Here is a 57,284-nt window from a genome sequence, read left to right as displayed (position 1 = left end):
AAAACCCTTGGAGTCAGCAGGGGCATCCTTTGCTACAGTGCCGCCTTCTCTCCCGGAATCTCTCCATGTCCATCCGTGCCCAGCAGAAGCTGCAAACGCGCCAGGCGCTGCTGGAATCGGCGCGCCTGCTGATGAACAGCGGCCGCGGCTTCGGCAGTCTCAGCCTGCGCGAGGTGAGTCGCCAGGCCGGCATCGTCCCGGCGGGCTTCTATCGCCACTTCAGCGACATGGAAACCTTCGGCCTGGCCCTGGTGGCCGAGGTGGGCGACACCTTTCGCGACGCCCTGCGCCAGGTGCGTCATCACGAATTGCAGCAGCGCGGCATGATCGAGGCCTCGGTGGAGATCTTTCTCGGCGCCGTGAGCGACAACCGCGATCAGTTCCTCTTTCTCGCCCGTGAGCAATACGGCGGCTCCCAGGCCGTGCGCCAGGCCATCGCCGAGTTGCGTCAGCGCATTACCCAGGACCTGGCCCGTGACCTGCTAGCCCTGGGTCGGCTGCCCCATCTGAGTCCGTCGCAGATCGATGTCCTGGCCGACCTGGTGGTGAAGACGGTGTTCGCCACCCTGCCGGAGCTGATCGATCCGCCGCCGCTGACCACACCACCACCGCTCTGGCCGGCGGCGAAGATGGTGCAGCAACTCAAGCTGATCCTGATTGGTAGCAAGCACTGGCGGCGCGGCGAGCGCACTAACGCCCCAAAGGAGGGCGTCACCCTGCTAGCCGATGCAATGGCGCACCAAATAAGAGCAATCTGAACGTCAGGTCAACCTACAGTGCCCCAGAACCAGGCGACTTGCGCGCCTTGGCAGGCCCCTTGCTGTAGAGCTGGGCAAAACTGCCAAGAGTCTTGCCATGCTGGTCGTCCAAAGCCGCTGCGCGCCCCGGGATACCTGGGACGCCGAACTCCACCTCACCTACGACGCCCGTAGCAAGAGTCGCCTGAGAGCCACCACCAGCGCTGGCGAGGACGTCGGCCTGTTCCTCGAACGCGGGCAACCGCCGCTGGCCGATGGCGACTGTCTGGAAGCCCGCGATGGCCGCATCGTGCGCATCGTCGCGCGCCCGGAAAAGCTGCTGCACGTCACCTGCACCAGCGCCTTCGAGTTGACCCGCGCCGCCTACCATCTGGGCAATCGCCACGTCGCCCTGCAGATCGGCGACGGCTGGCTGCGGCTGCTGGACGACTATGTGCTCAAGGCCATGCTGGAGCAGCTCGGCGCCCGGGTCAGCGAGATCGAGGCCGGCTTCCAGCCCGAGCACGGCGCCTACGGCGGCGGTCACCATCACTCGCGCCATGGCGAGGAAGGCTTCAACTACGCACCCAAGCTGCACCACTTCGGCGTGCGCACGTGAATTCGCCCTTCGCCCTGCTGCGCCTGGCCAGTCCCCAGCTGCCGATTGGCGGCTACAGCTATTCCCAGGGACTGGAACTGGCCATCGACAGCGGCCTGATCCGCAGCGCGGTGGAGGCCGAGACCTGGCTGCGTGACAGCCTCGAACTCAATCTCGCCCGCTTCGAGGCGCCGCTGCTGCTGGCTCATTGCGAGGCTGCGGCGGCCGGCGACTGGACGCGCCTGGGCGTACTGGCCGACCACCATCGCGCCAGTCGCGAGACCGCGGAATTCCAGCTGGAAAGTCGCCAGACCGGTTATTCCCTGGCGCAACTGCTGCTCGGTCTGCCGGAGCTGGATGACGCCAGTCGCCGCCTGCTCGGCGAGCTGGCCCCGACCTTCGCCCTGGGTTGGGCGCTGGCCGCCCGGACCTGGGCCATCGCCCCCCGGGCCGCCCTGGATGCCTGGCTATGGACCTGGCTGGAAAATCAGCTGGCGGTGCTGATGAAAACCCTGCCGCTGGGCCAGCAAGCGGCCCAGCGCCTCACCTCCCTTCTGCTGCCGACCCTGACCGCCGTGGCCGAGCAGGCCGCGGCCCTGCCGGAGGCGAACTGGGGCGGCGCCCCCTTCGGCCTGGCCCTCAGCAGCATGGCCCACGAGCGGCAGTACAGCCGCCTGTTCCGTTCCTAGGAGATCTCCTGATGACTACTCAACCCCTGCGCGTCGGTATCGGCGGACCGGTCGGCTCCGGCAAGACCGCCCTCACCCTAGCCCTCTGCCGCGCCCTGCGCGAGCGCTACAACCTGGCGGTGGTGACCAACGACATCTACACCCGCGAAGACGCCGATTTCCTGGTGCGCAACGAAGCCCTGGCGCCCGAGCGCATCCTTGGCGTGGAGACCGGTGGCTGTCCGCACACCGCCATCCGCGAAGACGCCTCCATCAACCTGGAAGCGGTGGATCAGCTCAACCGCCGCTTTCCCGGCCTGGACCTGATCCTGGTGGAATCCGGCGGCGACAACCTGTCCGCCACCTTCAGCCCGGAGCTGTCCGACCTGACCCTCTACGTCATCGACGTCTCGGCCGGCGACAAGCTGCCGCGCAAGGGCGGCCCCGGCATCTGCAAGTCGGATCTGCTGGTGATCAACAAGATCGACCTGGCGGAGCAGGTCGGCGCCTCCCTGGAGGTGATGGATCGCGATACCCGCAAGATGCGCGGCGACAAGCCCTTCGTCTTCAGCAACCAGAAGACCGGTCTGGGCCTGGAAGAGATCATCGCCTTCATCGAGAAGCAGGGTCTGCTGACCGCCGCCTGAGTCCAGGAAACCATCCCCAAGGAGCCCCCATGAAACACGCCAAGATCCTCGCCACCGCCGCCCTGCTGCTCGCCCCGGCCCTGGCCTTTGCCCATCCGGGTCATGCCGAGAACGGCCTGGCTGCCGGGGTGCTGCACCCCCTGACCGGTCTCGACCACCTGCTGGCCATGCTCGCCGTGGGTCTCTGGGCCGCCCAGCAGCAGGGCAAGGCGCGCCTGGCGCTGCCCTGCACCTTTGTCGGCACCATGCTGATCGGCGGCCTGCTGGGCTTTGCCGGGCTGGAGCTGCCCTTGCTGGAGACCGGCATCGCCGCCTCGGTGCTGGCGCTGGGCCTGCTGGTGGCCCTGGCCGCCCGTCCGCCAGTGGCCGCCGCCGTCGGCCTGACCGCCGCCTTCGCGCTGTTCCATGGCGTGGCCCATGGTCTGGAGCTACCGGAGATGGGCAATCCCTGGGCCTATGCCCTGGGCTTCGTCGCCGCCACCGCCACCCTGCATGGCCTGGGCTATGCCGTGGTGCGCTACCTGCCCCAGGCGGCCACGCCGCTGGTGCGACTCGCCGGCGTCGCCACCGCTGTGGCCGGGGGCTGGCTGCTCGCCGCCTGATCCGTCAGGCGATCTCCAGCTGCTGGCGCATTCTCGCCAGCACGCCCTCTTCCGCCACCGCCGGCAACTGCGCGGTATAGCCGCCAAAGCCGGCGAAGCGTGTGGCGAAATCCACCTCGAGCACGAATCTGTTGTCGAACTGCGGCGAGGCCAGGGGTGCCAGCACCTCGGCTGAATAGGTGTCGCGCGGATCGCTGCCCAGCCGCACCGGCAGGTCGCCGCTTCGCTGCCGATAAGCGACCCAGGGCGAATAGGTGAAGGCCTCCAGCCGGCCCCGCGCCAGGTCCAGTTCCAGCAGGCGCAGCAGGCCGTTGCCGCCGGCGTATTCGGTCTGGTAGTTGATCAGCAGCAGATCCACCGGATGGCCCAGGTCATTGGTCAGCCGCAGATGACCGCTGCCGTGGTTGTGGCCGTTGAGGGTCAGGAAGATCTGGTCGTTGCGGCGGATCAGCCGATTCCATAGCCGCACCCCAGTGTCGTTGCGCCGGGTGGAGAGCACGGCCTGGCCGTTCACCAGGTCGACGATGTTGTGCGAGGCGAGGATGGTCGGCAGGTGCGGATAGCGATCCAGCATCCCCTGGGCCCAGTCCAGACTCTGGTCCGAGGGGCACCAGTCCAGGGTCAGCAGCAGAAAGCCCTGCCCCAGGGCCGAGAAGCGATGGGCCTCGTTGAGACCGGTGACGTCGCGTTCGATGAAGGTGGCCTGGCGCGCCGCCCGCTCGCGGCCGAAATACTGGGTGAAGAGTTCGCGACCGTCACGCAGACGATCCTCGGTGTAGAGCTCGACGACATCATGGTCGCCGGTCATGACGCTGTAGGGCACCCCGGCCTGCTCCAGCCGTGCCATGGCGTGACTGGCCAGGGCCCATTCGCCACGCTGCTCGGCGTTTTCCACCAGATCGCCCAGGTGCACCACGAACGGCAGGTTCAGCGCCGCGGCGTTGTGCGCCAGCCAATGGGTCTGGGCATGAAAGGCCAGTGCCGGCGGATAGCCCAGGTGGCCATAGCGCTCCACCCGCCGGCCGTTGGGCAGCATCTCGTGGTTGTTCTCGCTGTAGTACTGAGTATCGGGCAGGACACCGAGCAGGAAGCTGCTGCGCGACGGCAGCGGCGCCAGGGGTGCGAAGGCGTGCCGTTCGAACCAGAGTGCGCGGTGTTCCGGCAGGCCGTAGCGCTGGGTCGGCTTGCAAGCGGCCAGCAGCGGCAGACCGGCCAGCGCCAGGCACAGCCGGCGACGTTTGAAATCGGGCGAATCGATCATCACAGCGGCCTCAGGGCAGAAAGTAGGCCTGCCAGCGATTGTCGTTGAAGCGGCCTTCCAATACCGGTCGGCGGCTGGCCAGCGGAGTGCCGGCCAGGGCCGCCTGGCTGTCGGCGTCGAGCAGCACATAGGCCGGTCGGGTGACCTGGGCGAGCTGCGCCGCCTGGCCGACATCGAGAAAGGTCGGCAGGGGCACGTCGTAGTCAAGATTCATCAGGTAGCGGAAGGCCTTGGTGTCCTGACCCAGGCCAAGGAACACCAGTTGCCCGGGCTCCCCCTGGCGCAGGCTTTCCAGGCGGGTGACGAAGGCGCGGGTGTCATAGCGCAGCGCCTGCATCGGATCCAGTGCCAGCACCACCAGCAGCCATTGCGCCAGGGCCGCCGCGGCCAGGGGCATGCCCAGGCGGAAGGCGCCGCGCTCGCGCCAGGCGGCCACCAGGGCGAACAGCGTCAGGATGGCGAAGGCGCCCAGCAGGAAGCGCAGATCCAGTTCAGGCCACCAGCCCGCGGCCTGCAGCCGGGGTTGCTGCAGCTTGACCAGCACCCCGAGCACCAGCGGAAAGATCACCAGCAACGGCAGGAACAGCCGCCGTACCCAGGCCAGGGCACCCTGCCCCTGCAACAGTACCCAGGCGCCGAGGGCGGCGCAGGCCGGAATGGCCGGCAGGATGTAATAGGGCTTCTTGAAGGTGGGAAAGGACAGGGCCACCAGGATCAGCGTGGCGAAGCCGGCCAGCTGGAGCAGCAGCCGACTGTCCGCCTGGGTCTGGCGCAGCCGCCAGTGCCGTCTGAGGGTCGGCAGGGCCAGCAGCGCCAGGGGAAAGGCCGGCGCATAGCGGTAGAGCCCCAGTTGCAGGAAGTACCACCAGGGATAGCCGGCACCGTCGGTATCGTCCAGTCGCCCGGAGACCTGCATGCGCAGCACGTCCTCGACGAAGACCGGGCCGCCGGTACGCCAGGCCAGGCCGAACAGCAGGGCGCAGCACAGTGCCAGCACCAGGGCGCCCACCAGGCCGTAGCCGAAGCTGCGCCGCCAGTCGCCTTGCAGCAGCCAGTAGACGCAGACCACGCCACAGGGCTCGATCAACCCCAGCGGTCCGCGCACGGCGAAGCCGGCGGCCAGGCACAGGAACACCAGGGTGCGCCGCCGCGACAGGCCGCGCTGGTCGGCGCTCCACAGCAGATAGAAGCAGCCCAGCGCCGCCAGGGTGACGAACTGATCGAGGCAGATCGAACGGGCCTTGGCCAGGAAACCGTTGGTGAGCAGCAGCACCAGCACCGCCAGCAGGCCCCAGGCGCGGGACCGTTCGGCCAGCAGGCGATAGAGCAGCCCGACGATGGCCGCCGAGGCCAGCGCAGTGGGAATTACCGTGGCCAGGCGATTGACCTCGCCGAACAGCTGGGCGAAGACGTCTATCAGCAGCGTCGAAGTGGCGGGATAGTCGGGGTAAGGCTGCCCATAGCTGGTCGGGAAGGCACTGGCCCCGTGGCGAAACATCTCCTGGGCGAAAAGTGCGAAGCGGCCGTCGAAGCCGATGAAGGGCTGCTCCCACAACCCCAGGGTGAACAGGGGCACCGCCAGCAGACACAGCGCCAGACTTTCCAGGCGCAGGCGCGCCAGACTCGGGATGGACGACACGCGGCAGGACTCCGGCAGGCAGGGAAGGACGGGCTCGCGACCCGGCGCCACTATCGCCGAACAACCTTAGGGATCGCTGAAACCAGGCTGACGGCAGGCTGACAGGAGCCCCAGGACAGAGCGGTTCGGCCGGGAGGAGGTCGCGACTATGCCGCTGAATTGAAGATTTTTCATGACAGCTGCATCCAAAGCGCCGGCTGCCGGGTATAGCCCCTACAGTCCAACCGACTGTGCCCCCTCTCAATCCGGAGCAAGCGCATGAACAACACCTCTAGCCGTTGCAGCATCCTGGTCCTGACCGCCCTGCTGAGCACCCCGCTGCTGGCCCAGAGCGAGTTGCCCGAGGCCGTCCGCGTGCCCGCCGGCAACAGCCTGATGCTGGAAACCGTGGGCAAGGGCACCATCGTCTACGAATGCCGCGACAAGAAGGACATGCCCGGCCAGACCGAGTGGTTCTTTGTCGGCCCCAAGGCCGACCTGCATGATCGCCAGGGCAAGCAGGTGGGGCGCTACTACGGTCCGCCGGCCACCTGGGAAGCCGTCGACGGCTCCAAGGTGGTCGGCAAGCAACTGGCCATCGCTCCCGCCGGCGCCGGCAACCTGCCCTATCAGCTGGTGGAGGCCGCGCCCGCCGAGGGCAAGGGCGCCTTCCAGGGCACCACCTACATCCAGCGCACCGCGCTCAAGGGTGGCGTCGCGCCGGCCAAGGCCTGCACCTCGGCCAACAAGGGCGAACAGCAGACCGTGAACTACCAGGCCGACTATCTGTTCTGGAAGAAGGGCTGAGGTCCAGGGGACAGCCAGGAGCGGATCGGCTAGGCTCGGCTGATCCGGTCGCCACCCTGGCGTCCCCAGCCTGGCGCGCGCCCTCGTGACCGAACGTTCCCCCGATCCAGCCGTCCTGCTCGCCGCCTGTGCCCGGGGCGAGCGTGCCGCCCTGCAGCGGCTCTACCAGAACGAGGCGCCGCTGTTGCTGGGTATCGTCCTGCGCCTGGTGCGCGATCGCGGGCTGGCCGAAGACATCCTCCACGACGCCTTTCTGCGCATCTGGCGCGGCGCCGCCAGTTTCGCCCCGGAGCGCGGTTCGGCCCGTGGCTGGATGTGCAGCGTGGCCCGCAACCTGGCGCTCAACGCCTTGCGCGATCGGCAGCGCCTGGTGCCCCTGGGGGATGACTGGGAACCCCTGGCCGAGTCTGCCGATCCGGCGCGAGAAGCCGACGGCGGCCGCCTGGAGGGCTGCCTGCGGAACCTGGAAGCGCCGCGGCGGGAGGCCATCTTGGCCGCCTACCTGGACGGCTGCTCCCATGGCGAGATCGCCCAGCGCCTGCAGGCACCCCTGGGTACGGTGAAGAGCTGGATCACGCGGGGTCTCAAGGCGCTCAGGGAGTGCATGACATGAACAGCGACACCACCCTGCCCCCGGACGAAGAACGCGAACGCCTGGCCGGCGAATACGTGCTCGGCACCCTGGACGCCGAAGAGCGTCGTCGCGTGGAGCTTGCGCTGGCAACGGACGCCCTGCTGGCCGCTGCCGTGGCGCGCTGGGAGGCGCGCCTGCAGCCGCTGGCCGAGCGGGTGCCACCCGTCGAGCCCGGCGCGAATCTGTGGCCGCGCATCGAGCGCAGTCTGGGTGAGGCCGACACCCGGGTCATCATCCGGCGCGAGTCGCTGTGGCAACGGCTGGCGCTCTGGCAGGGTCTGAGTGCGGCAGGGCTGGCCGCCAGTCTGGTGCTCGCGGTGCTGCTACTGCTGCGCCCGGTACCCACGCCAAGCTACCTGGTGGTGCTGGCGGCGCCCAGCGATCGCACGCCCGGCTGGGTGATCCAGACTGCCAGCGCCCATGACCTGCAGTTGATTCCGCTGGGGCGCGACGCCGTGCCGAGCGGCAAGACCCTGCAATTCTGGACCAAGGCCGATGCCTGGCAGGACCCGGTATCTCTGGGTCTGGTCCAGCCTGGGCGTACTCTGCAGGTACCGCTGGACCGGCTGCCGCCGCTGGAAGCCAACCAGTTGTTCGAACTCACCCTGGAAGACCAGGGCGGCTCGCCCACCGGCCGACCCACCGGGCCGATCCAGTTCATCGGCCGGGCAGTGAAGGTGCTCTAGCGAGCGCCCTTAACTCTGGCGGTGGATGTTGAAGTTGTTGAACGCCTGGCAGGTCGCCATCAGCTGGATGCGATTGATGTTGACGTGCTTGGGCTGGTTCAGCGTCCAGTGGATGGATTCGGCGATGTCGTCCGGCGTCAGGGGCTCGGTGCCGGCATAGACGGCATCGGCCTTGGTCTTGTCGCCGCCGAAGCGCACCACCGAGAATTCGCTTTCCGAAAGCCCGGGCTCGATGTTGGTCACCCGCACCCCGGTACCGAGCAGGTCGGATCTCAGGCTCAGGCTGAACTGCTTGAGGAAGGCCTTGGTGGCGCCATAGACGTGGCTGCCCGGATAGGGATAGTCGCCCGCGACCGAGCCCAGGTTGACGATGCCGGCACCGGCGCCATGGGCGATCAGCCGCGGCAACAGCAGGCGGGTGCAATAGAGCATGCCCTTGATGTTGGTATCGACCATGGTGTCCCAGTCGTCCAGGTCGCAGCTCTGCGCCGGCGTGTTGCCCAGCGCCAGACCGGCATTGTTGACCAGGGCGCGCAACTGGTTGAATTCCTCCGGCAGACCGGCGACCGCGGCTTCCACGGCGGCGCGATCCTGGACGTCCAGCACCAGCGGCAGCACCTTGGCCTGCCCGGACAGTTCCTCGGCCAGGGCGTGCAGGCGATCCTCGCGGCGGCCGGTGATGACGATCGACCAGCCGTCCTTGGCGAAGCGGCGAGCGGTGGCGGCGCCGAAGCCGGAGGTGGCGCCGGTGATGAAGATCGAAGACATGAAAGATTCCTTCTGCGAGGGAGTTTGGCCGAGACCCACGATAGCTCAGGGGCATTGGTCAGGCGAATACTCAGATCGCCGGGAATCCAGCGGATCAGTTATAACACCTTGGTATTGCACGGTTTTCCGCGCGCTGGCGATTTTTTGAGCAGTTCCCGCTAGGCCAGGCGGCCCGGGCCTCACGCCCGGCTATGCCAAGCTTATCCACAGGACGATCCACGGAATTCCTGTACAGAACTCGGACCCGGCTTCAGCTGGATAAGTCCGCGCGGACCAGCCAGGCCGGCGGTTCGGCCGGCGCCAGTCCGGTGCAGGCCGCCTCGACACAGGCGGCGAGGCCGGCGAAGCGCAGCTCGCGACCGGTAAGACCCGGGCCGTAGTGGGCGAACTTGCCGGAATTGGTCAGCAGGGTGCGGGCCGCGGGCGGCACCAGGGGCTCGCCGAGCATGCACCAGCAGGTGTCCCCTACCAACTGGGCGCCGAAGGCTTCCAGCTCGGCCAGGCTCCCGGCCCGCTCGGCCGCGGCGCGCACGTCTCGCCCCAGGGTGATCACCAGGGCCACCGCGGGATGCCGCTGCCGGCCGCGGCAGAGTTCGGCCAGGCGCTGGCATTCCTCGACGGAAAAATGTGGATTGCCCAGGGCCACCAGCTGCACCTCGCGCGCAGCGGCGCTGTCCAGCTCGGCCCAGGCCTGGCGCAGGTCCGCCAGGTCAATGTCCTCGACCTCCAGCTCGGGCGCCGCGACCGCAGCCAGGATCGGCGCCTCGGGCGTCACCCCGACCAGATGGAACAGCGGCGCCGCCGAGGTGGTGGCGAAGGCGGCGCCAAAGGCCTTGAGATCGTCGCGGCTGGGCTGGGCCTGTGCCAGCCCCAGCACCGCGGGGATCCGGGTGGGCGAACGCAGGCCGATCCAGTAGCCGAGCAGCGGATAGAAGGCGTCGTCATGGCCCTCGGGTACGCTGACCCGGAAGACCTTGGCCGCGCGGCGGCCACTGTCCAGATGGCAGCCGGCCAGGGGTGCCCGACCGGTCAGGGCGGTGCAGATGTCGAGGAAGTCGGCGTACTTCTGGGTGCGTGCCCCCAGCACGCTGTTGGCGAAGACCACGGCATTGGATTCGGCCCAGACCACCTGCTCGCCCAGGGTCGGGGCGCTGTCCAGCAGATAGGGCGCGCAGGTGAAGGTAGGGCGACAGCCCAGGGCCACATAAGCCTCGGCCAGGGCACTGGCCGGTTCGCCCAGCGCCGGATCGACGCCCTGCGCGCGCCAGCGGCGCTGATCCACCGACACCGCATTGAGGCTGGTGGGCACCCGCACCCGACCGCCCCACTCCACCAGTCGCTGGGCGAAGGCCAGGCTGGCCGGGCCGGTGTAGATGCAGCCATCGATATGGGCCTGGGTGATGTCGAGCAATTCGCGAGCGCCCTGCAGATGCGCCATCCGCACCAGGATCTTCATCGCCGCCTGGACGGCCTGGCCCTCGGCGCCCGCCAGCTTGGCCCGGTCGGTCACGCTGAGCTGCAAAGCGGCAGGGGCCTCGGTAGCGGTGCCGGGAAAGAGGTCTCCAAGCGCGCCGACCCAGCCATCGTTTACCGCGATCTCCTCCTGCCCGGCGAGGGCCGCAAAGGCCTCGGCACCCAGGCTGACGACCGGCAGGGAGCGACCGAAGAGCTCTTCCGCGACGATGGCGCCCAGGCTGAGAATCTCGTCCGGCTCGGCCAGCAGCAAGGCCGCCGGCCCGCGGCCCGCCAGCAACAGCTCCAGCAGCACGGCGCTGCCGGTGCAGGAGCCGCGGCCACTGGGAATGGCCAGGATGCGTCCGGCCAGTTCCAGGCCGTGCAGGGGATGATGGCGATCGATCACCCGGCCGCTGGCCGGATCGACGCCACCCCAGAAGCTCAGCCCCAGGGGCGCCCAGGCCAGGCGTCCCCGGGCCTGGCCCGCGACCAGACAGCGACCGCGGACCGCCGCCACCGCTAGTGGCCGCCCAGGTAGGCTTCGCGCACCTGGGGATTGGCCAGCAACTCCTGACCGCTGCCGGTCATGCGGATTTCGCCGGTGACCATCACATAGGCACGGTCGGACAGGCGCAGGGCATGGTTGGCGTTCTGCTCCACCAGGAAGATGGTCATGCCGCTCTGCGCCAGCTCGCGCAGGATCTGGAAGATCTGCTTCACCACGATGGGCGCCAGGCCCAGGCTGGGTTCGTCGAGCAGCAGCAGCTTGGGTCGCGCCATCAGCGCCCGGGCGATGGCCAGCATCTGCTGCTCGCCGCCGGACATGGTCATGGCGCGCTGGTTGCGACGCTCCTTGAGGCGCGGGAAGAGCTCGAACATGCGCTGCATGTCCTCGTCCACCCAGCGGGTGCCGATGGGGATGGTACCCATCAGCAGATTCTCCTCGACCGTCATGTCGGGGAACACATGGCGTCCCTCCGGCGACTGGGCGATGCCGTTGGAGGCCACGTAGTGGGCGTTCTTGCGAGTGATGTCCTCGCCCCGATAGAGGATCTGCCCGTTGCGCGCCTGGGGTTGGCTGAAGATGGACATCAGCAGGGTGGACTTGCCGGCGCCATTGGAGCCGATCAGGCTCACCGTCTCGCCTTCGTTGATGGACAGCGAGACGCTCTTCAGGGCCTGGATCGGCCCGTAGAAGACGTCGACGTTGCGGAATTCCAGGATCGGCGTGGTCATGCCACCTCCTCTTCTTCGGCGCCGAGGTAGGCGGCGATGACCTTGGGATCATTGCGGATATCGGCCGGCAAGCCACGGGCGATGACCTGGCCATGATCCAGCACCACGATGTGGTCGGAGATGTTCATCACCATGCCCATGTCGTGCTCGATCAGCACCACGGTGATGCGGTGCTGGTCGCGCAACAGGCGGATCATCCCGGCCAGGGCCTCGGTCTCGGCCGGGTTGAGGCCGGCGGCGGGTTCGTCCAGGCAGACGATCTCCGGACGGGTGCACATGGCGCGGGCGATTTCCAGACGGCGCTGCTGGCCGTAGGAGAGTTCGCCGGCCAGGCGGTTGGCGTGATCCACCAGGTCCACCACCTCCAGCCAGTAGAAGGCCGTGTCCAGCGCCTTTTCCTCGACGCGGCGATAGCCAGGGGTGTTGAGGATGCCGGTGATGAGGTTGCGGTTGCACTGCATGTGCTGCGCCACCAGCAGGTTCTCCACCACCGACATCTCCTTGAACAGGCGGATGTTCTGGAAGGTGCGGGCGAGACCGGCGCGATTCACCAGGTGGGTGCCGCCGAACATCTTGTACCAGAGCCGGCTGCCGAACTGCACCGGATTGACGAAGTCGGTGGCCTGGAAGCGCTCGCCCATGATCTTGCCGACGCGGGTCGAGCGACCGTCGGCGGTGTCCAGGCGGATCTCGCCATCGGTGGCCTTGTAGAAGCCGGTCAGGCAGTTGAACACCGTGGTCTTGCCGGCCCCGTTGGGGCCGATCAGCGCGGTGATGGACTGGCGCTGGATCTCGAAGCTCACGTCCGAGAGGGCCTTGATGCCGCCGAATCTCATGCCCAGACCCTTTACGGTCAGAATGTTGTCGCTCACGGCGCCACTCCCTTGCGAATCGCGAAGCCACTGCGGGCGATACGGATCAGGCCACGCGGCCGCCACATCATCATCACCACCATGAGCACACCGAACACCAGCATGCGGATGTCGCCGAATTCACGCAGCAGTTCGAACAGCAGGGTCATGACGAAGGCCGAAACCACCACCCCGACGGTGGAGCCCAGGCCGCCCAGCACCACGATGGCCAGCACCAGCACCGACTCGAAGAAGTTGAACGAGGCCGGGTTGATGAAGCCCTGGTAGGTGGCGAAGAACACCCCGGCCAGGCCGGCGGTGGAGGCACCGATCATGAAGGCCGAGAGCTTGACCAGCACATGGTTCAGGCCCATGGCGCGGCAGGCGATCTCGTCTTCGCGCAGGGCTTCCCAGGCGCGACCGACCGGCATGCGGGTCAGGCGGTGCTTGATGTAGAGCACCAGCAGCACCACCAGGAACAGCACGGTGTAGATGAAGATCATCGTCGCGTTGGGGTTGTAGCTGATGCCCAGCAGCTCATGGATGGGCACCCCGCCCTCCTTCGCCCGGCGGCCGAATTCGATGCCGAAGAAGGTCGGCGAAGGCGCGGCGATGCCGTTGGGGCCCTTGGTCACTTCCAGCCAGTTGTTGAGCACCAGGCGGATGATCTCGCCGAAGCCGAGGGTGACGATGGCCAGGTAGTCCCCGTGCATGCGCAACACCGGGAATCCCAGTATCGCCCCCGCTACCGCGGCCAGCACCGCCGCGAGCGGCAGCATGGTCCAGAAGCCCAGGCCGAGGTACTGGTAACCCAGCGCCAGACCGTAGGCGCCGATGGCATAGAAGCCGACGTAGCCGAGGTCGAGCAGACCGGCCAGGCCCACCACGATGTTCAGACCCAGGCCCAGCAGCACGTAGATCAGGCAGAGGATGATCACCGTCAGCCAGTACTTGGTGGCCAGGAAGGGAAAGGCGATGGCCACCAGGATGATGATGGGCAGGATGAATCTGAGGTTGGACTTGTGTCCCGGCGGCAGCACATGGACGCCACCGTCGTTGCGCTTGAAGGACTCGATCCAGTCGCGGCCCTTGGCGGTCTGGCCGAACAGGCTGAGCAGGAAGCGACCGGCCATGACCACCGCGACCATGATGCCGACGCGGCCGGGCTGGACGTTGTAGCCATAGCCGTCGAGCACGATGCCGACGATGGGGCCGAACAGGATCAGCGAGACCAGGCCGACCATGAAGGTGTCGCGCAACACGACCTTGAGATCGAAGGAGGAAGACGTCTGACTCATGGATTCACACCTTCGTGACCTGGGGTTTGCCGAGCAGCCCCTGGGGCCTAAAGATCAGGATCGCCACCAGCAGCGAAAAGCTGAAGACGTCCTTGTAGTCCGAGTTCACCAGGCTGGCGAACTGGGCTTCGGAGATGCCGAGGATGATCCCGCCGAGCATGGCGCCAGGCAGCGAACCGATGCCGCCGAGCACGGCCGCGGTAAAGGCCTTGATGCCGATGATGAAGCCGGCATAGAAGTCGAAGGTGCCGTAGTTGAGGGTGATCAGCACCCCGGCCAGCGCCGCCATGGCCGCGCCGATGATGAAGACGTAGGAGATCACCCGGTCGGTGTTGATGCCGAGGATCTGCGCCATCTTGCGATCCTGCTGGGTGGCCCGGCACATGCGGCCGAGGGTGGTCTTCTGGATCACGTAGGTGAGCAGGCCCATGCCGATGATGGAGGCCAGGATGATGAAGACCTTGGTGTAGGTGATGATCACGAAGCCTTCGCCGATGTGCAGGCGCAGGGCGCCGTCGAGCAGCGTCGGTACGCCCTGCTGGCGCGCGCCCTGGGCGAGCTGCACGTAGTTCTGCAGGATCAGCGACATGCCGATGGCCGAGATCAGCGGGGCCAGGCGCGTGGAGTTGCGCAGCGGCTTGTAGGCGATGCGCTCGATGGCCCAGCCGTACACGGAGGTGACCACCACGGTAAAGATCAGGGTGCCGAGGATCAGCACCGGGAAGGAATGCAGGCCGAACACGCTCAGCAGCGCGATGCCGATGGCGGCGAGATAGGCCGACACCATGTACACGTCGCCGTGGGCGAAGTTGATCATGCCGATGATGCCATAGACCATGGTGTAGCCGATGGCGATGAGTCCGTAGACCGAGCCCAGGGTCAGGCCGTTGACCAGTTGTTGCAGGAAGATACCGTCCACGTTTGCAGTCTCGCGCTGGATGGATGACGAGGGCCGCCGGCCGCCGCCTCGTCCTGGGGCGGAGACGAGGTGGCGGCTGGCGGATTCACGCGAGGATCAGGGCAGCTGGTGGTACTTGCCCTTGTCGTCCCATTCGTACATCACGTAGTCGGAGACCTTGAGGTCGCCCTTGCTGTCCCAGCTCTTCTCACCCAGTACGGTGTTGACGCTGTGGGACTTCAGCCACTCGGCGGCCTTGGCGCCGTCGGTGCCCTTGATGCCGTTGAAGGCGGCGGCCACGGCCTGCAGCGAGGCATAGGAGTAGAGGGTGTAGCCCTCGGGCTCGTAGCCGGACTTGCGCAGGGTTTCCACCACGGTCTTGCCGGCGGGGTTCTGCAGCGGGTCGGCGCCGAAGGTCATCAGCACGCCCTTGGTGTACTGGGCGCCACCGGCGGTGGTGACCAGGTCGGCGGAGACGATGCCATCGCCGGAGACGAACTTGGCGGTTACGCCCTGCTCGCGCATCTGACGTACCAGCGGACCGGCTTCGGGGTGCAGGCCGCCGAAGTAGACCACGTCGGCGCCGGAGGCACGGATCTTGGTAACCAGGGAGTTGAAGTCCTTCTCGCCGCGGGTCAGACCCTCGTAGAGCACCTCTTTCACGCCGCGCTTGTTGAGCTGCGCCTTGGTGGCGTCGGCCAGGCCCTGACCGTAGGTGTCCTTGTCGTGGATGATGGCGACCTTCTTGGCCTTGAGGGTATCGACGATGTAGTCGCCGGCCACGATGCCCTGCTGGTCGTCACGTCCGCACATGCGGAACACGCCGGTCAGGCCACGCTCGGTGATCTTGGGGTTGGTGGACGCCGGGGTGATGGAGATGATGCCGGCTTCGTCGTAGATCTCCGAGGCGGGCATGGTGTTGGAGGAGCAGAAATGGCCGATCACGGCCTTGACCTTCTCCGAATCCACCAGGCGGTTGGCCACGGCCACGGCCTGCTTGGGCTCGCAGGCGTCGTCACCCTGCACCAGCTTGATCTTCTCGCCATTGATGCCACCGGCGGCGTTGATGTCCGTCGCGGCCTGGGTAGCCCCCTTCCAGAACTGCTCGCCGTAGGCGGCACTGGCCCCGGTGAAGGGACCGGCGACACCGATCACGATGTCGGCATGCGCCAGGGTGGAGAGAGTGAACGCAGAACCGATAGCGAGAGCCAGAATGCCTTTTCTGTAAATCTTCGACATGGGAGGTGTGCTCCAGAGGGTGGTTGGCCTGTTCGCCGGAGCAAAGCCTGTGCCATCACCCAGCTGTGTACCGGGCGCAAAGGCCATTTGCCGCCACCGCGAGGAGCCGAAACCTCTGCGTGCGGGCGGCGAGGGCCGCTGCCAGTGGACTCGACCGTCCTTTAGACTTTTGTCTTAACTGGCTCATTAGTCTGGATAATTCTGCAAAACGGTAGCAGCGGAGGAGACAAAACCCAGAGGTTTGTTACCAGATAGCAACCCGGTTGCACCTGTTTCGCACCAAAACGTAACACCGTCCCCACACTGTGCCACCAAAGTAACCATGAGCCTGCGACCGCCGGACCCTGCGGGATCGACCGTGCACCCAGCCTGCTGGCGGTTATGGACAGCCATGAAAAGCGGCCGACTTGCACAGGTCGAGATGCGCAAATCGGCCGCTTCAGGGTGTTGTCGCCCGGCCTGGGGGCCGGTGACAGCGGGTATGGCAGGGTCGCTAGAGCACCACGCGCAGGCACTGCCCCGCGTGATAGAGGGTGAAGCCGGCTTCGTACATCAGGCTGCGCCACTGGCCGACCGGATTGGTCTCCAGCGACGCCAGGGGCAGCGGCAGGTCATGGCGATCGCCACTGCACAGATAGCGGGCAAAGGCCTGCCCCACCACCGTGCCCGTGGTCACCCCGCGACCGTTGTAGCCGGACACCGCCAGCAAGCCTGGCGCCGGCTCGAACAGTCGCATCAGATGATCGGGCGTGAAGCCGATACGGCCGGTCCAGCTGCACTCCCACTCGACCTGTCCGAGCGCCGGGAAATAGTGCCGCTGGATGCGATCGGCCCAGGCGCGGATGAAGCCGGCCGGCCGCCCCGCCATGTTGCCAAGACTGCCCAGCAGCAGACGGCCATCGGCATCGCGGCGGATGCTGCTGAGCACCGTACGGGTATCCCAGGAGCCACGGCCCTGGGGCAGGATGAAATCCGCTTCCGGACCGAGCGGCCGCGAGGCCACCTGGTAGTAGTAGCCCGGGAAGAATTGCCTGCGCAGCGTGGTCCACTCGCCTTCGGTATAGGCATTGGAAGCGATCACCACCTGGTCGGCGGTGACTCGCCCCTGTGGGGTTTCCACCTGCCAGCGCTCACCGACCCGCTGCAGCCGTTGCACCGCACTCCGCTCGAACAGCTCGCCGCCTTCCTGGCGCAGCGCCCTGGCCAGGCCCAGGGCATAACCCATGGGCACCAGGGTGCCGGCGCGATGATCGAGCAGCGCGCCACTGATGTCGCGCGTGCCGCAGGCGCTGTAACAGACCTCGCCCTCCAGAAGCTCGACCCGGGCGCCACGCCGCTGCCATTGCTCGGCACGCTGCCCCAGATCGGCCAGGCCCTTGGCGCTGTGCGCCATGTGCAGGGTGCCGGCGCGACGCGGCTGGCAATCGATGCCATAGCGCTCGATGAGACCGAATACCTGACTCGGCGCATCGCCCATCACCCCCAGCAGGCGCTCTCCGACCTCCGGCCCCAGGGTCGCCACGGCTTCGTCCGGCGGGATCCACATGCCGGCATTGACCAGCCCGACATTGCGGCCGGAGCCGCCATGGCCGACGCCATGGGCTTCCAGCACCACCACCCGCCGCCCGGTCTGCGCCAGGTGCAGGCCGGTGGACAGGCCGGTATAGCCACCGCCGATAACGCAGACCTCGGCGTCACGCTCGCCCTGCAACGGCGCCCCCGGCACCGCCGGATACAGCCGCTCCCACAGGCACTCTTCACGCAACTGCATTCTCTGCGCTCCTGGCGGACCCACTCAGTCGAAGACGATGCCCTGGGCCAGCGGCAACTCGCGCGAATAGTTGACGGTGTTGGTCTGGCGACGCATGTAGGCCTTCCAGGCATCGGAGCCGGATTCGCGACCGCCACCGGTTTCCTTCTCGCCACCGAAGGCGCCACCGATCTCGGCACCGCTCGGTCCGATGTTGACGTTGGCGATGCCGCAGTCGCTGCCGGTCGCCGACATGAAGGCCTCGGCCTCGCGCACATCGGTGGTGAAGATGCAGGACGACAGGCCCTGGGGCACGGCGTTGTTCAGCGCCACCGCCTCGTCGAAATCGTCATAGGTCAGCACATAGAGGATGGGCGCGAAGGTCTCGTGGCGCACCGCCTCGCTCTGCTCGGGCATCTCGACGATGGCCGGCGCCACGTAGTAGGCCTCGGGATACTGCTCAGCCAGCTGACGCTCGCCGCCGTAGACCACGCCGCCCTCGCCACGCGCCTGTTCCAGTGCGCCCTGCATGGCCTGGAAACTGGCCGCGTCGATCAGCGGACCGATCAGGTTGCCTTCCAGCGGATGGCCGATGCGGACTTTGGCATAGGCGGTCTTTAGCCGGGCGACGATTTCGTCCTTCACCGAACGGTGGGCGATTAGCCGGCGCAGGGTGGTGCAGCGCTGGCCGGCGGTGCCCACGGCGCTGAACAGGATGGCGCGTACCGCCATGTCCAGATCGGCGCTCGGCGCGAGGATCATGGCATTGTTGCCACCCAGTTCGAGGATGCTGCGGCCGAAGCGCGCCGCAACCCGCGGTCCTACCTCGCGACCCATGCGGGTGCTACCCGTGGCGCTCACCAGTGCCACCCGCGGATCGTCCACCAGGGCTTCACCGGCGGCGCGATCGCCGACGATGACCTGACTCAGATCGGCCGGGGCATCGCCAAAGCGCGCCAGGGCCTTCTCGAACAGCGCCTGACAGGCCAGTGCGGTCAGCGGGGTCTTTTCCGAGGGCTTCCAGATCACCGGATTGCCGCAGACCAGGGCCAGGGCGGCGTTCCATGACCAGACCGCCACCGGGAAGTTGAAGGCACTGATGATGCCCACCACGCCCAGCGGCTGCCAAGATTCACGCATGTGGTGACCGGGACGCTCGGAGGCGATGGTCAGACCATAGAGCTGGCGCGACAGGCCAACGGCGAAGTCGCAGATGTCGATCATCTCCTGGACTTCGCCCAGGCCCTCCTGGGTGATCTTGCCGGCTTCCCAGGACACCAGTTCGCCGAGATCGGCCTTGTGCGCGCGCAATTCTTCACCCAGCAGCCGCACCAGTTCGCCCCGGCGCGGCGCCGGTATTGCGCGCCAGGCCTGGAAGGCGCGCTCGGCACGGGAGATCTTCTGCTCCACTTCGGCGGCGCTTTCCAGGGCGACGCTGCCCAGTTGGCTGCCATCGATGGGGGAATGCACCCGGTGCTCGCCTTGGGTGTAGTGCTGGGCAGAAACGCCGAGGCGTTCCAACAGGGCCTTGCTCATGCTGAGGTCTCCGCGGAAAGGGAATCGTCCCTGAGTATGGTCAGCCCAGCGGCGCCGGACAACCGACCTTTGCTCGGCATATCATTCCCTTTTTTCATGCCGCGAGTCCGCTCATGCAACGCCGCCACCTGCCGTCCATCACCGCCATGCAGTGCTTCGAGGCGGTCGCGCGTCATCTGAGCTTCACCCGCGCGGCCGACGAACTGGCGCTGACCCAGAGCGCCGTCAGCAAACAGGTCGCCCAGCTGGAGGACCTGCTGCAGCACAGTCTGTTTCGCCGGGTCCGCCGCCGCCTGCAGCTCACGCCGGCGGGCGCCCTCTACCTGGCCGAGGTGGACAAGATCCTCAACCAGCTGGAGATGTCGGCGCGCTATCTGAGGTCCTATGGCGGCGAGACCGAGGTGCTGCGCGTGGCCACCCCGCCGACCTTTGGCGAGCGCTGGCTGGTGCCGCGGCTCAAGGGCTGGCGCCTGCGCTTTCCCAACATCCACCTGGATGTCTCCAGCGCGCTGGAACCGGTGGACTTCCGCGACCCCCGCCATGACGTGGCGCTGTTCTATGGCCACGGCAGCTGGCCGGGTGCCGAGTGCGAACTGCTGCTGCACGAGCACATGGTCGCGGTCTGCGCGCCCGACCTGCTTCCCCCCGAGGGCATCGCCGGACCGGAGCAGCTGGTGGACTTCGTGCTGCTGCAGAACACCACCCGCCCGGAATCCTGGCACGACTGGTACGCCAGCCTCGGGCGCGACGAGGTGCATAGCCATCACGGCCCGCGCTTCGACACCTTCACCCTCTGCGCCCGCGCCGCCCAGGAAGGCTGCGGGGTGGCCCTGCTCCCGGAATTCCTGGTCGCCGAAGAACTGGCTTCCGGTCGCCTGGTGCTCGCCTGGCCCCATCGCCTGGCCAGCCCCCATGCCTACTGGCTGGCCTATCCGGAACAGATGGCCGAGGTGCCCAAGGTGCGCAGCTTCATCGAATGGATTCGTGAGAAGGCATGATGCCCTGGCCAATCGTGACCATGGCGGTTCGCAGGTGCGACCGTTTGCCGTTTGCTGATCGCGGCCATGGGCCGCTCCTACAAAACATCACTCTCTGTAGGAGCGGCCGCATCGGCGGACCGCCACGGCCGCGATGAGGATATCCACAGCGAACCTCATCCCGCACCAGAAACGAAAAACCCGGCCGAGGCCGGGTTTTTCCTAGCAGGGGTCGTCTTAGACGCCGGAGGCTTCCGCCGCCGCGACATCCTTGATCGACAGCTTGATGCGACCGCGGTTGTCCACGTCCAGCACCAGCACCTTCACTTCCTGACCTTCTTTCAGCACGTCGGTGACCTTCTCGATGCGCTGATCGCTCAGCTGCGAGATGTGCACCAGGCCGTCCTTGCCGGGCAGGATGCTGACGAAGGCGCCGAAGTCGACGATGCGCTCCACCTTGCCGACGTAGATCTTGCCGATCTCGGCCTCGGCGGTGATGCCCAGGACGCGCTGCTTGGCCGCTTCAGCGGCTTCGCGAGTCTCGCCGTAGATCTTGATGGTGCCGTCGTCTTCGATGTCGATCGAGGCCTTGGTCTCTTCGCAGATACCACGAATGGTGGCGCCACCCTTGCCGATCACGTCGCGGATCTTGTCCTGGTCGATCTTCATCGCCAGCATGGTCGGGGCGTTTTCGGACAGCTCGGCACGCGACTCGGAGATCACCTGGTTCATCTGGCCGAGGATGTTCAGACGCGCTTCCAGCGCCTGCTCCAGGGCGATCTCCATGATCTCTTCGGTGATGCCGTTGATCTTGATGTCCATCTGCAGGGCGGTGACGCCCTTGGCAGTACCGGCCACCTTGAAGTCCATGTCGCCCAGGTGATCTTCATCACCCAGGATGTCGGTCAGGACGGCGAACTTCTCGCCTTCCTTGACCAGACCCATGGCGATACCGGCAACCGGAGCCTTGACCGGCACACCGGCGTCCATCAGTGCCAGAGAGGCACCGCAGACCGAGGCCATGGAACTGGAGCCGTTGGACTCGGTGATCTCGGAGACCACGCGGATGCTGTAGGGGAAGGCATCCTGGGTCGGCAGCATGGCCTGGATGCCACGACGGGCCAGACGGCCGTGACCGATCTCGCGACGGCCCGGGCTGCCCATGCGGCCGCACTCGCCGACCGAGAAGGGCGGGAAGTTGTAGTGCAGCATGAAGCTGTCACGACGCTCGCCTTCCAGGGTGTCCAGCAGCTGCGAGTCACGGGCGGTACCCAGGGTCGCGGTGACCAGGGCCTGGGTTTCGCCACGGGTGAACAGTGCCGAACCGTGGGTCTTCTTCAGCGGACCGACTTCGATCTGCAGCGGGCGAACGGTGCGGGTGTCGCGACCGTCGATACGCGGCTTGCCGTCGACGATGTTCTGGCGCACGGTGCGGTATTCCAGCAGACCGAAGGTCTCCTTGACCTCGGCTTCGCTGTACTGACCGTTCTCACCGGCCAGCTTGGCGATGGCCTGGTCACGCAGGGCACCCAGGGCCGCATAGCGATCCTGCTTGATGGTGATGGTGTAGGCACGGGACACGGCTTCACCGACTTCGGCCTTGACGGCTTCGATCAGGGCGGTGTTCTCGGCAGGCGCCTGCCAGTTCCAGGTCGGCTTGCCGGCTTCGGCAGCGAACTGGCTGATGGCCTCGATGGCCACCTGGAATTCTTCGTGGGCGAACAGCACACCGCCCAGCATCTGGTCTTCGGTCAGCTCGTCGGCTTCGGATTCCACCATCAGCACGGCGTCACGGGTACCGGCCACGACCATGTCCAGGCTGGAGCTCTGCAGCTGCTCGTAGCTGGGGTTCAGCAGGTAGCCCAGTTCGCTGTGGTAGCCCACGCGGGCGGCGGCGATCGGACCGGCGAAGGGGATACCGGAAATGGCCAGGGCGGCGGAGGTGCCGATCATGGCGGCGATGTCCGGATCGGACTTCTTGTTGGTGCTGACCACGGTGCAGACCACCTGGACTTCGTTGAGGAAGCCTTCGGGGAACAGCGGACGGATCGGACGATCGATCAGGCGCGAGGTCAGGGTTTCCTTCTCGGAAGGACGGCCTTCACGCTTGAAGTAACCACCGGGGATGCGGCCAGCGGCGTAGGTCTTCTCCTGGTAGTGCACGGACAGCGGGAAGAAGTCCTTACCGACGGCGGGCTGCTTGGCACCGACCACGGTGACCAGCACGCTGACGTCATCGGTGGAGACCAGCACGGCACCGGTCGCCTGGCGCGCGATGCGGCCGGTTTCCAGGGTGAAGTTCTGCTCACCGAACTTGAATTGCTTGATTACTGGATTCACAGTCTTTCCTTCTCTTTATTGCCTTGGGGGAAACAGGGGCGACCAGAGGGATTCGGACCCTCGCTGATCTCCGGGGTGACGCAGGCCGATTCTGCCGGCCTTTCAAGCAAAAAAGCCGGAGGCCGGCGCGAGCCGACCTCCAGCTTCAGACTGCTTGCAGCAGGTCTGCATCGTATTAACGACGCAGGCCCAGGCGAGCGATCAGTGCGCTGTAACGAGAGGTGTCTTTGGACTTCAGGTAGTCCAGCAGCTTACGACGCTGGTTGACCATGCGGATCAGACCACGACGGCTGTGGTGATCCTTGCCGTTGATCTTGAAGTGACCTTGCAGCTTGTCGATGTTGGCGGACAGCAGGGCAACCTGCACTTCCGGCGAACCGGTGTCGCCTTCGGCGCGCTTGAACTCGTTTACGATCTGGGCTTTGTCTTCAACGCTCAGTGCCATGATAGGGCTCCTCTGAGGAACAGGCCGGGATAGGTCCCGTGCTTAGGAAAGAGGTGTGACCGTGCCTGCTGACAGCCACCCTCGGTATCGGTCTAGGACCGAATCAGTCTACGGGGGGCAACCTGCCCCTCGTCATCAATCTCGCCGATGCCGATGAAACGACCCTGGTCGTCCTGCACCCGCATCAAGCCGAATTTCGGTGCATTGGCCGCCCGGACGGGCTGACCGTGCAACCAGTAGTAGGCGCTGTGCTGAGTCAACTGCACCAGCGGCCAGTGCTCCAGGCCACTGTCGACCGGCAGCAGGAAGCGATCCAGCGCTGCGGAACCGCCTTCGGCGTGCACCGCCTCCAGCTCTTCCAGGCTGATGGCCTGCGCCAGACCGAAGGGGCCGGCCTGGGTACGGCGCAACTCGGCCACATGGGCACCGCAGCCGAGCAGGGCGCCGAGGTCTTCGACCAGGGTGCGCACATAGGTGCCCTTGCTGCAGGCCACTTCCAGCGTCGCGCGATCTTCCTGCAACGCCAGCAGTTCCAGCCGGGCAATAGTAACAGAACGCGGCTCGCGCTCCACTACTTCGCCCGCACGCGCCAGCTTGTAGAGCGGCTGACCGTCGCGCTTCAGCGCCGAATACATCGGCGGAATCTGCTCTATCTGGCCCCGGAAGGCCGGTAGCGCCGCCTGGATGGCCGCTTCGTCGACCGCGACCGCCCGTCGCTCCAGCACCTCACCCTCGGCATCGCCGGTGGTGGTGGTGACGCCGAGTTGCGCCACGGTGCTGTAGCCCTTGTCGGCATCCAGCAGGTACTGGGAAAACTTGGTCGCCTCGCCAAAGCACAGCGGCAGTACGCCGGTGGCCAGGGGATCCAGGCTACCGGTGTGCCCGGCCTTCTCGGCGTTGAGCAGCCAGCGGACCTTTTGCAGGGCGGCATTGGAGGAAAAGCCGCGCGGCTTGTCCAGCACCAGCACGCCATGCACCTGCCGGCGAATACGCTTGACCTGGGCCACCCTACTCCTCCCCGTCCTGCCGACGGTCTTCGGCGACCGCCCGCTCGATCAGCGCCGACAGCTGGGCGCCGCGACGGATGCTCTCGTCATACTGGAAACCCAGCTGCGGAACGGTCCGCAGCTTCATCGCCCGACCCAACTGCTGCCGCAGGAAGCCGGAGGCATCCTTGAGGATGGCGATATTCTGCTTGATCGCCTCGGGGTCATCGTCCTTGCCCAGCACGGTGATGTGCACCTTGGCATGGGACAGATCCCGGGCCACGTCCACGCCGGTGATGGTCACCATACCCAGCCGTGGATCTTTGATTTCGCGATGGATCAACAGCGCCAGTTCGCGCTGTATCTGATCACCGATACGCTGGGTACGGCTGAATTCTTTGGCCATGTCGAAACTCTCGTACAAAAGGCCGCAGACGTCAGGCCTGCCAGCCATGAACCTTGGAAACGCGAACGGCAAGTCCGGACCTGGCAGGGTTCTGCCAGGTCCGCGACCTGCCGTCCTGGTGCAGAGTCGTCGTTACAGCGAACGGGCGACCTGAACCTTCTCGAACACTTCGATCTTGTCGCCGACGCGGACGTCGTTGTAGCTCTTCACGCCGATACCGCATTCCATGCCGGCACGCACTTCGGCCACGTCATCCTTGAAGCGACGCAGGGATTCCAGCTCGCCTTCGAAGATGACCACGTCTTCGCGCAGGACGCGGATCGGACGGTTGCGGTGCACCATGCCCTCGGTGACCATGCAGCCGGCGACGGCGCCGAACTTGGGCGAACGGAAGACGTCACGTACTTCGGCGATACCCAGGATGTTCTCCCGGACGTCACTGCCCAGCATGCCGGTCAGCGCCTTCTTCACATCTTCGATGATGTCGTAGATGACGTTGTAGTAGCGCATGTCGAGGCCTTCCTGCTCGACGATCTTCCGCGCCCCGGCATCGGCCCGGACGTTGAAGCCGAACAGCACGGCATTGGACGCCAGCGCCAGGTTGGCATCGCTCTCGGTGATACCACCGACGCCACCGCCGACCACACGTACCTGGACTTCGTCGTTGCCCAGACCGGACAGCGAACCCTGCAGCGCCTCGAGGGAGCCGCGCACATCGGACTTGAGCACGATGTTGAGGGTCTTCTTCTCGTCCTGGCCCATGTTCTCGAAGATGTTCTCGAGCTTGCCGGCGTGAGCGCGGGCCAGCTTGATCTCGCGGAACTTGCCCTGGCGGAACAGCGCCACTTCGCGCGCCTTCTTCTCGTCGGTCAGCACGGTGAGTTCGTCACCGGCATCCGGGGTGCCGTCCAGGCCGAGAATCTCGACCGGGATGGACGGGCCGGCTTCCTTGATCGGCTTGCCGTTCTCGTCGAGCATGGCACGGATGCGGCCGAAGTTGACGCCGACCAGTGCCATGTCGCCCTGCCGCAGGGTACCGTTCTGGACCAGCACGGTAGCGACCGGACCACGACCCTTGTCCAGGCGCGATTCGATGACCACACCGCGACCGGGTGCTTCCGGCGTAGCGGTCAGCTCCAGGACTTCGGCCTGCAGCAGGATGGCTTCGAGCAGCTCGTCCACGCCGGTACCGGCCTTGGCCGAGACGTGCACGAACTGGGTATCGCCGCCCCACTCTTCCGGGATGACCTGACGACCGGCCAGATCGTGCTTGACACGATCCGGATCGGCATCGGGCTTGTCGATCTTGTTGACCGCCACGACGATGGGGACACCCGCCGCCTTGGCGTGCTGGATGGCTTCCTCGGTCTGCGGCATGACCCCATCATCGGCCGCGACGACCAGGATGACGATATCGGTGGCCTTGGCACCCCGGGCACGCATCGCGGTGAACGCGGCGTGGCCAGGGGTATCCAGGAAGGTCACCATGCCACGCTCGGTTTCCACGTGGTAGGCACCGATGTGCTGGGTGATGCCACCGGCTTCGCCCGACGCGACCTTGGCGCGGCGGATGTAGTCCAGCAGCGAGGTCTTGCCGTGGTCGACGTGACCCATGACGGTCACTACCGGCGCGCGGTGCAGGGCCTTGCCACCCTCGAACTTGAGGGATTCGGCCAGCTGGTCTTCCAGGGCGTTCTCGTTGACCAGCTTGACCTTGTGGCCCAGCTCTTCGGCCACCAGCTGCGCCGTCTCACGGTCGAGCACCTGGTTGATGGTAGCGGGAGACCCCATCTTGAACATGAATTTGATGACTTCGGCGGCCTTCACCGACATCTGCTGAGCAAGCTCAGAGACGGTGATGGTCTCACCTAGATTGACTTCGCGCACTACAGGTCCTGTCGGGCTCTGGAACCCGTGTTGGTTTCGCTTCTTGAGTCGCGATTTACCACCGCGACCGCCACGCCGGCCAAAGCCCTCTTCCTCGTCGTCGCCACTGCGGACGGTACGGGGAGCTGCGACCTTGTCCTTGATCGACGGGCGATGCTGGGCATTCTTGCGCTCACGACGCTCGTCTTCTTCGCGCTTGCTGCTCGGGGCAGGATGCACGGGACGACGCGGTTCTTCGCGCTTGCGCTCACCAGCCGGGTCGGCTTTCTTGACCTCGGCGGCAGGCGCGGCAGCGGGTTGCTGCTCGGCCACCACGGCCGGGGCTTCCGGCGCGGCAGGGGCTGCAGCCTCGGCGGGGACCGCCTGCTGCGCAACCTGAGTCGTGGCTTCGGCCTGCTGCTGGGCAGCAGCCTCGGCAGCGCGCTGGGCCTCTTCCTCGGCACGTGCCTGGACCGCAGCTTCTTCGGCGGCACGCTGGGCTTCCTGCTCGCGGCGCTGTTCAGCCTCGAGTTCAGCGGTGCTGCGCTTGACGAAGGTCTTCTTCTTGCGCACTTCGACGCTGACTGTCTTGCTGCCGGCCACCTTCAGCGTGGTCTGGGTCTTGCGCTGCAGGGTGATCTTGCTTGGCTCGTCGAGCTGCGCGGTCCCCTTCAGGTGCGTCAGCAGGGCCTGCTTTTCCGCATCGCTCACCAACTGCTCGGCAGTGCTGTGCGTCAGACCTGCCTCGCGCATCTGCTGTAGCAGACGTTCCACCGGCGTATTGACCGTTTGGGCCAGTTCTTTCACCGTGACTTGCGTCATGCACTTCTCTCCTCAGGCTGCGCCGCTTACTCGAACCAATGGGCACGGGCAGCCATGATCAGCTTGCCGGCACGCTCTTCGGTCATGCCGTTGATGTCGAGCAGGTCGTCGATCGACTGCTCGGCGAGCTCTTCGCGATTGACCACGCCACGCTGGGCCAGCGCGCTGGCGAGCTGGGGATCCATGCCGTCGAGGGTCAGCAGATCTTCGCTGGGGCTCTTCTGTTCTTCAGTCGCGATGGCCCGGGTAAGCAGGCGATCCTTGGCCCGGGTACGCAGCTCGTTGACGATGTCTTCGTCGAAGCCATCGATGTTGAGCATCTCTTCCATGGGTACGTAGGCCACTTCCTCGAGGGAGGTGAAACCTTCTTCCACCAGCACCTGCGCCAGTTCCTCGTCGACATCCAGCTCGTCGATGAAGCGCTGGATGATGTCGCCGGTCTCCGCCTGCTGCTTGGCGTTGATGTCCGCCTCGGTCATCACGTTGAGCGTCCAGCCGGTCAGCTGACTGGCCAGGCGCACGTTCTGACCGCCACGACCGATGGCCTGGGCCAGGTTGTCCTCGGCGACGGCGATATCCATGGTACGGCTGTCTTCGTCGACGATGATCGAAGCGACTTCGGCCGGGGCCATGGCGTTGATGACGAACTGCGCAGGGTTGTCGTCCCAGAGGACGATGTCGACCCGCTCGCCACCCAGTTCACCGGATACCGCCTGGACACGCGAACCGCGCATGCCGATGCAGGCACCCTGGGGATCGATGCGCTTGTCCTTGGACCGGACGGCGATCTTGGCCCGCGAACCCGGATCCCGGGCAGCCGCCATGACATCGATCAGCTGCTCGGAAATTTCCGGTACTTCGATGCGGAACAGCTCGATCAGCATCTGCGGATCGGTACGCGACAGCATCAGCTGCGGACCGCGGTTTTCCGTGCGGATTTCCTTGAGCAGGGCACGCAGACGCACGCCCATGCGGAAAGTCTCGCGGGGAATGATGTGCTCGCGCGGCAGCAGCGCCTCGGCATTGTTGCCCAGGTCGACGATGACGCTGTCACGGGTAACCTTCTTGACGGTACCCGAGATGATCTCGCCGACCTTCTCGCGATAGGCGTCTACCACCTGAGCCCGCTCGGCCTCGCGCACCTTCTGCACGATCACCTGCTTGGCGGTCTGGGCGGCAATCCGACCGAACTCGATGGACTCGATCTTCTCTTCGATCACTTCACCGGCCTTGACGCCGGGATGCTCTTCCTGGGCGTCTTCCACCGTCAGATGCGAATCGGGCAACTGATAGTCTTGGTCTTCCACCACGGTCCAGCGGCGGAAGGTTTCGTAGCTGCCGCTGTGTCTGTTGATCGACACCCGCAGATCCACATCTTCTTCGTAGCGTTTCTTGGTAGCCGTGGCGAGAGCCAACTCCAGTGCCTCGAAGATGACGCCGGGTGGAACACCCTTCTCGTTCGAAACAGATTCCACTACCAGCAGAACTTCTTTGCTCATCTTACGCCTCGTATTCGCAATCCTTGGGATCCGCGGTCTCGCGCTCAAATCACTCGAAACGGGGAACGACGTTGGCCTTGTCGATCATCTCGATGGGCAGCAGATATTCATGCTCGTCCACCTGCACCACGACGTCCTGGTCTTCCACACCGCGCAGCAAACCCTGGAAATTACGCCGCCCCTCGAAGGGCGACCGAAGTTTGACCTTGACCTGTTCACCGACGTGGGCAGCGAATTGCTCCAGGGTGAACAGCGGTCTATCCATACCGGGGGAAGACACCTCAAGGGTGTATTCATTGGTGATCGGATCTTCCACATCGAGTACGCCACTTACCTGGCGACTGACAGCCTCGCAATCTTCGACGAGAATGCCGTTGGGATGATCGATGTAGACACGCAGTAGCGAATGCCGCCCTTGGGAGATGTACTCGACACCCCAGCAGACATAGCCAAGCGCCTCGACGACGGGGGCCAGCAAGGCCTGCAACTGTTCTAGCTTGCTCGACACCTGGTTGCCTCGCGTTTTTTGAGAATAAAAAATGGGCATTACGCCCATCCCTAAGAGGTCTGCGCAAGAAAGCGCGACCCGAACTGTCCAGCCAACAAAAAGCCCCTAAAAAGGGGCTTTAAATAACTGGTTGCGGGGGCTGGATTTGAACCAACGACCTTCGGGTTATGAGCCCGACGAGCTACCAGACTGCTCCACCCCGCGTCAAAGCTGGAGCGAGATTATATTCAACTGAACTCTAGGAGTCAACCTACTCTATTCTCGCCGCGTCCTGCAGGACGTCTTTGCTATTTGGTGCCGAAGATGGGACTCGAACCCATACAGCCTATGGCCACTACCCCCTCAAGATAGCGTGTCTACCAATTCCACCACTTCGGCATGAAACCTTTTAAACCTACTTGGAATCCTGGGGTACGCCCCCGGAAGTACCACCCTGGGCAGCGCGTGGCTGGCTCAGAGGAACATCGTTACCATCCTGCTTCGGCTGAGGAGCCTGCTGGACTGGCTGAGTGGGCAAACCCACCTCACGCAGACCCAGCGCACGGTCTTTGGCGTAATACCCCAGACCCAGACTAGTCGCGAAAAAAACCGCGGCTAGTATAGCAGTAAAACGACTCAGAAAGGTAGCAGAACCTTGACTACCAAACACGGTACCCGAGGCGCCCGCACCAAAGGATGCACCGGCTTCGGCACCCTTGCCCTGCTGCATCAATACCAGCACGATCAGGCCAAGCGCCATCAGCAAGTGGATCACAACTACTGCAGTTTCCAACATTATCCACGTCCTGCAGCGCGGCAAATCGCACTGAACTCTTCAGCATTCAGGGAGGCTCCACCCACCAGCCCCCCATCAATATCCGGCATGCCGAACAACTCGGCAGCACTGGCAGCCTTGACACTGCCGCCATACAACAGCTGAAGGCCTTCAGCGACCTCAGCATCGGCGTCGCGCACCAGGGCACGAATCGCCGCATGAACCTCTTGCGCCTGCTCCGGCGTTGCCGTGAGCCCCGTACCTATCGCCCAGACCGGCTCGTAGGCCACCACGGCATTGGCAAAAGCTGCCACTCCAACCGCCTCGATGACCGCTTTCAGCTGGCCACCTACCACGTCCAAAGTGCGCTCAGCCTCCCGCTCTTCACGGGTTTCGCCGACGCAGAGCACGGGAATCATCCCACCCTCCTGAATGGCCGCGAATTTCTTCGCCACCACCGCATCATCCTCGCCCAGCAGCGCACGCCGCTCGGAGTGCCCCACCAGTACGTAACGGCAACCGAATTCTGCCAACTGGGTCGAGGACACCTCGCCAGTCAGAGCCTTCTCGCCCGCGACGGAGGCACAAGTCTGAGCCCCCACCATCAGCGACGTTGCCGCCAGCGCTTCAGCCACCCCCGGCAAATGCACAAATGTCGGAATCACCACGACATCGACATCCGCTGCGCCATCCAACCCTTTCAAGCCTGCGACCAGCGCCGACACGCCTTGCAGCGAGCCATGCATTTTCCAGTTACCGGCAACCAGGGAACGACGCATGCGTTTTACCTCAGGGAGCGAAGTGGGCGCAGATGTTACTCAATCGAAAACCGGCATGCAAGCAAATCAAGCACATACCTCGCTTATCAGCTCGGCGAGGGTCTCGGCATGGGCGCGCACCTCGCGCTCGTTCTCGCCCTCGACCATGACGCGCAGCAGCGGCTCGGTACCGGATTTGCGCAGCAGTACCCGTCCCTTGCCGGCCATCTTCTCGGTCACCTCGGCGCTGGCCTGCTTGACCCGCGGATTCTCCAGCGGATCCTGGCCACCGCCGAAGCGCACATTGATCAGCACCTGAGGGCATTTGCGCAGCGCCATGCGCGCCTGGGCCAGGGTCTGGCCGGCATTGCGCAGGGCGATGAGCACCTGCAGCGCGGCGATGGTCGCATCGCCGGTGGTGGTGTACTGGCAGCAGACCACGTGCCCGGAATTCTCGCCGCCCAGCACCCAGTTGCGCTCCAGCAGTTCGGCCATCACATAGCGATCGCCTACCTTGGCGCGCACGAAGGGAATATCCAGTTCGGCCAGCCCCAGCTCGAGACCGAGGTTGCTCATCAGGGTACCGACCACCCCACCCTCGAGGCGGCCACGGCGCTTGAGATCGCGGGCGATCAGATAGAGCAGCTCATCGCCATCCACTGCCGCCCCGGTGTGATCCACCATCAGCACCCGATCACCGTCGCCATCGAAGGCGATGCCGATGTCGGCGTGCTGGTCGAGCACCGCCTGCTGCAGCCCCTCCAGATGGGTGGAACCGCAATCCTTGTTGATATTGAGACCGTCCGGCTGCACCCCGAGCACACTGACGTCCGCCCCGAGCTCACGGAAAACGCTGGGTGCGATCTTGTAGGTGGCGCCATTGGCGCAGTCCAGCACGATCTTCATGCCGGCGAAACTGGTCCCGGTCGGCACGCTGCTCTTGCAGAATTCGATGTAACGACCCGCGGCATCGTTGATGCGCGAGACCTTGCCGATACGCGCCGAATCGACCACGGTCATGGGCGTGTCGAGCAGCTCCTCGATCATGGTTTCCAGTTCATCGGGCAGCTTGGTGCCGGCGCCGGAAAAGAACTTGATGCCATTGTCGTAGTAGGGATTGTGCGAAGCACTGATGACGATGCCGGCACTGGCCTGGAAGGTCCGCGTCAGATAGGCGATACCGGGCGTCGGCATGGGACCCAGCAGCATGACGTCGGCACCCGCGGCGGAAAGACCCGCTTCCAGTGCCGATTCGAACATGTAGCCGGAGTTGCGGGTGTCCTTGCCCACCAGCACTCGACAACCGCCGCGACTGCGAAAGGCGATACCCGCCGCCCAGCCCAGCTTGAGCATGAACTCGGGGGTGATGGGATACGTCCCGACCTTGCCGCGAATACCATCGGTTCCAAAATACTTTCTTGCCATCAGTTCTGTTCCTGCCTGAAGCCTTCGACCGCGGTGATCATCTTCACCACGTCCACCGTTTCCGCCACATCATGGACCCTGAGGATCTGCGCACCCTTGGCCAGCGCCAGCGCCGCCAGGGCCAGACCGCCCGCGAGGCGCCCCTCTACAGGTCGCCCGGTAACCGCGCCGATCATGCTCTTGCGGGAAACGCCCACCAGCAAGGGTAGCCCAAAGGCGAGCAACTCGGTTTGTCGCCTGAACAGCTCGAGGTTGTGCTCCAGGGTCTTGGCAAAGCCATAGCCCGGATCCAGCACCAACCGCCCACGGGAGATCCCGGCCGCTTCACAACGGGCAATTTGCTCGGCGAGAAAGGCACCCACCTCGTCTGCGACGTCGGCATAGACCGGCGCCTGCTGCATGGTGCCGGGCTCGCCCCGCATGTGCATCAGGCAGACCGCCAGATCGGTTGCGGCGGCAGCTTCGAGGGCGCCAGGCCGACGCAGCGAGCGGACGTCATTGATCAGACCGGCTCCCGCCCTGGCACCCTCACGCATGACGGCCGGGGTGGAGGTATCCAGGGAAAGGACGACATCCAGCTCGCGGGCGAGCACCTCGATCACCGGCACGACGCGATCGAGTTCTTCCGCCTCGGACACCGCTGGCGCCCCCGGCCGCGTTGACTCTCCGCCCACATCGATGATGGTCGCACCGGCCGCTACCATTCCCGCGGCATGGCGCAGCGCGCTATCGACCGCCGTGTAGCGACCGCCGTCGGAGAAGGAATCGGGCGTGACGTTGAGGATGCCCATGACTTTGGGCGTGTCAAAAACAAGAACCCGATTGCCGCAAGGCAATCGGGTCAAAGGAAACGGATTGAACATGGGTGTTTCAGTGTTCTCCGGCCGGACCACCGATGGGTGTTTCAGGGCGATCGCTGCCGCTTTGCGGTGCCGGTGAATCACCGGTGGGACCGCCCCGGTCATGCCAGTCGCGCGGCTCACGCGGAACCTTGCCCGCCATGATGTCGTCGATCTGGTCCGAATCGATGGTCTCGTACTTCATCAGGGCATCGGACATGAGTTCGAGCTTGTCGCGATTCTCGTCCAGCAGCCGCTTGGCGGTGTTATAGCAGTCGTCGATGATCCGGCGAATCTCCAGATCGATCAGCTTGGCGGTCTCGCCCGACATGTTGCCGGCGCCACCACCACCGGAACGACCGAGGTAGCCTTCGTTCTCTTCCTCGCCATACAGCAGCGGACCAAGCTTCTCGGACAGGCCCCACTTGGTCACCATGTTTCGCGCCAGAGAGGTCGCACGCATGATGTCGTTGGAGGCGCCCGTGGTCACGCCTTCGAAGCCCAGAGTCATCTCTTCGGCGATACGGCCGCCGAACAGCGAACAGATCTGGCTTTCCAGCGCCCGCTTGGACAGGCTGTAGCGATCTTCCTCGGGCAGGAACATGGTCACGCCCAGGGCCCGCCCACGGGGAATGATGGAGACCTTGTAGACCGGATCGTGCTCGGGCACCAGGCGGCCGACGATGGCATGGCCCGCTTCGTGATAGGCAGTGTTGCGCTTCTCCTTCTCGGACATGACCATGGTTTTGCGCTCGGCGCCCATCATGATCTTGTCCTTGGCCAGCTCGAACTCGCGCATGTCAACGGTGCGCTTGTTGGAACGAGCGGCGAACAGGGAAGCTTCATTGACCAGGTTGGCGAGGTCGGCACCGGAGAAACCCGGGGTACCCCGCGCGATGACGCCAGCGTCGACGCGCTCGCCAATCGGCACCTTGCGCATGTGCACCTTGAGGATCTGCTCACGACCCCGGATGTCCGGCAGACCGACCACAACCTGACGATCGAAACGACCGGGACGCAGCAGTGCCGGGTCCAGTACGTCAGGACGGTTGGTAGCGGCGATGACGATGATGCCATCATTCATTTCGAAGCCGTCCATCTCGACCAGCAGCTGGTTCAGGGTCTGCTCGCGCTCGTCATGACCACCGCCCATGCCATTGCCACGATGGCGACCGACCGCATCGATCTCGTCGATGAAGATGATGCAGGGGGCATGCTTCTTGGCCTGGTCGAACATGTCGCGGACACGGCTGGCGCCGACACCGACGAACATCTCGACGAAGTCCGAGCCGGAAATGGTGAAGAACGGCACCTTGGCCTCGCCCGCCACGGCCTTGGCCAGCAGCGTCTTGCCGGTACCCGGCGAACCGACCATCAGCACACCGCGGGGAATACGCCCGCCGAGGCGCTGAAACTTGCCCGGATCACGCAGGAATTCGACCAGCTCGGTGACTTCTTCCTTGGCTTCGTCGCACCCGGCGACGTCGGCAAAGGTGGTCTTGACCTGGTCTTCCGACAATAGCCGCGCCTTGCTCTTGCCAAAGCTCATGGGGCCGCCGCGACCACCAGCGCCTCCCTGCATCTGGCGCATGAAGAACATGAAGACCGCGATGATCACCAGGATCGGGAAGCTGGCCACCAGCAGCTGAGTCCAGATGCTCTGCTGCTCGGGCTGCTTGCCGGTGACGGTGACGCTGTTGTTGACCAGATCGCCGATCAGGCCATTGTCCTGGATCGCCGGACGGATGGTCTTGAAGGGGTCGCCGTCACGATGCTTGCCGGTGATGACATAGCCATCCACGGTCACGCTCTCGATCTGCCCGTCCTTCACCTGCTGGATGAAGTCGGAGTAGTTGAGCGTCTGGGGTTCGTTGGGGCTGGAGAAGTTGTTCATCACGGTGACGAGCACCGCGGCGATGATCAGCCACAGGATCAGATTCTTTGCCATGTCGTTCAATTGACTACCCTCTGCGCCGGTTTCGTGGGTAAACCGTTCGAAGCGAAACCGGCAGTGACCGGTAAGTTACTACACAAAGCCTGGCCCACGGCAGACATCGTCTGTAACGCTATATGAGTCTTCTGCCTTTGACTCTAGGGCAAGGCAGACGTTGCGGCCATCAATTCTCTCAATTGCCCCTAAAACCGCGACCCAATAGCTATTGCTGGCGCGATCTGGTCCCGCGACACGGAGAGCCGGGATCGGCTCGCCGTACTCCGCTCGCTCATATGGGGGCCGAGACGGAAATAACAAGGCCTCCCAGCGGGGGCCTGGCATCCGGTCCAGCGAACTGCCAAGGCAGATCACCCTACTGGCTCGCTCCCGCCGCCAGCCCTCCACTACAACCCTCCTTTCCAGTGCCTTGACGCTGCGCTCGGCGCAGTGTTCCTTGAACCGGTGAGGCTGGTTCCGTCGGAGCTACCGTCAAGTTGTCGCGTGTCGCTGGGCGGCACCGGGCAGCTGGGATAAACTGTTCGGCTTTTATCCGGGGTGAATTATGGCGCTCAACAACGAGCTTAAAAAGCGGTTCAAGGCGATCGGTCATCAACTCAAGCCGGTGGTCACCATCAGCGAGAACGGCCTGAGCGAAGGCGTGCTGGGTGAACTCGACCGTGCGCTGAACGATCACGAACTGATCAAGATCAAGCTGGCCGTCACCGAGCGTGATGACCGCCGGGCTCTGATCGACGAGCTGTGCGCGTCGAGCAAGGCGGAGCTGGTGCAGGTGATCGGCAAGATGGCGCTTATCTATCGCAAGGCCCGCGAGCAGAATCGCAATCTGTCCAACGTGGTGCGCTATACCGCCTGATTGCCCGGCGCGCGCCCGGGAACGGGCTGCAGCACCAGGATCAATCCGCAGAGCAGTAGGACCAGGTAGCCGGCCAGGGCGGTCGGCCCGGTCCAGAAGCGCGCCAGTTCGTTCTGCAGCAGCACCGCCACCGCACTGGCCAGCAGCAACTGACCGCGCAGGTCACGCCACAAGGCCCCCACACCTGCCCACCACACCAGCACCACGATCTGGGTAAAGACCCCACCGCCTGCGGCGCTGAGCATCATGCGCAGCAATTCCTCGCGCCCGGACTGGATCAGCAGCGGCGCCCAGCCCGCCTGGGCCAGCGCCACGGGTATGCACAGGTGCAGCGCGACCAGCGGACCGACCCAGAACACCTGGGCCAGCTGCCAGGCGGCGGCGAGCAGCCTGGCGAGCCAGCCGCCGGTGCGGTGGTCAGACGTGACGGACGGCGACAATTTCGTATTCGACATTGCCACCCGGGGTCTTCACCACCACCACGTCCCCTTCTTCCTTGCCGATCAGCGCGCGCGCGATGGGCGAACCCACCGACAGCTTGCTCTGCTTGATATCCGCCTCGTCGTCACCAACGATCTGGTAGGTCACCGTCTCGTCGGTCTCGGTGTTGGCGATCTCCACGGTGGTGCCGAAGATCACCTTGCCAGTGTGCGGCAAGGCGGCCACGTCGATCACCTGAGCGTTCTGCAGGCGACCTTCGATATCGCGGATACGCGCCTCGACCATACCCTGCTGCTCGCGGGCGGCATGGTATTCGGCGTTTTCCTTGAGGTCACCCAGCTCGCGCGCCTCGGCGATGGCCTGGGTGATCTGCGGGCGCAGCTCGGTCTTGAGATGCTTGAGTTCGTCTTCCAGGGCGCGAGCGCCCTGGACGGTCATCGGGTACTTGGTCATGCCTTCACTCCTGCATGCAGATCTTGCAGACGGCGCACGGTCTTCTCGGCGCCGAATTTCAAAGCTTCGCAAATGGCCTGGCCGCCGGCAATGGTGGTGGTGCAGCAGAGCTTGTGCTGCAGCGCGTTGCGGCGGATCGAATAGGAATCGGCGATGGACTGCCGGCCTTCGGTGGTGTTGATGATCAGAGTGACCTCGTCGTTCTTGATCATGTCGACCACATGGGGACGGCCTTCGGTCACCTTGTTCACGCGACGCACCGGCAGACCGGCGGCCTCGATCACCCGCGCGGTACCGGCGGTGGCCACGACCTCGAAGCCGAGGCCGACCAGATCGCGGGCGACCTGCACGGCTTCGGGCTTGTCGTCGTCACGCACGCTGATGAAGGCGCAACCGGAGTTCGGCAGGATCTCGTTGGCGCCCAGCTGGGCCTTAGCGAAGGCTTCGCCGAAGCTGTCGCCGACCCCCATCACCTCGCCGGTGGACTTCATCTCCGGGCCGAGGATGGGATCGACGCCGGGGAACTTGTTGAAGGGGAACACCGCTTCCTTGACGCTGAAGAACGGCGGGATGATTTCCTGGGTGAAGCCCACCTCGGCCAGGGTCTTGCCAGCCATGACGCGGGCAGCCACCTTGGCCAGGGACTCGCCGATGCACTTGGAAACGAAGGGCACGGTACGGGAGGCGCGCGGGTTGACCTCGATGACGTAGATGTCCTCGCCCTGCACAGCCATCTGCACGTTCATCAGACCGATCACGCCGAGTTCCAGGGCCATCTTCTTGACCTGCTCGCGGATCTCGTCCTGGATGTGCTTGGGCAGCGAATAGGGCGGCAGCGAGCAGGCGGAGTCGCCGGAGTGCACGCCGGCCTGTTCGATGTGCTGCATGATGGCACCGATCACCACGGTCTTGCCGTCGCACACCGCATCCACGTCCACCTCGATGGCGCAGTTGAGGAAGTGGTCGAGCAGCACGGGGCTGTCGTTGGACACCTTCACAGCTTCGCGCATGTAGCGCTTGAGCTCTTCTTCCTGGTAGACGATTTCCATCGCCCGGCCGCCCAGCACATAGGAGGGGCGGACCACCATCGGATAACCGATGTTCTTGGACAGGGCCAGGGCCTCGTCTTCGCTGCGCGCGGTGGCGTTGGCCGGCTGACGCAGATTCAGACGCTGCACCATCTGCTGGAAGCGCTCGCGGTCTTCGGCGCGGTCGATGGCGTCGGGGCTGGTGCCGATGATGGGCACACCGGCTTCTTCCAGGGCACGGCAGAGCTTGAGCGGAGTCTGGCCGCCGTACTGGACGATCACGCCCTTGGGCTGCTCGACGCGAACGATCTCCAGCACGTCTTCCAGGGTCACCGGTTCGAAGAACAGGCGATCGGAGGTGTCGTAGTCGGTGGAGACGGTTTCCGGGTTGCAGTTGACCATGATGGTCTCGTAGCCGTCTTCACGCATGGCCAGGGCCGCGTGCACGCAGCAGTAGTCGAACTCGATGCCCTGACCGATGCGGTTGGGACCACCACCGAGGATCATGATCTTGTCGCGACCGCTGGGCTTGGCCTCGCACTCTTCCTCGTAGGTGGAGTAGAGGTAGGCGGTGTCGGTGGCGAATTCGGCGGCGCAGGTGTCCACCCGCTTGTACACCGGCAGCACCTTGAGCTTGTGGCGATGGGCCCGCAGATTCTTCTCGGTGACGCCGAGCAGCTTGGCCAGGCGCGCATCGGAGAAGCCCTTGCGCTTGAGCTTGCGCATCAGGTCGTAGTCGAGGTCGGCCAGGCCCAGGGTCTTGATGCGCTCCTCGTCCTTGATCAGGTCTTCGATCTGCACCAGGAACCAGGGATCGATGCGCGTCAGTTCGAAGACCTTGTCCAGGCTGTAGCCCTGACGGAAGGCATCGCCGATGTACCAGATGCGATCGGCACCGGGCACGGTCAGCTCACGCTTGAGGGTACTGTCGGCCTCGGGATCGGTCGGGTCCAGCTTGGGATCGAAGCCGACCACGCCCACTTCCAGACCGCGCAGGGCTTTCTGCAGGGATTCCTGGAAGGTACGGCCGATGGACATGACCTCGCCCACGGATTTCATCTGGGTGGTCAGACGGGCATCGGCCTTGGGGAATTTCTCGAAGGCGAAGCGCGGGATCTTGGTGACCACGTAGTCGATGGCCGGCTCGAAGGACGCGGGGGTACGACCGCCAGTGATGTCGTTCTGCAGCTCGTCCAGGGTGTAGCCGACCGCCAGCTTGGCGGCGATCTTGGCGATGGGGAAGCCGGTGGCCTTGGAGGCCAGCGCCGAGGAACGCGATACCCGCGGATTCATCTCGATCACCACCATGCGCCCGGTGTCCGGGCAGATGCCGAACTGGACGTTGGAGCCGCCGGTTTCGACGCCGATCTCGCGCAGCACCGCCAGGGAGGCGTTACGGAGGATCTGGTATTCCTTGTCGGTCAGCGTCTGGGCCGGCGCCACGGTGATGGAGTCACCGGTGTGCACGCCCATGGGATCGAAGTTCTCGATGGAGCAGACGATGATGCAGTTGTCCTTCTTGTCACGGACCACCTCCATCTCGTATTCCTTCCAGCCGATCAGGGATTCGTCGATCAGCAGTTCGTTGGTCGGCGACAGGTCCAGACCGCGGTTGCAGATCTCTTCGAATTCTTCCCGGTTGTAGGCGATGCCGCCACCGGTGCCGCCCATGGTAAAGGACGGCCGAATGATGCAGGGGAAGCCGACCTTCTCCAGCACGCCGTAGGCCTCTTCCATGCTGTGGGCGATGCCCGAGACCGGACAGGCCAGACCGATGTCCTTCATGGCCCGGTCGAAGCGCGAGCGATCCTCGGCCTTGTCGATGGTGTCGGCGTTGGCGCCGATCATCTCGACGCCGAACTTCGCCAGCACGCCATGGCGTTCCAGATCGAGAGCGCAGTTCAGCGCGGTCTGGCCACCCATGGTCGGCAGCAGGGCGTCGGGACGCTCCTTCTCGATGATCTTGGCCACGGTGGCCCACTTGATCGGCTCGATGTAGGTGGCGTCGGCCATCGACGGGTCGGTCATGATGGTGGCCGGGTTGGAGTTCACCAGGATGACGCGGAAGCCTTCCTCGCGCAGGGCCTTGCAGGCCTGGGCGCCGGAATAGTCGAATTCGCAGGCCTGGCCGATGACGATGGGGCCGGCCCCGAGGATCAGGATGCTCTTGATGTCTGTACGCTTAGGCATGGGCTTCTCGAATGCAGGTAATCAGGTCAGGGTCGCGGTGGCCAACTTCACACCGAACCCCACGAACAGGGCGCCGACGCCACCGGTGGCGCCCGCGCTGAGGCGACGCCGCTGACGGAACCAGGCCGCCAGGCGAACGCCGCAGAAAATCAGGAATGACAGGTAGCAGAAGCTGATGGCTTCCAGGACCGCGCCCAGTACCAGGAAGGACAGCGCCGGATGGGCATAACCGGGGTCCACGAACTGGATGAAGAAGGAGACGAAGAACAGGATCGCCTTCGGGTTCGACAGACTCAGCAGCAGGGCCTTGCGGAACGGCTGGTGGACGTCTTCACGCAGGGTCGCCTCGGCCTGGCCCTGGGCCGGGCTGCGCCAGGACTTGAGTCCGCCGCGCAACATGCCCCAGCCGAGGTAGAACAGATAGGCCGCGCCCAGATACTTGAGGATCTGGAAGAACAGTGGCTCGGCCTTGAGCAGCGAGGCGACGCCCAGGGCGGAGAGCAGCATCAGCACGGCGTCGCCGAGGAACACCGCGGAAGCCGCCTGGTAACCGCTGCGGATACCACGCTGGGCACTGGTGGCGAGCACGAAGAAGGAGTTGGGGCCGGGCAGCAGGATGACGAACAGGGTCCCGACCACGTAGGTCCAGAAGTCGATGACACCCAGATTCGCCAGCATGAGCCTTACCCTCCTTCCGTCTTAGCGGCGTGCCGCCATGGCCTGGATGAACTTGTCGAACAGCGGTGCCACGTCGTGCGGACCAGGGCTTGCCTCGGGGTGACCCTGGAAGCTGAAGGCGACCTTGTCGGTCCGTTCGATGCCCTGCAGGGTGCCGTCGAACAGCGACTTGTGGGTGGCCCGCACATTGGCCGGCAGACTGGCCTCGTCCACGGCAAAACCGTGGTTCTGGCTGGTGATCATCACCACGCCGCTGTCGAGATCCTGCACCGGATGGTTGGCGCCGTGGTGACCGTTGGGCATCTTCACCGTCTTGGCGCCGGAAGCCAGGGCCAGCAACTGGTGGCCCAGGCAGATGCCGAACACCGGGATCTCGGTCTCCAGGACGTCCTGGATCGCCTTGATGGCGTAGTCGCAGGGCTCGGGATCGCCCGGACCGTTGGCCAGGAAGATACCGTCGGGCTGCAGCGCCAGGGCTTCGCTGGCCGGAGTCTGGGCCGGCAGCACGGTGATGCGGCAGCCGCGGGCCACCAGCATGCGCAGGATGTTCAGCTTGACGCCGTAGTCGAAGGCCACCACGTGATAGGGCAGTTGCTCGGCCGGGATCTCGGCGTGGCTGTCGGTCTCCAGCGACCAGACGCTGGAACGCCACTCGTAGCGCTGCTTGACGCTGACTTCCTTGGCCAGGTCCATGCCCTTGAGGCCGGGGAAGGCGCGGGCCAGTTCCAGGGCGCGCTCTTCGGTGGCGTCTTCGCCGGTGAGGATGCAGCCATCCTGGGCGCCCTTCTCGCGGAGGATGCGGGTCAGTCGACGGGTGTCGATGCCGGCGATGGCGAGGGTGCCGTTTTCCTTGAGATAGTCCGGCAGCGACTGCTTGTTGCGCCAGTTGCTGGCCAGCAGCGGCAGGTCACGGATGATCAGCCCGGCTGCCCAGACCTGGGCGGCCTCGCCATCCTGCGGCGTGGTGCCGGTGTTGCCGATGTGCGGATAGGTCAGGGTGACGATCTGCTTCGCATAGGAAGGATCGGTCAGGATTTCCTGGTAGCCGGTCATGGCGGTGTTGAACACCACTTCGCCGACCGTGTGGCCGTCGGCACCGATGGATTCACCGCGAAAGATGCTGCCATCGGCAAGTGCGAGTATGGCTGGCTTAGTCAAGAAGACCTCCGAAAATCAAGCCTTGGCGGGCAAACGCAGGGTGCAAAAAAACGGGATGACATCTCGAAGAGTCATCCCGTTTTAATGTTGTGATTTCATTCTGCGCTAGCTTTTAGTGGATACACTAAAGCTGCATTGTACAGGAATTGATCACGCCTGGCACCCCCGCAAGCGGGTCAGCGCAACTCCAGTACGTCCTGCATGTCATATAGCGCCGGCTGTTTGTCCTTGAGCCAGAGGGCTGCGCGTACGGCGCCCTTGGCGAAGGTCATGCGACTGGAGGCCTTGTGGGTGATCTCGACCCGCTCGCCCTCACTGGCGAACAGCACCGTATGATCGCCCACCACGTCACCGGCACGGACGGTGGCGAAACCGATGGTCTGCCGATCGCGGGCACCGGTCTGGCCTTCCCGGCCATAGACGGCCACCTCTTCAAGGTCACGCCCCAGCGCCTGGGCAACGACCTCGCCCATGCGCAGGGCGGTACCCGAGGGTGCATCGACCTTGTGTCTGTGGTGCGCCTCGATGATCTCGATATCGACCTCGTCACCCAGCACCCGGGCGGCGGTATCCAGCAGCTTGAGGCAAAGATTGACGCCGACGCTGAAATTAGCGGCGAAGACGATGGGGATTTCCTTGCTCGCCTCCAGCAGGGTCAGCTTCTGCTCGGCGGTGAAGCCGGTGGTGCCGATCACCATGGCCTTCTTCGCCTTGCGGCAGAGCGCCAGATTCTGCAGGGTCACGTTGGGATGGGTGAAGTCGATGACGACATCGAAATCATCCAGCACCCGCGCCAGGTCACCCGACAGCATCACCCCGTTACGGCCGATGCCGGCGAGCTCGCCCGCGTCTGCACCCACCAGGCTGCTCTCGGGACGATCCACCGCGGCGGTCAGGCCGGCAGCGCCCTGGGTCTGCTGGACCGCTTCGATCAGGGTCTTGCCCATGCGCCCCGCGGCGCCCATTACAGCTATACGTCGCATCATCAGCTCCAGGCTGCTGGCCAGGCGCCGCCTCGCGACGACGCCCCTGCCGGTTTAGAGGTCGTCGAAGAAGCGCTTCATGCCGTCGAACCAGCCACTGGCCCGGGGCGAATGGGAGCTGTCGCTCTGCAGGGTGTTGCGGAATTCCTCGAGCAGCTCGCGCTGCCGCCGGCTCAGGTTGACCGGAGTCTCCACCACCACCTTGCACATCAGATCGCCGGCGCCACCGCCACGCACGGGCGTCACGCCCTTGCCACGCAGGCGGAACATCTTGCCGGTCTGGGTGCCCTCGGGGATCTTCAGCTTGACGCGGCCATCCAGGGTCGGCACTTCCAGCTCGCCACCCAGGGCGGCGTCGGTGAAGTTGATCGGCACCTCGCAATAGAGATGCTTGCCGTCGCGCTGGAAGATCGAGTGCTCGCGCACATTGACCACCACGTAGAGATCGCCGCTCGGACCGCCCAGGGTCCCGGCCTCGCCCTCGCCGGTCAGGCGGATGCGGTCACCGGTGTCGACGCCCGCCGGCACCTTGACCGACAGGGTCTTCTGCTCCTCCACGCGCCCCTGGCCATGGCAGGCCGTGCAGGGCTCGGGAATGATCTTGCCGCTGCCGTGGCAGCGCGGGCAGGTCTGCTGCACCGAGAAGAAGCCCTGCTGCATGCGCACCTGACCGATGCCACCGCAGGTGGGGCAGGTGGACGCCGAAGTACCCGGCTTGGCGCCATTGCCGTCGCAGATCTTGCACTCGACCAGAGTGGGCACGCGAATGGTGACCGTGGTCCCGCGCACCGCCTCTTCCAGATCCAGGTCCAGGGTGTAGCGCAGGTCGGCGCCGCGCTGCGGACCGCCACGCCCACCGGCACCGCCGCGTCCGCCGAAGAAGTCGCTGAAGACGTCGCCGAAGATGTCGGAGAAGCTCGCGCCACCCGCTGCACCACCGAAGCCGCCGCCGCCCATGCTCGGATCGACGCCAGCATGGCCGTACTGGTCGTAGGCCGAGCGCTTGCCCGCATCGGACAGCACTTCGTAGGCCTCGGCGGCCTCCTTGAACTGCTCTTCGGCAGCCGCGTCACCCGGATTGCGATCCGGGTGGTATTTCATCGCTAGGCGTCGGTAGGCCTTCTTGAGCTCGGCTTCGCTGGCGCCGCGCTCGACCCCGAGCACCTCATAGTAATCACGTTTGGCCATAGACTTTCTGCACCTTAAATTTTCTCACCCTCCAGACACGCCAACGCGGGAGCAGGCTCCCGCGTGGCGGATCCGACGGGCCGAAGCCCGTCAGGTGCGGTAAGCACGCGGCTTACTTGTTGTCCTTCACTTCCTCGAACTCGGCATCGACCACGTCGTCGCCGGGCTTCTTGGCATCACCGTCCGCCTTGGCCGAGGCGCCTTCGGCACTCGCGGCAGCGCCCTGCTCGGAATAGAGCTTCTGGGCCAGCGGCGCGGAGGCCTGGGACAGGGCATTCATCTTGGCTTCGATGGCATCCTTGTCGTCGCCGCGTACCGCGGTTTCCAGTTCGCCGATGGCCTTCTCGATGGTGCTCTTCTCTTCCGCGGTGGCCTTGTCGCCGGCCTCGGTCAGCATCTTGCGGGTGCCGTGCACCAGGGCATCACCCTGGTTGCGGGCGGCAGCCAGCTCTTCGAACTTGCGATCCTCGTCGGCATTGGCCTCGGCGTCACGCACCATCTGCTGAATCTCGTCCTCGGACAGACCGGAGGACGCCTTGATGACGATGGACTGCTGCTTGCCGGTGGCCTTGTCCTTGGCGGACACGTTGAGGATACCGTTGGCGTCGATGTCGAAGGTCACCTCGATCTGCGGTACGCCACGCGGCGCCGGCGGGATCTCGGCCAGGTCGAACTTGCCCAGCGACTTGTTCTGCACGGCCTGCTTGCGCTCGCCCTGCAGCACGTGGATGGTCACGGCGCCCTGGTTGTCGTCGGCAGTGGAGAACACCTGCGACTTCTTGGTCGGGATGGTGGTGTTCTTCTCGATCAGCGCGGTCATCACGCCACCCATGGTCTCGATGCCCAGGGTCAGCGGGGTGACGTCCAGCAGCAGCACGTCCTTGACGTCACCGGCCAGCACGGCGCCCTGGATGGCGGCACCGATGGCGACGGCCTCATCCGGATTGACGTCCTTGCGCGCTTCCTTGCCGAAGAAGTCGGCCACGCGCTTCTGCACCAGCGGCATGCGGGTCTGACCGCCCACCAGGATGACCTCGTGGATGTCGGAGACGTCCAGGCCGGAGTCCTTCAGCGCAGTGCGGCAGGGCTCGATGGTGCGCTCGACCAGCTCTTCCACCAGGGACTCCAGCTTGGCGCGGGAGACCTTGACGTTCAGGTGCTTGGGACCGCTGGCATCGGCGGTGATGTACGGCAGGTTGACGTCGGTCTGGGTAGCCGAGGACAACTCGATCTTGGCCTTCTCGGCAGCTTCCTTCAGGCGCTGCATGGCCAGCGGGTCACCCTTGAGGTTCATGCCGCTTTCTTTCTTGAACTCTTCGACGAGATAGTCGATCAGGCGGATGTCGAAGTCTTCGCCACCCAGGAAGGTGTCGCCATTGGTGGCCAGCACCTCGAACTGATGCTCACCGTCGACTTCGGCGATCTCGATGACCGAGACGTCGAAGGTGCCACCACCCAGGTCATAGACGATCACGGTGTGGTCGCCCTTGGCCTTGTCCAGGCCATAGGCCAGGGCAGCCGCCGTGGGCTCGTTGATGATGCGCTTGACGTCCAGACCGGCGATGCGACCGGCATCCTTGGTGGCCTGGCGCTGGCTGTCGTTGAAGTAAGCCGGCACGGTGATGACCGCTTCGGTCACGGCTTCGCCCAGGTAGTCCTCGGCGGTCTTCTTCATCTTCTTCAGGACTTCGGCAGACACCTGCGGCGGAGCCATCTTCTGGCCCTTGGCCTCGACCCAGGCGTCACCGTTGTCGGCCTTGACGATCTTGTAGGGGACCATCTCGATGTCTTTCTGCACGACGTTTTCTTCATAACGCCGGCCGATCAGACGCTTGACCGCATACAGGGTGTTCTGCGGATTGGTCACCGCCTGGCGCTTGGCCGGCTGACCGACCAGGGTCTCGCCATCGTTGGTGTAGGCGATGATGGACGGCGTGGTACGGGTGCCTTCGGCGTTTTCCAGTACCTTGACGTTACCGTTTTCGAGGATCGCGACGCAGGAGTTGGTCGTCCCCAGGTCGATACCGATGATCTTGCCCATGTAGTCTTCTCCAGAAATCTCAGATTCCGCGCGGCCCGCTCAGGGGGCCTTTGATGTTCGCTTGCCTACCAGATGGGGCCGAGCGAAAGAATTTCAAGCCTTTTCGTCGATGCTCGGCTGCTGCGCCGCAGGTGCCTTGCTGACTACCACCATCGCCGGCCGCAGCAGGCGACCATTGAGCAGATAGCCCTTTTGAAACACCTTGAGCACGCTGCCCGGCTCGGCGGTAGCGCTCTCCTCCATGGCCATGGCCTGGTGGTGCTCCGGGTTGAAGGGCGCGCCGTGGGGATCGACGGCCTCGACCTGATAGCGCTTGAGGGTGTCCTGCAGCATCTTCAGGGTCAGCTCCACGCCTTCACGCATGGGCTTGAGGGTCTCGTCGGTGGCATTGGACAGTTCCAGGCCACGTTCCAGGCTGTCGAGCACCGGCAGCAGATCGCCGGCGAATTTTTCCAGCGCGAACTTGTGCGCCTTCTCCACATCCTGCTCGGCGCGACGACGGACGTTCTGCAGTTCGGCGACGCTGCGCAGGGACTGGTCCTGGGCGGCGGCAAGCTGCTCTTCGAGCGTGGCGACGCGGGTGGCGAGATCCTCGTGCTGGACGTCGCCCTGGGGGGCTTCGTGCTCGGGGGTCTGGGAGTTCTGTTCGTCGGCCATGGAGTCCTCCTGTGGTAATGCCGGTAAGCGCGCCCGCCAGTGGACGACGCCTTGATCGATGGCGCCTATATGGGGCCGCCGGCCGACGCTTCAAGAGCTGTATGGATTGCCAGTACCCAAGAGGCACTGTATAAACAACCAGAAACCGCTTTCGGAGATCGTCGCATGCTGGTGCATCTGTCCGTCCGCAACTACGCCATCGTCGAACACCTCGACCTCGACCTCGAGCGCGGCATGACCGTGATCACCGGCGAAACCGGCGCCGGCAAGTCCATCATGCTCGACGCTCTCGGCCTCACCCTGGGCGACCGCGCCGACAGCGATGCGGTAAGGCCTGGTGCCGACAAGGCCGATGTCCTGGCCAGCTTCGACACCACCGACATTCCTGAAGCCCGGCAGTGGCTCGCCGAGCGCGACCTGGAGCAGGACGGTCCCTGCCTGCTGCGCCGCGTCATCACCCGCGAAGGACGCTCGCGTGGCTATATCAACGGCTCGCCCTGTCCGCTGGCGGATCTCAAGACCCTCGGCGGGCTGCTGATCGACATTCACAACCAGCACGAGCACCAGTCGCTGCTCGGCCTCGACACTCACCGCCGCCTGCTGGACGAATACGCCGGCGCGGGCGAGCTGGTGCGCCAGGTGCAACTCGCCGCCCAGCGCTGGCGTCAGGTGCGCCAGACCCTGGAGCGCCTGACCCGCAACGGTGACGAGCAACGCGCCCGCCATCAGCTGCTCAGCTATCAGCTCGAAGAACTCGACAACCTCGCCCTGGCCGAGGGCGAGTTGCAGGCCCTGGAGCAGGAGCAGAGCGATCTGGCGAGTGCCGAGCACATCCTGCTGGCCTGCCGCCAGACCATGGATCTCTGTACCGAGAACGAGCAGGGCAATGCACTGTCCGCACTCAACGCCAGCGTGGTACGCCTGACCGCCTTCGACCGCCCCCCGGCGCAGATCCAGGAAGCGAGCAACCTGCTCGCCTCCGCGCAGATCCAGATCGAGGAGGCGATGAATGAACTCAATCGCTTCGTCGATCATTTCGAAGCTGATCCCGAGCGCCAGCAGGTGGTGCAGGAGCGTCTCGACAGCGTCTACAGCCTCGCCCGCAAGCATCGCGTGCAACCCGAAGCCCTGCTGGAGCTGCACGAACAGCTACGAAACGAACTGCAATCGCTGGATGCCGACGATGTCGCCCTGGAACGCCTGCAGGAAGAGCTGGCCGCCTTCGAGCGCCACTACCAGGAGAAGGCCGGTGAATTGAGTCGCCTGCGCGAGCAGCGGGCGCCGGAACTGGCCGCAGCGGTCGAAACCGAGATGCAGCGCCTGGGCATGCCAGGTGGCCGCTTCAGCATCACCCTCTCGCCGGGCAGCACCGGCGAACCCCAGCCGCTGGGCAACGAGGGCGTCGAATTCCGCGTCAGCGCCAACCCGGGCCAGCCCCTGCGCCCGCTGGCCAAGGTCGCCTCCGGTGGCGAGCTGTCACGGATCAGTCTGGCCATCCAGGTCATCACCGCCCAGACCTCGCGTACACCCACGCTGGTATTCGACGAGGTGGACGTCGGTATCGGCGGCCCGACCGCCGAGGTGGTCGGCCAACTGCTGCGGCAGCTGGGCGAGCGGGGCCAGGTACTGACGGTCACCCACCTGCCTCAGGTGGCGGCCCAGGGTCATCAGCACCTGTTCGTACACAAGGAACGCGGCACCGACGAAACCCGCACGGCGGTCGCAAAACTGGACCGGGCGCGCCGTGTGGAGGAAGTGGCGCGCATGCTCGGCGGCGTCGACCTTACCCGCGAATCCCTCGCCCATGCCCGCAAGCTGGTGGTCAGCCGCTAGACGCAGACTGCCAACGGACATGAAAAAGGCGACTCGGAGGTCGCCTTTTTCATGTCTGGATCTTCACTTGCGCTGACGGATGTACAGCACGAGATTGTGATCGACCAGCTCGAAACCATGCTCTTCGACGATCTCACGCTGGCGCTTTTCGATCGAGGCATCGGTGAACTCGATGACTTCGCCGGTATCCACATCCACCATGTGATCGTGGTGTCCGGTGTCGGCCAACTCGAACACGGCGTGACCGCCATCAAAATTGTGGCGCACCACCAGGCCGGCCGCCTCGAACTGGGTAAGGACCCGATAGACCGTCGCCAGCCCCACGTCCTCGCCCGCTTCCATCAGCGCCTTGTAAACGTCTTCAGCGCTCATGTGGCGCTGCTCGGTGGTGTCCAGCATCTGCAATATCTTGACGCGCGGCAGGGTCACTTTCAGACCCGCTTTGCGGAGTTCGTTGTTCTCTACCATGCTCTTTCTCGGTGCCGAGTGCTTTCGCAGCCCTCGGGAATACGGGTATGATCGGGGCTTCGTTGCCCAGCAAGATAGTGGAAGTCTCCCACCGATGCAAAACCTCAAGCAAACGCTGACCGGGCTCTCTCTGATGGGCCTAGCCATGCTCGCCGGCTGCTCTCTGCCGGGGGTTTACAAGATCGACATCCAGCAGGGCAACGTCGTCACCCAGGACATGATAGACCAGTTGCGGCCCGGAATGACCCGACAACAGGTCCGGTTTATCATGGGTTCGCCGCTGATCCAGGACACCTTCCATCCCAATCGCTGGGACTATCTGTACAGCCTGCAGGCCGCTGGCGGTCAGCGGAAACAGGAGCGTGTGAGCCTGGTGTTCAATGGTGACAACCAGTTGAGCAGCCTGGCGGGTGACTTCATGCCCGGCACCAGCCGTGAACAGCAGATCATGGGTACCGACGGTGGCACCAGCGTGGACCCCACCGCGCCGGCGCAACCCGCGGCTGCGCCCGCTGCGACACCGGAAACGCCCGCCGTGCCCGGCTCGACCGAAGACACTATCCAGAAAGAGATCGACAGCGCCCGCCCGGCTGCCGTGCCGACTCCCGAGCGCATCCGTACCGACGGACAGTGACCTCCAGCTAGGGGCCAGTGGTAGTTCTGGCCCTTTCGGCACGCCGCTTGCGACTTTCCTTGGGGTCCGCAAGCAACGGGCGATAGATCTCCACCCGATCGCCCTCCAGTAGCTTTCTTTCATCCGGCTTGGCGACCAGCTTGCCAAAGATGCCGATCCGGTAGCCGTCGCGCTGCTCTGCCGGCAGCTGGTCGAGCAAACCCGACGCCAGCACCGCCTGCTCTGCCGTGGCGCCCTCCTCCAGCTCCAGACTCAACAGCCATTGCCGCTCCGGCAGGGCCAGCGCTATCTCGATGGCGAGACGCTCAGCCATAGAGGGCTCGGGCACGCTGGCAGAAGGCGTCCACCATGGTATTGGCCGCCTGATTGAACAGCGGCCCCAGGGTCGCGCGGACGAGGGCGCTGTCGTATTCGAAGGACAGATCCAGCGAGATCTTGCAGGCCTTGTCACCCAGCGCCTTGAACGTCCAGACGCCATGCAGCTGCTTGAAGGGCCCCTTTTCCAGATCCATGGTGATGGACTCGCCCGGCACCAGGGTATTGCGGGTCGTGAACTGCTGACTGAGGCCACCCTTGGCCACGGTGAGACCGGCGCGCATCAGACCTTCGTTCTGCTCCAGAATCTGGGCGGACGAGCACCACGGCAGGAACTCCGGATAACGGTCCACGTCATTAACCAGCGCATAGAGCGCCGAAGCAGGATAGGGCAGCAACGCCGAACGTTGGATGTGCGAGCTCATCGGAACCTCGTAGAATAGCGATATCGGTGTCGGACCTTGAATTTGAGGGCGGCGCTCGCATTTTACTCCCGCACCAGCCTGCCGCAGTCCAGAACCGCGGTATTGTCCGTGTTTGCTCATACCCGCTCAAGCGCGTGGCGACATTTCCCCCGACTCGCTGTACTCTGGAATCATGGCCAAGCAAAAGAAAGTCTCCCCCGGCAGCATCGCGCAGAACAAGAAAGCGCTACACGAATACTTCGTCGACACCCGCTTCGAGGCAGGTGTTTCCCTGGCAGGTTGGGAGGTCAAGAGCCTGAGAGCCGGCAAGGTGCAGCTGACCGACAGCTATGTGCTGCTCAAGGACGGCGAAGCCTGGCTGCTCGGCAGCCACATCACCCCGCTACAGACTGCCAGCACCCACGTCATCGCCGATCCGACCCGGACCCGCAAGCTGCTGCTGAACAAGCGCGAGCTCGGCAAGCTGTTCGGCGCGGTGCAGCAGAAGGGCTATGCCTGCGTTGCACTGTCGCTCTACTGGAAAAAACACCTGGTCAAGTGCGAGATCGCCCTGGCCAAGGGCAAGAAGGAATTCGACAAGCGTGCCACCGAACGCGAACGCGATTCCGACCGTGAGATCCAGCGCGCCGTCCGCAAGGACGCGAATTAGCCAAGCGGAAAAAAACGTTTCGTCAGCAATGACTTGCACAGGACGACTGGAATTCCTATAGTGAACGACCAGCAAGTTTTGGGGGCGATTAGGATTCGACGCCGGTAACGAAACTTGAGGGGCATGCCGAGCTGGTAGCAGAACTCGTAAATTCGCTGCTGCAAACTTATAGTTGCCAACGACGACAACTACGCTCTAGCTGCTTAACGCGGCTAGCAGTCGCTAGGGGATGCCTGTAAACCCGAAACGACTGTCAGATAGAACAGGATCGCCGCCAAGTTCGCTGTAGACGTAACGGCTAAAACTTATACAGCTCGCCCAAAGCACCCTGCCCGTCGGGCCGCAATGGGTTAACTCAGTAGACCGGGCTAAGCATGTAGAACCGATAGCGGAGAGCTGGCGGACGGGGGTTCAAATCCCCCCGCCTCCACCAAAAAGAAAGGGCAGCCACTGGCTGCCCTTTTTCTTTGCCTGATCAACGAGATCCTAGAAGGGAATGTCGTCGTCGAAGCTGTCGTAGTCCTGCTGCGCCGGCTGCTGCTGGGGCTTGGGCTGCTGCTGAGGACGACCGTTGCCAGTGCCGCCATTGCCGCCGTTATCGTACTGCGGAGCAGACTGCTGGGGACGAGGGGCACGCTGCTGCTGGGGCGCAGGTGCACTCTGGTTGTATTCGTCGTTGCCACCGGCATTGCCACCGCGGCCACCCAGCAACTGCATGTTGCCGTTGATATCGACCACGATTTCAGTGGTGTAGCGATCCTGACCATCCTGCCCTTGCCACTTGCGGGTACGCAGGGAACCTTCGACATAGACCTGGGAGCCCTTGCGGATGTACTCGCCGGCGATCTCGGCCAGACGACCGAAGAACACCACCCGGTGCCACTCGGTACGATCCTGCTGCTGGCCGGTCTGCTTGTCCTTCCAGCTCTCGCTGGTGGCCAGGGTGACATTGGTCACCGCATTGCCATTGGGCATGTAACGGGTTTCGGGATCGGCGCCGGCGTTGCCGACGAGGATGACTTTGTTGACGCCACGGGCCATATGAATCTCCTGATGAGGCTGTCGATCAAGCGGCGACTGGCGTTTGGCTTACCAGCCGCTCCAGTTGCGCCCGATCGACGATTTTAGTATCGATCTTGATGTAGACGGCTTGTTCTTCCGCCACCACTACCGCGTCGGTCACTCCGGCCAGGGCCAACAGGCGTCCGACCAATCCCTGGTCGTTGACTAGCGCGGGCGTAACCGGCAAACGCAGACTGGTGACATAAGGCGGTTCCCGCATCGTACCAGCGACCACCGCCCATCCCAGGCAAAGCGCCGCACAACCCAGGAAGACAGTGGACAGGCCACCATGCTGGAACAGCCAGCCACCGAGGATACCGCCCAACGCGGAACCAAGGAACTGACTGGTGGAATAGATCCCCATGGCCGTGCCCTTGCCGCCGGCGGGCGCCACCTTGCTCACCAGTGACGGCAGCGAGGCCTCCAGCAGATTGAAGGCGGTAAAGAACACCACGATGCCGATGACTAGAGCCACCAGGCTGTTGCTGAAGAAGAAGAAGTACAACTCGCACAGCACCAGCACACTGATGGCGCCCACCAGCACGCGCTTCATCCGCCGCTTCTTTTCACCATAGATGATGAAGGGAACCATGGCGAAGAAGCCGACCACCAGTGCGGTCAGGTAAACCCACCAGTGCTCTTCCTTGGGCAGGCCGGCATGTTCGGCAAGGGCCAGCGGCAGGACGACGAAACTGGCCATCAGCACGGCATGCAGCGCCAGGATACCGAAATCCAGCCGCAGCAGATCGCGATTGCGCAGGGTCGCGCCCAGCGCCTGACGCGCCAGATTCGACTCTCGATGGGTGAAGGGCGAGGCCTGGTGAGGAACCAGGAACAGCACGATCAGCAAGCCGACCAGTGCCAGCCCGCAGGTCGCCCAGAACAGGCCGGCGAGACCGTAGGCACGGGTCAGCAGCGGTCCGGCCACCATCGCCACGGCAAAGGACACGCCGATGCTCATGCCGATGGTAGCCATGGCCTTGGTGCGATGTTGCTCGCGGGTCTGATCCGACAGCAGCGCCATGATGGCGGCCGAAATGGCACCGCCACCCTGCACGATACGACCGGCGATGACGCCCCAGATCGAGTGGGCATTGGCGGCAATGGCGGCACCAAGGGCGAACACCAGCAGTCCACCAATGATGATGGGACGTCGACCGATGCGATCGGACAGCGTCCCCAGGGGAATTTGCAGGACCGCTTGGGTCAAACCATAGGCACCTATGGCCAGGCCAATCAGTGCCGGGGTGGCATCCGCCAACTCCTGACCATAGGTCGCCAGGACCGGGAGCACCATGAACATACCGAGCATACGAAAGGCGAAGACCAGGGCCAGCCCTACGGCGGCACGGCGTTCGACGCCGTTCATGGCTTCACTGCGCTTGTCGAGCATTGATAATCCTCTCGTCGGCGACAGGCTTTTACGTCGCCACACAGCTTTAAAACAGTCGTGACAATGACCATTTAGGGAGGAAGCGGTGAAGATAGCCGAGCGCTCGTCCGAACGTTCCCGACCGCCAGGATCACGAACGCCCGCTCACCACTGTCGGGCCACCAATTTTACCAGCCTTACCCCCTCTCTCACAGGCGCGGCAGATAGCCGCAGCCCGGGACGAGACCTCTTTCCTATTGAAGCGCCGCCAAAACGAGGCAGAAGTCTACGTGGATAAAATCCTCATCCGTGGGGCCCGCACCCATAATCTGAAGAACATCGACCTTACCCTTCCCCGGGACAAGCTCATCGTCATTACCGGACTGTCCGGCTCCGGCAAGTCTTCGCTAGCGTTCGATACCCTCTATGCCGAAGGCCAGCGCCGCTACGTGGAATCCCTGTCGGCCTATGCTCGGCAATTCCTGTCGATGATGGAAAAGCCCGATGTGGACACCATTGAAGGTCTGTCTCCGGCGATTTCCATCGAACAGAAGTCCACCTCGCACAACCCGCGCTCCACCGTGGGCACCATCACCGAGATCTACGACTATCTGCGCCTACTCTATGCACGCGTCGGTACGCCCCGCTGCCCGGAGCACGATGTGCCGCTGGAAGCCCAGACCGTCAGCCAGATGGTCGATCAGGTGCTGGCCATGCCGGAAGGCGAGCGACTGATGCTGCTCGCCCCCATCGTGCGCGAGCGCAAGGGTGAACACCTCTCGGTATTCGAGGAACTGCGCGCCCAGGGCTTCGTCCGTGTTCGCGTCAATGGCCGGTTGCACGAGATGGACGAACTGCCCAAGCTCGACAAGCAGAAGAAGCACACCATCGAGGTGGTGGTGGATCGTTTCAAGGTGCGCGAAGACCTCCAGCAGCGCCTGGCGGAATCCTTCGAGACGGCGCTGAAGCTGGCCGACGACATCGCCATCATCGCGCCCATGGAAGGCGGGAAGGGTGAGGAGATCGTCTTCTCCGCGCGCTTCGCCTGTCCGATCTGCGGCTTCTCCATCGGCGAGCTGGAGCCCAAGCTGTTTTCCTTCAACAATCCCGCTGGCGCCTGCCCGACCTGCGACGGCCTGGGCGTGAAGCAATTCTTCGATGCCCGCCGGGTGGTCAACGAGGAGCTCAGCCTCAGCGAGGGCGCCATCCGTGGCTGGGACAGGCGCAACGTCTATTACTTCCAGATGCTTGGCTCATTGGCGAGTCACTATGGCTTCAGCCTGGACGAACCCTTCAAGGGTCTCGATGACAAGCACCGCAAGGCGGTCCTCAGCGGTTCCGGACGGGAAAGCGTCAACTTTCGCTATCTGAATGACCGGGGCGACATCGTTAAGCGCGCCCACCCCTTCGAAGGCATCCTGCCTAATCTGGAGCGGCGTTATCGCGAGACCGAATCCCAGAGCGTGCGCGAAGAGCTGGCGAAGTATCTGAGCACCCAGCATTGCCCGGACTGCAATGGCACCCGCCTGCGGCGCGAAGCCCGGCATGTCTGGGTCGGTGACAAGACCCTGCCGGCGGTTACCCGTCTCCCAGTGGGCGATGCCACTCAGTACTTCCAGGATCTCACCCTCAAGGGGCAACGGCAGCAGATCGCCGACAAGATCCTCAAGGAGATCCGTGAGCGCCTGCAGTTCCTGGTCAATGTCGGCCTGGACTACCTGACCCTGGATCGCAGCGCCGACACCCTGTCCGGCGGCGAGGCGCAGCGTATCCGCCTGGCCAGCCAGATCGGTGCGGGTCTGGTGGGCGTCATGTACATCCTCGACGAGCCTTCCATCGGCCTCCACCAGCGCGACAACGAGCGCCTGCTGGGTACCCTGACCCACCTGCGCGACCTGGGCAACACGGTCATCGTCGTCGAGCACGACGAGGACGCCATTCGCCTGGCGGACTATGTCATCGACATAGGTCCGGGTGCCGGCGTGCACGGCGGCCAGATCATCGCGGAAGGTACTCCCGACCAGGTCATGCAGCACCCCGACTCGGTGACCGGGCAGTACCTGTCGGGCCGCAAGAAGATCGCAGTCCCCGCCAAGCGCACGCCGCGGGACAAGAAGAAGCTGCTGAAGCTGAAGGGTGCCCGCGGTAACAATCTGCAGAACGTCAATCTGGAGATTCCCGTTGGGCTGCTGACCTGCGTGACCGGGGTATCCGGCTCCGGCAAGTCGACCCTGATCAACAACACCCTTTTCCCGCTCACCGCCACGGCGCTCAATGGCGCGACGACCCTGGAGGTCGCCGCCCATGACAGTTTCGACGGCATGCAGCACCTGGACAAGGTGGTGGACATCGACCAGAGCCCCATCGGCCGGACTCCACGCTCCAACCCGGCGACCTATACCGGTCTTTTCACCCCGATTCGCGAATTGTTCTCCGGCGTCCCGGAGTCCCGCTCCCGCGGGTATACCCCGGGGCGCTTCTCCTTCAACGTCAAGGGCGGTCGCTGCGAGGCCTGCCAGGGCGACGGCGTGATCAAGGTGGAGATGCACTTCCTGCCGGACGTCTACGTCGCCTGTGACGTCTGCAAGGGCAAGAGATACAACCGCGAGACCCTGGAAGTGAAGTACAAGGGCAAGACCATCACCGAGGTCCTGGACATGACCATCGAAGAGGCCCATGCCTTCTTCGAGTCCATCCCGGCCCTGGCGCGCAAGCTGCAGACGCTGATGGATGTCGGCCTGTCCTATATCCGTCTCGGCCAGAGCGCCACCACCCTGTCAGGCGGCGAAGCCCAGCGCGTGAAGCTGGCGCGGGAGCTGTCCAAGCGCGATACCGGCAAGACACTTTATATCCTCGACGAGCCCACCACCGGTCTGCACTTCGCCGATATCCAGCAGCTGCTGGATGTGCTGCATCGCCTGCGGGATCACGGCAACACCGTGGTAGTGATCGAGCACAACCTCGATGTCATCAAGACCGCCGACTGGCTGGTGGACCTGGGCCCGGAAGGCGGCTCGAAGGGTGGTCAGATCATCGCGACAGGTACGCCCGAGGAGGTCGCGGCGAACAAGAAGTCCTATACCGGCCACTTCCTCAAGCCCTTGCTGGAACGCGACCGGGAGTAATCCTCGGCACCCTCCAGAACGCAAAAAGCCCGGCGCATGCCGGGCTTTTTCCTGCTCGCGTAACGCCGCCGTAGGTCCTGCGGTAGGTTGGGCTGAGCCTAGCGAAGTCCAACATCCAGACTCCAACCTGGCCCCCTCACCGCCCCGCCGCCGTTCACTTGATCCCTGCAGCAGAGCTGATTGTTGGGCTTCGCTGCGCTCAGCGCCAACCCACGATGATTCTGTGCCGCGATTCCAACACAACAGCCCGGCGCAGCCGGGCTGTTTGTGCTCTATGCAGACTTAAAGCAGCACCTGCCTAGCAGGCACGGCTCCAACGCCGCCGCCGCGCCCTTTGGTCCCCTCTCCCCCGGGGAGAGGGCTAGGGTGAGGGCACCCTCAGCGACACCGCTTCAGGCTTCCGCTAGCCGATTAGCTGCTTCCAGTGCCCAAGCGCCCTGGCACCCGGCCAAACTTTTCCCGCCGCAAAGACAACACCCCCGCCAGAGTGATCTGAGCGGGGGTGCTGGGTATTAGGCGCTTGACGATGACCTACTCTCACATGGGGAAACCCCACACTACCATCGGCGATGCATCGTTTCACTTCTGAGTTCGGGAAGGGATCAGGTGGTTCCAATGCTCTATATTCGTCAAGCAATTCGGTTGGCTGACCAGGCGATAAGGCTGCCTGGCTGGCCCAATTGGGTCTGTGATCGAAGTAGACAACTCGTCTTGGGTCTTGCGAACCCACGCGCCCGTTTTCGGCGTCGTCTTCCTCACGCTCTGACCGCGGTCAGATTGTTTGGGTGTTATATGGTCAAGCCTCACGGGCAATTAGTATCGGTTAGCTCAACGCCTCACAGCGCTTACACACCCGACCTATC

General features: G+C 64.5%; 51 protein-coding genes, 2 tRNA genes, 1 rRNA gene and 1 other RNA gene. 15 read left to right on the top strand and 40 right to left on the bottom strand.

What is annotated here, in order from left to right; all coding sequences use genetic code 11:
- Positions 1-65: 65 nt before the first annotated feature.
- The 5 genes from QMX82_RS10270 (at position 66) to QMX82_RS10250 (ending at position 3,252) form a co-directional block, all read left to right on the top strand.
- Positions 66-758 (top strand): TetR family transcriptional regulator, encoded by a 693-nt coding sequence (locus QMX82_RS10270; RefSeq protein ID WP_282282998.1) that lies wholly within the window; start codon positions 66-68, stop codon positions 756-758.
- 97 nt (positions 759-855) lie between these two features.
- A complete protein-coding gene (gene ureE / locus QMX82_RS10265) occupies positions 856-1,356 on the top strand; it encodes an urease accessory protein UreE (RefSeq protein WP_282282996.1) in 501 nt (166 codons plus the stop codon).
- Positions 1,353-2,024: an urease accessory protein UreF gene (locus QMX82_RS10260; protein ID WP_282282993.1), complete on the top strand. Its 672-nt coding sequence runs from the start codon at positions 1,353-1,355 to the stop codon at positions 2,022-2,024. Before ureE ends, QMX82_RS10260 begins: the two co-directional genes overlap by 4 nt.
- 11 nt (positions 2,025-2,035) lie before the next feature.
- On the top strand, positions 2,036-2,650 hold the full coding sequence (gene ureG / locus QMX82_RS10255; protein WP_007162627.1) for an urease accessory protein UreG: 615 nt from the start codon (positions 2,036-2,038) through the stop codon (positions 2,648-2,650).
- 29 nt (positions 2,651-2,679) lie between these two features.
- Positions 2,680-3,252 carry a HupE/UreJ family protein gene (locus QMX82_RS10250; protein WP_282282985.1) on the top strand — a complete coding sequence of 191 codons (573 nt, stop codon included), beginning with the start codon at positions 2,680-2,682 and terminating at the stop codon, positions 3,250-3,252.
- Positions 3,253-3,256: 4 nt separating this feature from the next.
- Here QMX82_RS10250 and QMX82_RS10245 read toward each other — a convergent pair whose 3' ends face one another.
- Both QMX82_RS10245 and QMX82_RS10240 read right to left on the bottom strand, forming a co-directional pair.
- Complete coding sequence (locus tag QMX82_RS10245) at positions 3,257-4,513, bottom strand: metallophosphoesterase (RefSeq protein WP_282282983.1); 1,257 nt, start codon at positions 4,511-4,513, stop codon at positions 3,257-3,259.
- A gap of 10 nt (positions 4,514-4,523) precedes the next feature.
- The gene (locus QMX82_RS10240) at positions 4,524-6,152 is read right to left on the bottom strand and encodes an ArnT family glycosyltransferase (RefSeq protein WP_282282981.1); all 1,629 of its coding nucleotides are present in this window, start codon (positions 6,150-6,152) and stop codon (positions 4,524-4,526) included.
- A gap of 258 nt (positions 6,153-6,410) precedes the next feature.
- Between QMX82_RS10240 and QMX82_RS10235 the strand changes: the two genes are divergently transcribed.
- From QMX82_RS10235 to QMX82_RS10225, 3 genes are all read left to right on the top strand, one after another.
- Positions 6,411-6,938, top strand: a complete 528-nt coding sequence (locus QMX82_RS10235; protein ID WP_282282979.1) for a DUF3455 domain-containing protein — start codon at positions 6,411-6,413, stop codon at positions 6,936-6,938.
- A gap of 85 nt (positions 6,939-7,023) precedes the next feature.
- Positions 7,024-7,551, top strand: a complete 528-nt coding sequence (locus QMX82_RS10230) for a sigma-70 family RNA polymerase sigma factor (protein WP_208693697.1) — start codon at positions 7,024-7,026, stop codon at positions 7,549-7,551.
- Positions 7,548-8,258, top strand: a complete 711-nt coding sequence (locus tag QMX82_RS10225) for an anti-sigma factor (RefSeq protein WP_282282977.1) — start codon at positions 7,548-7,550, stop codon at positions 8,256-8,258. The genes QMX82_RS10230 and QMX82_RS10225 overlap by 4 nt, the downstream gene beginning before the upstream one ends.
- A gap of 9 nt (positions 8,259-8,267) precedes the next feature.
- On the opposite strand, the gene QMX82_RS10220 is transcribed toward QMX82_RS10225, so the two are convergent.
- The 9 genes from QMX82_RS10220 to amaB all read right to left on the bottom strand — a co-directional run bounded on the left by QMX82_RS10220 (position 8,268) and on the right by amaB (position 19,289).
- On the bottom strand, positions 8,268-9,026 hold the full coding sequence (locus QMX82_RS10220) for an SDR family oxidoreductase (RefSeq protein ID WP_282282975.1): 759 nt from the start codon (positions 9,024-9,026) through the stop codon (positions 8,268-8,270).
- Between the two features lie 250 nt (positions 9,027-9,276).
- Complete coding sequence (gene lhpI, locus QMX82_RS10215) at positions 9,277-10,998, bottom strand: cis-3-hydroxy-L-proline dehydratase (RefSeq protein WP_282282973.1); 1,722 nt, start codon at positions 10,996-10,998, stop codon at positions 9,277-9,279.
- A 2-nt stretch (positions 10,999-11,000) separates the two neighbouring features.
- Positions 11,001-11,717: an ABC transporter ATP-binding protein gene (locus QMX82_RS10210; RefSeq protein ID WP_044342783.1), complete on the bottom strand. Its 717-nt coding sequence runs from the start codon at positions 11,715-11,717 to the stop codon at positions 11,001-11,003.
- Complete coding sequence (locus QMX82_RS10205; protein ID WP_208693693.1) at positions 11,714-12,589, bottom strand: ABC transporter ATP-binding protein; 876 nt, start codon at positions 12,587-12,589, stop codon at positions 11,714-11,716. The genes QMX82_RS10210 and QMX82_RS10205 overlap by 4 nt, the downstream gene beginning before the upstream one ends.
- Positions 12,586-13,866: a high-affinity branched-chain amino acid ABC transporter permease LivM gene (gene livM / locus QMX82_RS10200; RefSeq protein ID WP_133863054.1), complete on the bottom strand. Its 1,281-nt coding sequence runs from the start codon at positions 13,864-13,866 to the stop codon at positions 12,586-12,588. Before livM ends, QMX82_RS10205 begins: the two co-directional genes overlap by 4 nt.
- Positions 13,867-13,870: 4 nt before the next feature.
- A complete protein-coding gene (locus QMX82_RS10195; protein WP_208693692.1) occupies positions 13,871-14,785 on the bottom strand; it encodes an ABC transporter permease subunit in 915 nt (304 codons plus the stop codon).
- 96 nt (positions 14,786-14,881) lie between these two features.
- Positions 14,882-16,003, bottom strand: coding sequence for a branched-chain amino acid ABC transporter substrate-binding protein (locus tag QMX82_RS10190; RefSeq protein ID WP_158893767.1), 1,122 nt, complete (start codon positions 16,001-16,003; stop codon positions 14,882-14,884).
- A 493-nt stretch (positions 16,004-16,496) separates the two neighbouring features.
- Positions 16,497-17,774, bottom strand: a complete 1,278-nt coding sequence (amaA, locus tag QMX82_RS10185; protein WP_282282959.1) for an L-pipecolate oxidase — start codon at positions 17,772-17,774, stop codon at positions 16,497-16,499.
- Between the two features lie 24 nt (positions 17,775-17,798).
- Positions 17,799-19,289 (bottom strand): L-piperidine-6-carboxylate dehydrogenase, encoded by a 1,491-nt coding sequence (gene amaB, locus QMX82_RS10180; RefSeq protein ID WP_282282955.1) that lies wholly within the window; start codon positions 19,287-19,289, stop codon positions 17,799-17,801.
- Positions 19,290-19,402: 113 nt separating this feature from the next.
- On the opposite strand from amaB, the gene QMX82_RS10175 reads away from it, so the two are divergent.
- Complete coding sequence (locus tag QMX82_RS10175; RefSeq protein ID WP_282282953.1) at positions 19,403-20,287, top strand: LysR substrate-binding domain-containing protein; 885 nt, start codon at positions 19,403-19,405, stop codon at positions 20,285-20,287.
- A 216-nt stretch (positions 20,288-20,503) separates the two neighbouring features.
- On the opposite strand, the gene pnp is transcribed toward QMX82_RS10175, so the two are convergent.
- From pnp to ftsH, 14 genes are all read right to left on the bottom strand, one after another.
- Entirely contained in the window at positions 20,504-22,606 is a 2,103-nt protein-coding gene (gene pnp, locus QMX82_RS10170) for a polyribonucleotide nucleotidyltransferase (protein WP_158893773.1), read from the bottom strand.
- A 175-nt stretch (positions 22,607-22,781) separates the two neighbouring features.
- Entirely contained in the window at positions 22,782-23,051 is a 270-nt protein-coding gene (gene rpsO, locus QMX82_RS10165; RefSeq protein ID WP_133863049.1) for a 30S ribosomal protein S15, read from the bottom strand.
- 92 nt (positions 23,052-23,143) lie between these two features.
- The gene (gene truB, locus QMX82_RS10160; protein WP_158893775.1) at positions 23,144-24,058 is read right to left on the bottom strand and encodes a tRNA pseudouridine(55) synthase TruB; all 915 of its coding nucleotides are present in this window, start codon (positions 24,056-24,058) and stop codon (positions 23,144-23,146) included.
- 1 nt (position 24,059) lies between these two features.
- On the bottom strand, positions 24,060-24,443 hold the full coding sequence (gene rbfA / locus QMX82_RS10155) for a 30S ribosome-binding factor RbfA (RefSeq protein WP_133863047.1): 384 nt from the start codon (positions 24,441-24,443) through the stop codon (positions 24,060-24,062).
- Between the two features lie 132 nt (positions 24,444-24,575).
- Entirely contained in the window at positions 24,576-27,131 is a 2,556-nt protein-coding gene (gene infB, locus QMX82_RS10150) for a translation initiation factor IF-2 (protein ID WP_282282945.1), read from the bottom strand.
- A gap of 26 nt (positions 27,132-27,157) precedes the next feature.
- A complete protein-coding gene (gene nusA / locus QMX82_RS10145) occupies positions 27,158-28,630 on the bottom strand; it encodes a transcription termination factor NusA (protein ID WP_208693688.1) in 1,473 nt (490 codons plus the stop codon).
- A 49-nt stretch (positions 28,631-28,679) separates the two neighbouring features.
- Positions 28,680-29,138: a ribosome maturation factor RimP gene (gene rimP, locus QMX82_RS10140; protein WP_133863045.1), complete on the bottom strand. Its 459-nt coding sequence runs from the start codon at positions 29,136-29,138 to the stop codon at positions 28,680-28,682.
- Between the two features lie 127 nt (positions 29,139-29,265).
- A tRNA-Met gene (locus tag QMX82_RS10135) sits at positions 29,266-29,342 on the bottom strand.
- A gap of 88 nt (positions 29,343-29,430) precedes the next feature.
- Positions 29,431-29,516, bottom strand: a tRNA-Leu gene (locus QMX82_RS10130).
- 16 nt (positions 29,517-29,532) lie between these two features.
- Positions 29,533-29,913: a preprotein translocase subunit SecG gene (gene secG, locus QMX82_RS10125; RefSeq protein WP_282282939.1), complete on the bottom strand. Its 381-nt coding sequence runs from the start codon at positions 29,911-29,913 to the stop codon at positions 29,533-29,535.
- The gene (gene tpiA, locus QMX82_RS10120) at positions 29,913-30,671 is read right to left on the bottom strand and encodes a triose-phosphate isomerase (protein ID WP_208693687.1); all 759 of its coding nucleotides are present in this window, start codon (positions 30,669-30,671) and stop codon (positions 29,913-29,915) included. Before tpiA ends, secG begins: the two co-directional genes overlap by 1 nt.
- A 66-nt stretch (positions 30,672-30,737) precedes the next feature.
- Positions 30,738-32,075 carry a phosphoglucosamine mutase gene (glmM, locus tag QMX82_RS10115; protein ID WP_208693686.1) on the bottom strand — a complete coding sequence of 446 codons (1,338 nt, stop codon included), beginning with the start codon at positions 32,073-32,075 and terminating at the stop codon, positions 30,738-30,740.
- The gene (gene folP, locus QMX82_RS10110) at positions 32,075-32,938 is read right to left on the bottom strand and encodes a dihydropteroate synthase (RefSeq protein ID WP_282282935.1); all 864 of its coding nucleotides are present in this window, start codon (positions 32,936-32,938) and stop codon (positions 32,075-32,077) included. The genes glmM and folP overlap by 1 nt, the downstream gene beginning before the upstream one ends.
- A 7-nt stretch (positions 32,939-32,945) precedes the next feature.
- Complete coding sequence (gene ftsH, locus QMX82_RS10105; protein WP_208693684.1) at positions 32,946-34,862, bottom strand: ATP-dependent zinc metalloprotease FtsH; 1,917 nt, start codon at positions 34,860-34,862, stop codon at positions 32,946-32,948.
- Between the two features lie 547 nt (positions 34,863-35,409).
- On the opposite strand from ftsH, the gene QMX82_RS10100 reads away from it, so the two are divergent.
- A complete protein-coding gene (locus QMX82_RS10100) occupies positions 35,410-35,721 on the top strand; it encodes a YhbY family RNA-binding protein (protein ID WP_133863039.1) in 312 nt (103 codons plus the stop codon).
- On the opposite strand, the gene QMX82_RS10095 is transcribed toward QMX82_RS10100, so the two are convergent.
- The 9 genes from QMX82_RS10095 to grpE form a co-directional block, all read right to left on the bottom strand.
- Positions 35,709-36,161: a hypothetical protein gene (locus QMX82_RS10095; RefSeq protein WP_208693682.1), complete on the bottom strand. Its 453-nt coding sequence runs from the start codon at positions 36,159-36,161 to the stop codon at positions 35,709-35,711. The two genes, QMX82_RS10100 and QMX82_RS10095, sit on opposite strands and share 13 nt — an antisense overlap.
- Complete coding sequence (gene greA, locus QMX82_RS10090) at positions 36,139-36,615, bottom strand: transcription elongation factor GreA (RefSeq protein WP_133863037.1); 477 nt, start codon at positions 36,613-36,615, stop codon at positions 36,139-36,141. Before greA ends, QMX82_RS10095 begins: the two co-directional genes overlap by 23 nt.
- Positions 36,612-39,833 carry a carbamoyl-phosphate synthase large subunit gene (gene carB, locus QMX82_RS10085; RefSeq protein WP_282282928.1) on the bottom strand — a complete coding sequence of 1,074 codons (3,222 nt, stop codon included), beginning with the start codon at positions 39,831-39,833 and terminating at the stop codon, positions 36,612-36,614. The genes greA and carB overlap by 4 nt, the downstream gene beginning before the upstream one ends.
- A gap of 21 nt (positions 39,834-39,854) precedes the next feature.
- Entirely contained in the window at positions 39,855-40,511 is a 657-nt protein-coding gene (leuE, locus tag QMX82_RS10080) for a leucine efflux protein LeuE (protein ID WP_007162660.1), read from the bottom strand.
- A 21-nt stretch (positions 40,512-40,532) separates the two neighbouring features.
- On the bottom strand, positions 40,533-41,669 hold the full coding sequence (carA, locus tag QMX82_RS10075; protein WP_282282926.1) for a glutamine-hydrolyzing carbamoyl-phosphate synthase small subunit: 1,137 nt from the start codon (positions 41,667-41,669) through the stop codon (positions 40,533-40,535).
- A gap of 176 nt (positions 41,670-41,845) precedes the next feature.
- A complete protein-coding gene (gene dapB / locus QMX82_RS10070) occupies positions 41,846-42,652 on the bottom strand; it encodes a 4-hydroxy-tetrahydrodipicolinate reductase (protein ID WP_133863034.1) in 807 nt (268 codons plus the stop codon).
- Positions 42,653-42,706: 54 nt separating this feature from the next.
- The gene (gene dnaJ, locus QMX82_RS10065; RefSeq protein ID WP_208693678.1) at positions 42,707-43,840 is read right to left on the bottom strand and encodes a molecular chaperone DnaJ; all 1,134 of its coding nucleotides are present in this window, start codon (positions 43,838-43,840) and stop codon (positions 42,707-42,709) included.
- Between the two features lie 112 nt (positions 43,841-43,952).
- Positions 43,953-45,881: a molecular chaperone DnaK gene (dnaK, locus tag QMX82_RS10060; RefSeq protein ID WP_282282920.1), complete on the bottom strand. Its 1,929-nt coding sequence runs from the start codon at positions 45,879-45,881 to the stop codon at positions 43,953-43,955.
- 93 nt (positions 45,882-45,974) lie between these two features.
- Positions 45,975-46,538 carry a nucleotide exchange factor GrpE gene (gene grpE / locus QMX82_RS10055; protein WP_282282918.1) on the bottom strand — a complete coding sequence of 188 codons (564 nt, stop codon included), beginning with the start codon at positions 46,536-46,538 and terminating at the stop codon, positions 45,975-45,977.
- A gap of 165 nt (positions 46,539-46,703) precedes the next feature.
- On the opposite strand from grpE, the gene recN reads away from it, so the two are divergent.
- A complete protein-coding gene (gene recN, locus QMX82_RS10050; RefSeq protein ID WP_282282914.1) occupies positions 46,704-48,371 on the top strand; it encodes a DNA repair protein RecN in 1,668 nt (555 codons plus the stop codon).
- 63 nt (positions 48,372-48,434) lie between these two features.
- Here recN and fur read toward each other — a convergent pair whose 3' ends face one another.
- A complete protein-coding gene (fur, locus tag QMX82_RS10045; RefSeq protein WP_007162667.1) occupies positions 48,435-48,839 on the bottom strand; it encodes a ferric iron uptake transcriptional regulator in 405 nt (134 codons plus the stop codon).
- 94 nt (positions 48,840-48,933) lie between these two features.
- On the opposite strand from fur, the gene QMX82_RS10040 reads away from it, so the two are divergent.
- Positions 48,934-49,473, top strand: coding sequence for an outer membrane protein assembly factor BamE (locus QMX82_RS10040; RefSeq protein ID WP_282282900.1), 540 nt, complete (start codon positions 48,934-48,936; stop codon positions 49,471-49,473).
- A gap of 7 nt (positions 49,474-49,480) precedes the next feature.
- Here QMX82_RS10040 and QMX82_RS10035 read toward each other — a convergent pair whose 3' ends face one another.
- Both QMX82_RS10035 and QMX82_RS10030 read right to left on the bottom strand, forming a co-directional pair.
- Positions 49,481-49,786 (bottom strand): RnfH family protein, encoded by a 306-nt coding sequence (locus tag QMX82_RS10035; RefSeq protein WP_282282898.1) that lies wholly within the window; start codon positions 49,784-49,786, stop codon positions 49,481-49,483.
- On the bottom strand, positions 49,779-50,213 hold the full coding sequence (locus QMX82_RS10030) for a type II toxin-antitoxin system RatA family toxin (RefSeq protein WP_208693672.1): 435 nt from the start codon (positions 50,211-50,213) through the stop codon (positions 49,779-49,781). Before QMX82_RS10030 ends, QMX82_RS10035 begins: the two co-directional genes overlap by 8 nt.
- Positions 50,214-50,385: 172 nt before the next feature.
- Between QMX82_RS10030 and smpB the strand changes: the two genes are divergently transcribed.
- Together smpB and ssrA are read left to right on the top strand one after the other, a co-directional pair.
- Positions 50,386-50,862: an SsrA-binding protein SmpB gene (smpB, locus tag QMX82_RS10025; protein WP_158893809.1), complete on the top strand. Its 477-nt coding sequence runs from the start codon at positions 50,386-50,388 to the stop codon at positions 50,860-50,862.
- An 80-nt stretch (positions 50,863-50,942) separates the two neighbouring features.
- Positions 50,943-51,295, top strand: a transfer-messenger RNA (tmRNA) gene (ssrA, locus tag QMX82_RS10020).
- A gap of 53 nt (positions 51,296-51,348) precedes the next feature.
- Here the strand turns inward: ssrA and ssb are convergent.
- Both ssb and QMX82_RS10010 read right to left on the bottom strand, forming a co-directional pair.
- The gene (gene ssb / locus QMX82_RS10015) at positions 51,349-51,903 is read right to left on the bottom strand and encodes a single-stranded DNA-binding protein (protein ID WP_282282890.1); all 555 of its coding nucleotides are present in this window, start codon (positions 51,901-51,903) and stop codon (positions 51,349-51,351) included.
- A 25-nt stretch (positions 51,904-51,928) separates the two neighbouring features.
- On the bottom strand, positions 51,929-53,317 hold the full coding sequence (locus tag QMX82_RS10010; RefSeq protein WP_282282888.1) for an MFS transporter: 1,389 nt from the start codon (positions 53,315-53,317) through the stop codon (positions 51,929-51,931).
- A gap of 269 nt (positions 53,318-53,586) precedes the next feature.
- Between QMX82_RS10010 and uvrA the strand changes: the two genes are divergently transcribed.
- Positions 53,587-56,421: an excinuclease ABC subunit UvrA gene (uvrA, locus tag QMX82_RS10005; RefSeq protein ID WP_187980474.1), complete on the top strand. Its 2,835-nt coding sequence runs from the start codon at positions 53,587-53,589 to the stop codon at positions 56,419-56,421.
- A gap of 518 nt (positions 56,422-56,939) precedes the next feature.
- Here uvrA and rrf read toward each other — a convergent pair.
- Positions 56,940-57,055: ribosomal RNA gene (gene rrf, locus QMX82_RS10000) — 5S ribosomal RNA — on the bottom strand.
- Positions 57,056-57,284: the final 229 nt, after the last annotated feature.

It is taken from the genome of Pseudomonas sp. PS02302 (genome assembly GCF_029959585.1).
Lineage (GTDB): Bacteria > Pseudomonadota > Gammaproteobacteria > Pseudomonadales > Pseudomonadaceae > Chryseomonas > Chryseomonas aestiva.
Note: the sequence above shows the minus strand (reverse complement) of the source record. Positions and strands in the feature narration are given on the sequence as shown.

What these genes read in the sequence shown, in the direction of transcription:
- QMX82_RS10270 (WP_282282998.1), top strand. Translation starts at nt 66, where the DNA reads ATGTCCATCCGTGCCCAGCAGAAGCTGCAAACGCGCCAGGCGCTGCTG.
- ureE (WP_282282996.1), top strand. Translation starts at nt 856, where the DNA reads ATGCTGGTCGTCCAAAGCCGCTGCGCGCCCCGGGATACCTGGGACGCC.
- ureG (WP_007162627.1), top strand. Translation starts at nt 2,036, where the DNA reads ATGACTACTCAACCCCTGCGCGTCGGTATCGGCGGACCGGTCGGCTCC.
- QMX82_RS10250 (WP_282282985.1), top strand. Translation starts at nt 2,680, where the DNA reads ATGAAACACGCCAAGATCCTCGCCACCGCCGCCCTGCTGCTCGCCCCG.
- QMX82_RS10245 (WP_282282983.1), bottom strand. Translation starts at nt 4,513, where the DNA reads ATGATCGATTCGCCCGATTTCAAACGTCGCCGGCTGTGCCTGGCGCTG.
- QMX82_RS10235 (WP_282282979.1), top strand. Translation starts at nt 6,411, where the DNA reads ATGAACAACACCTCTAGCCGTTGCAGCATCCTGGTCCTGACCGCCCTG.
- QMX82_RS10225 (WP_282282977.1), top strand. Translation starts at nt 7,548, where the DNA reads ATGAACAGCGACACCACCCTGCCCCCGGACGAAGAACGCGAACGCCTG.
- QMX82_RS10220 (WP_282282975.1), bottom strand. Translation starts at nt 9,026, where the DNA reads ATGTCTTCGATCTTCATCACCGGCGCCACCTCCGGCTTCGGCGCCGCC.
- QMX82_RS10210 (WP_044342783.1), bottom strand. Translation starts at nt 11,717, where the DNA reads ATGACCACGCCGATCCTGGAATTCCGCAACGTCGACGTCTTCTACGGG.
- livM (WP_133863054.1), bottom strand. Translation starts at nt 13,866, where the DNA reads ATGAGTCAGACGTCTTCCTCCTTCGATCTCAAGGTCGTGTTGCGCGAC.
- QMX82_RS10190 (WP_158893767.1), bottom strand. Translation starts at nt 16,003, where the DNA reads ATGTCGAAGATTTACAGAAAAGGCATTCTGGCTCTCGCTATCGGTTCT.
- amaA (WP_282282959.1), bottom strand. Translation starts at nt 17,774, where the DNA reads ATGCAGTTGCGTGAAGAGTGCCTGTGGGAGCGGCTGTATCCGGCGGTG.
- amaB (WP_282282955.1), bottom strand. Translation starts at nt 19,289, where the DNA reads ATGAGCAAGGCCCTGTTGGAACGCCTCGGCGTTTCTGCCCAGCACTAC.
- QMX82_RS10175 (WP_282282953.1), top strand. Translation starts at nt 19,403, where the DNA reads ATGCAACGCCGCCACCTGCCGTCCATCACCGCCATGCAGTGCTTCGAG.
- rpsO (WP_133863049.1), bottom strand. Translation starts at nt 23,051, where the DNA reads ATGGCACTGAGCGTTGAAGACAAAGCCCAGATCGTAAACGAGTTCAAG.
- rbfA (WP_133863047.1), bottom strand. Translation starts at nt 24,443, where the DNA reads ATGGCCAAAGAATTCAGCCGTACCCAGCGTATCGGTGATCAGATACAG.
- infB (WP_282282945.1), bottom strand. Translation starts at nt 27,131, where the DNA reads ATGACGCAAGTCACGGTGAAAGAACTGGCCCAAACGGTCAATACGCCG.
- nusA (WP_208693688.1), bottom strand. Translation starts at nt 28,630, where the DNA reads ATGAGCAAAGAAGTTCTGCTGGTAGTGGAATCTGTTTCGAACGAGAAG.
- secG (WP_282282939.1), bottom strand. Translation starts at nt 29,913, where the DNA reads ATGTTGGAAACTGCAGTAGTTGTGATCCACTTGCTGATGGCGCTTGGC.
- tpiA (WP_208693687.1), bottom strand. Translation starts at nt 30,671, where the DNA reads ATGCGTCGTTCCCTGGTTGCCGGTAACTGGAAAATGCATGGCTCGCTG.
- glmM (WP_208693686.1), bottom strand. Translation starts at nt 32,075, where the DNA reads ATGGCAAGAAAGTATTTTGGAACCGATGGTATTCGCGGCAAGGTCGGG.
- folP (WP_282282935.1), bottom strand. Translation starts at nt 32,938, where the DNA reads ATGTTCAATCCGTTTCCTTTGACCCGATTGCCTTGCGGCAATCGGGTT.
- ftsH (WP_208693684.1), bottom strand. Translation starts at nt 34,862, where the DNA reads ATGGCAAAGAATCTGATCCTGTGGCTGATCATCGCCGCGGTGCTCGTC.
- QMX82_RS10100 (WP_133863039.1), top strand. Translation starts at nt 35,410, where the DNA reads ATGGCGCTCAACAACGAGCTTAAAAAGCGGTTCAAGGCGATCGGTCAT.
- greA (WP_133863037.1), bottom strand. Translation starts at nt 36,615, where the DNA reads ATGACCAAGTACCCGATGACCGTCCAGGGCGCTCGCGCCCTGGAAGAC.
- carB (WP_282282928.1), bottom strand. Translation starts at nt 39,833, where the DNA reads ATGCCTAAGCGTACAGACATCAAGAGCATCCTGATCCTCGGGGCCGGC.
- leuE (WP_007162660.1), bottom strand. Translation starts at nt 40,511, where the DNA reads ATGCTGGCGAATCTGGGTGTCATCGACTTCTGGACCTACGTGGTCGGG.
- dapB (WP_133863034.1), bottom strand. Translation starts at nt 42,652, where the DNA reads ATGCGACGTATAGCTGTAATGGGCGCCGCGGGGCGCATGGGCAAGACC.
- dnaJ (WP_208693678.1), bottom strand. Translation starts at nt 43,840, where the DNA reads ATGGCCAAACGTGATTACTATGAGGTGCTCGGGGTCGAGCGCGGCGCC.
- dnaK (WP_282282920.1), bottom strand. Translation starts at nt 45,881, where the DNA reads ATGGGCAAGATCATCGGTATCGACCTGGGGACGACCAACTCCTGCGTC.
- grpE (WP_282282918.1), bottom strand. Translation starts at nt 46,538, where the DNA reads ATGGCCGACGAACAGAACTCCCAGACCCCCGAGCACGAAGCCCCCCAG.
- recN (WP_282282914.1), top strand. Translation starts at nt 46,704, where the DNA reads ATGCTGGTGCATCTGTCCGTCCGCAACTACGCCATCGTCGAACACCTC.
- fur (WP_007162667.1), bottom strand. Translation starts at nt 48,839, where the DNA reads ATGGTAGAGAACAACGAACTCCGCAAAGCGGGTCTGAAAGTGACCCTG.
- QMX82_RS10040 (WP_282282900.1), top strand. Translation starts at nt 48,934, where the DNA reads ATGCAAAACCTCAAGCAAACGCTGACCGGGCTCTCTCTGATGGGCCTA.
- QMX82_RS10035 (WP_282282898.1), bottom strand. Translation starts at nt 49,786, where the DNA reads ATGGCTGAGCGTCTCGCCATCGAGATAGCGCTGGCCCTGCCGGAGCGG.
- QMX82_RS10030 (WP_208693672.1), bottom strand. Translation starts at nt 50,213, where the DNA reads ATGAGCTCGCACATCCAACGTTCGGCGTTGCTGCCCTATCCTGCTTCG.
- smpB (WP_158893809.1), top strand. Translation starts at nt 50,386, where the DNA reads ATGGCCAAGCAAAAGAAAGTCTCCCCCGGCAGCATCGCGCAGAACAAG.
- ssb (WP_282282890.1), bottom strand. Translation starts at nt 51,903, where the DNA reads ATGGCCCGTGGCGTCAACAAAGTCATCCTCGTCGGCAACGCCGGCGCC.
- QMX82_RS10010 (WP_282282888.1), bottom strand. Translation starts at nt 53,317, where the DNA reads ATGCTCGACAAGCGCAGTGAAGCCATGAACGGCGTCGAACGCCGTGCC.